48 protein-coding genes and 1 pseudogene (1 of these 49 running past the window's edge) are annotated in these 57,671 nt (G+C 36.6%); 42 read left to right on the top strand and 7 right to left on the bottom strand.

Annotated elements, in window-relative coordinates; translation table 11 throughout:
- From L655_RS0117605 to wecA, 13 genes are all read left to right on the top strand, one after another.
- Nucleotides 1–368, top strand: partial view of a UDP-N-acetylglucosamine 4,6-dehydratase gene (locus L655_RS0117605; protein WP_024605771.1) — the end only. The gene continues 823 nt to the left of window position 1, outside the view; 368 of the gene's 1,191 nt are visible here — the last part of the coding sequence; its start codon lies beyond the left edge, outside the window; the stop codon is at nt 366–368.
- A 15-nt stretch (nt 369–383) separates the two neighbouring features.
- Complete coding sequence (locus L655_RS0117600) at nt 384–1,538, top strand: LegC family aminotransferase (RefSeq protein WP_024605770.1); 1,155 nt, start codon at nt 384–386, stop codon at nt 1,536–1,538.
- Nucleotides 1,538–2,692 (top strand): UDP-N-acetylglucosamine 2-epimerase, encoded by a 1,155-nt coding sequence (gene neuC, locus L655_RS0117595; RefSeq protein ID WP_024605769.1) that lies wholly within the window; start codon nt 1,538–1,540, stop codon nt 2,690–2,692. The genes L655_RS0117600 and neuC overlap by 1 nt, the downstream gene beginning before the upstream one ends.
- A gap of 8 nt (nt 2,693–2,700) precedes the next feature.
- A complete protein-coding gene (neuB, locus tag L655_RS0117590) occupies nt 2,701–3,774 on the top strand; it encodes an N-acetylneuraminate synthase (RefSeq protein WP_024605768.1) in 1,074 nt (357 codons plus the stop codon).
- On the top strand, nt 3,764–4,420 hold the full coding sequence (locus tag L655_RS0117585; protein WP_024605767.1) for an acetyltransferase: 657 nt from the start codon (nt 3,764–3,766) through the stop codon (nt 4,418–4,420). The genes neuB and L655_RS0117585 overlap by 11 nt, the downstream gene beginning before the upstream one ends.
- Entirely contained in the window at nt 4,410–5,471 is a 1,062-nt protein-coding gene (locus L655_RS0117580) for a nucleotidyltransferase family protein (RefSeq protein ID WP_024605766.1), read from the top strand. Before L655_RS0117585 ends, L655_RS0117580 begins: the two co-directional genes overlap by 11 nt.
- Nucleotides 5,464–6,192: an acylneuraminate cytidylyltransferase family protein gene (locus tag L655_RS0117575; protein WP_024605765.1), complete on the top strand. Its 729-nt coding sequence runs from the start codon at nt 5,464–5,466 to the stop codon at nt 6,190–6,192. Before L655_RS0117580 ends, L655_RS0117575 begins: the two co-directional genes overlap by 8 nt.
- Nucleotides 6,185–7,177, top strand: a complete 993-nt coding sequence (locus tag L655_RS0117570) for a hypothetical protein (RefSeq protein WP_024605764.1) — start codon at nt 6,185–6,187, stop codon at nt 7,175–7,177. The genes L655_RS0117575 and L655_RS0117570 overlap by 8 nt, the downstream gene beginning before the upstream one ends.
- Nucleotides 7,178–7,238: 61 nt before the next feature.
- Nucleotides 7,239–8,159: an oligosaccharide flippase family protein gene (locus L655_RS01000000125825; RefSeq protein ID WP_050582223.1), complete on the top strand. Its 921-nt coding sequence runs from the start codon at nt 7,239–7,241 to the stop codon at nt 8,157–8,159.
- Nucleotides 8,160–8,596: 437 nt separating this feature from the next.
- Complete coding sequence (locus tag L655_RS0117560; RefSeq protein WP_024605763.1) at nt 8,597–9,670, top strand: EpsG family protein; 1,074 nt, start codon at nt 8,597–8,599, stop codon at nt 9,668–9,670.
- Between the two features lie 33 nt (nt 9,671–9,703).
- A complete protein-coding gene (locus L655_RS0117555; protein WP_024605762.1) occupies nt 9,704–10,591 on the top strand; it encodes a glycosyltransferase family 2 protein in 888 nt (295 codons plus the stop codon).
- 138 nt (nt 10,592–10,729) lie between these two features.
- Complete coding sequence (locus tag L655_RS0117550; RefSeq protein ID WP_024605761.1) at nt 10,730–11,482, top strand: glycosyltransferase family 2 protein; 753 nt, start codon at nt 10,730–10,732, stop codon at nt 11,480–11,482.
- Nucleotides 11,483–11,922: 440 nt separating this feature from the next.
- On the top strand, nt 11,923–12,993 hold the full coding sequence (wecA, locus tag L655_RS0117545; protein WP_024605760.1) for a UDP-N-acetylglucosamine--undecaprenyl-phosphate N-acetylglucosaminephosphotransferase: 1,071 nt from the start codon (nt 11,923–11,925) through the stop codon (nt 12,991–12,993).
- 136 nt (nt 12,994–13,129) lie between these two features.
- Here the strand turns inward: wecA and L655_RS0117540 are convergent, their stop codons facing one another.
- Nucleotides 13,130–14,503 (bottom strand): MBL fold metallo-hydrolase, encoded by a 1,374-nt coding sequence (locus L655_RS0117540; protein WP_024605759.1) that lies wholly within the window; start codon nt 14,501–14,503, stop codon nt 13,130–13,132.
- 418 nt (nt 14,504–14,921) lie between these two features.
- Between L655_RS0117540 and rfaH the strand changes: the two genes are divergently transcribed.
- The 27 genes and pseudogenes from rfaH (at nt 14,922) to glmM (ending at nt 46,153) form a co-directional block, all read left to right on the top strand.
- A complete protein-coding gene (rfaH, locus tag L655_RS0117535; RefSeq protein ID WP_024605758.1) occupies nt 14,922–15,404 on the top strand; it encodes a transcription/translation regulatory transformer protein RfaH in 483 nt (160 codons plus the stop codon).
- Between the two features lie 486 nt (nt 15,405–15,890).
- Nucleotides 15,891–17,006 carry a polysaccharide export protein gene (locus L655_RS0117530; protein ID WP_024605757.1) on the top strand — a complete coding sequence of 372 codons (1,116 nt, stop codon included), beginning with the start codon at nt 15,891–15,893 and terminating at the stop codon, nt 17,004–17,006.
- 12 nt (nt 17,007–17,018) lie between these two features.
- Complete coding sequence (locus L655_RS0117525; protein WP_024605756.1) at nt 17,019–17,453, top strand: low molecular weight protein-tyrosine-phosphatase; 435 nt, start codon at nt 17,019–17,021, stop codon at nt 17,451–17,453.
- 15 nt (nt 17,454–17,468) lie between these two features.
- Nucleotides 17,469–19,699: pseudogene (locus L655_RS01000000125820) on the top strand (polysaccharide biosynthesis tyrosine autokinase).
- A 273-nt stretch (nt 19,700–19,972) separates the two neighbouring features.
- Nucleotides 19,973–20,887: a sulfate adenylyltransferase subunit CysD gene (cysD, locus tag L655_RS0117510; RefSeq protein ID WP_024605754.1), complete on the top strand. Its 915-nt coding sequence runs from the start codon at nt 19,973–19,975 to the stop codon at nt 20,885–20,887.
- A 32-nt stretch (nt 20,888–20,919) separates the two neighbouring features.
- Nucleotides 20,920–22,635, top strand: coding sequence for an SLC13 family permease (locus tag L655_RS0117505; protein WP_024605753.1), 1,716 nt, complete (start codon nt 20,920–20,922; stop codon nt 22,633–22,635).
- 91 nt (nt 22,636–22,726) lie between these two features.
- Complete coding sequence (cysC, locus tag L655_RS0117500; protein WP_024605752.1) at nt 22,727–23,341, top strand: adenylyl-sulfate kinase; 615 nt, start codon at nt 22,727–22,729, stop codon at nt 23,339–23,341.
- A 1-nt stretch (nt 23,342) separates the two neighbouring features.
- Nucleotides 23,343–24,344: a hypothetical protein gene (locus L655_RS0117495; protein WP_024605751.1), complete on the top strand. Its 1,002-nt coding sequence runs from the start codon at nt 23,343–23,345 to the stop codon at nt 24,342–24,344.
- A gap of 182 nt (nt 24,345–24,526) precedes the next feature.
- A complete protein-coding gene (locus L655_RS1000000128110) occupies nt 24,527–24,700 on the top strand; it encodes a four helix bundle protein (protein ID WP_241764508.1) in 174 nt (57 codons plus the stop codon).
- Nucleotides 24,701–24,899: 199 nt separating this feature from the next.
- Complete coding sequence (gene cysN, locus L655_RS0117490; RefSeq protein ID WP_024605750.1) at nt 24,900–26,312, top strand: sulfate adenylyltransferase subunit CysN; 1,413 nt, start codon at nt 24,900–24,902, stop codon at nt 26,310–26,312.
- Between the two features lie 30 nt (nt 26,313–26,342).
- Nucleotides 26,343–27,626, top strand: a complete 1,284-nt coding sequence (locus L655_RS0117485; protein WP_024605749.1) for a flippase — start codon at nt 26,343–26,345, stop codon at nt 27,624–27,626.
- A gap of 68 nt (nt 27,627–27,694) precedes the next feature.
- A complete protein-coding gene (locus L655_RS0117480; protein WP_024605748.1) occupies nt 27,695–28,642 on the top strand; it encodes a hypothetical protein in 948 nt (315 codons plus the stop codon).
- A complete protein-coding gene (locus L655_RS0117475) occupies nt 28,639–29,661 on the top strand; it encodes a hypothetical protein (protein ID WP_024605747.1) in 1,023 nt (340 codons plus the stop codon). The genes L655_RS0117480 and L655_RS0117475 overlap by 4 nt, the downstream gene beginning before the upstream one ends.
- The gene (locus tag L655_RS0117470) at nt 29,658–30,572 is read left to right on the top strand and encodes a glycosyltransferase (protein WP_024605746.1); all 915 of its coding nucleotides are present in this window, start codon (nt 29,658–29,660) and stop codon (nt 30,570–30,572) included. Before L655_RS0117475 ends, L655_RS0117470 begins: the two co-directional genes overlap by 4 nt.
- Complete coding sequence (locus tag L655_RS0117465) at nt 30,569–31,702, top strand: glycosyltransferase family 4 protein (protein WP_024605745.1); 1,134 nt, start codon at nt 30,569–30,571, stop codon at nt 31,700–31,702. The genes L655_RS0117470 and L655_RS0117465 overlap by 4 nt, the downstream gene beginning before the upstream one ends.
- A 362-nt stretch (nt 31,703–32,064) precedes the next feature.
- Entirely contained in the window at nt 32,065–33,009 is a 945-nt protein-coding gene (locus L655_RS0117460) for a hypothetical protein (protein ID WP_125825560.1), read from the top strand.
- Nucleotides 33,010–33,391: 382 nt separating this feature from the next.
- A complete protein-coding gene (locus tag L655_RS0117455; protein ID WP_024605743.1) occupies nt 33,392–34,456 on the top strand; it encodes a glycosyltransferase family 4 protein in 1,065 nt (354 codons plus the stop codon).
- A gap of 7 nt (nt 34,457–34,463) precedes the next feature.
- On the top strand, nt 34,464–35,579 hold the full coding sequence (gene gmd / locus L655_RS0117450) for a GDP-mannose 4,6-dehydratase (RefSeq protein ID WP_024605742.1): 1,116 nt from the start codon (nt 34,464–34,466) through the stop codon (nt 35,577–35,579).
- 60 nt (nt 35,580–35,639) lie between these two features.
- Nucleotides 35,640–36,605: a GDP-L-fucose synthase gene (locus tag L655_RS0117445; RefSeq protein WP_024605741.1), complete on the top strand. Its 966-nt coding sequence runs from the start codon at nt 35,640–35,642 to the stop codon at nt 36,603–36,605.
- Nucleotide 36,606: 1 nt separating this feature from the next.
- Nucleotides 36,607–37,083 (top strand): GDP-mannose mannosyl hydrolase, encoded by a 477-nt coding sequence (locus tag L655_RS0117440; protein ID WP_024605740.1) that lies wholly within the window; start codon nt 36,607–36,609, stop codon nt 37,081–37,083.
- Between the two features lies 1 nt (nt 37,084).
- Nucleotides 37,085–38,491 carry a mannose-1-phosphate guanylyltransferase/mannose-6-phosphate isomerase gene (locus L655_RS0117435; RefSeq protein ID WP_024605739.1) on the top strand — a complete coding sequence of 469 codons (1,407 nt, stop codon included), beginning with the start codon at nt 37,085–37,087 and terminating at the stop codon, nt 38,489–38,491.
- A 179-nt stretch (nt 38,492–38,670) separates the two neighbouring features.
- Complete coding sequence (locus tag L655_RS0117430) at nt 38,671–40,089, top strand: phosphomannomutase (RefSeq protein ID WP_024605738.1); 1,419 nt, start codon at nt 38,671–38,673, stop codon at nt 40,087–40,089.
- A gap of 7 nt (nt 40,090–40,096) precedes the next feature.
- Entirely contained in the window at nt 40,097–40,858 is a 762-nt protein-coding gene (locus L655_RS0117425; protein ID WP_024605737.1) for a glycosyltransferase family 2 protein, read from the top strand.
- Nucleotides 40,851–41,789, top strand: a complete 939-nt coding sequence (locus L655_RS0117420; RefSeq protein WP_024605736.1) for an SDR family oxidoreductase — start codon at nt 40,851–40,853, stop codon at nt 41,787–41,789. Before L655_RS0117425 ends, L655_RS0117420 begins: the two co-directional genes overlap by 8 nt.
- Before the next feature lie 11 nt (nt 41,790–41,800).
- The gene (locus L655_RS0117415; RefSeq protein WP_024605735.1) at nt 41,801–42,349 is read left to right on the top strand and encodes a sugar transferase; all 549 of its coding nucleotides are present in this window, start codon (nt 41,801–41,803) and stop codon (nt 42,347–42,349) included.
- Between the two features lie 359 nt (nt 42,350–42,708).
- Nucleotides 42,709–44,670: a nucleoside-diphosphate sugar epimerase/dehydratase gene (locus L655_RS0117410; RefSeq protein WP_024605734.1), complete on the top strand. Its 1,962-nt coding sequence runs from the start codon at nt 42,709–42,711 to the stop codon at nt 44,668–44,670.
- Between the two features lie 127 nt (nt 44,671–44,797).
- Nucleotides 44,798–46,153 (top strand): phosphoglucosamine mutase, encoded by a 1,356-nt coding sequence (glmM, locus tag L655_RS0117405; RefSeq protein WP_024605733.1) that lies wholly within the window; start codon nt 44,798–44,800, stop codon nt 46,151–46,153.
- Between the two features lie 165 nt (nt 46,154–46,318).
- Here the strand turns inward: glmM and L655_RS0117400 are convergent, their stop codons facing one another.
- From L655_RS0117400 to L655_RS0117380, 5 genes are all read right to left on the bottom strand, one after another.
- A complete protein-coding gene (locus tag L655_RS0117400; RefSeq protein WP_024605732.1) occupies nt 46,319–47,473 on the bottom strand; it encodes a site-specific integrase in 1,155 nt (384 codons plus the stop codon).
- A gap of 285 nt (nt 47,474–47,758) precedes the next feature.
- Nucleotides 47,759–49,057 (bottom strand): hypothetical protein, encoded by a 1,299-nt coding sequence (locus L655_RS0117395; protein ID WP_024605731.1) that lies wholly within the window; start codon nt 49,055–49,057, stop codon nt 47,759–47,761.
- A complete protein-coding gene (locus L655_RS0117390; protein WP_024605730.1) occupies nt 49,054–51,849 on the bottom strand; it encodes a tyrosine-type recombinase/integrase in 2,796 nt (931 codons plus the stop codon). The genes L655_RS0117395 and L655_RS0117390 overlap by 4 nt, the downstream gene beginning before the upstream one ends.
- The gene (locus L655_RS0117385; RefSeq protein WP_024605729.1) at nt 51,842–53,419 is read right to left on the bottom strand and encodes a hypothetical protein; all 1,578 of its coding nucleotides are present in this window, start codon (nt 53,417–53,419) and stop codon (nt 51,842–51,844) included. The genes L655_RS0117390 and L655_RS0117385 overlap by 8 nt, the downstream gene beginning before the upstream one ends.
- A gap of 13 nt (nt 53,420–53,432) precedes the next feature.
- A complete protein-coding gene (locus L655_RS0117380) occupies nt 53,433–53,906 on the bottom strand; it encodes a hypothetical protein (RefSeq protein WP_024605728.1) in 474 nt (157 codons plus the stop codon).
- Between the two features lie 1,729 nt (nt 53,907–55,635).
- Between L655_RS0117380 and L655_RS0117375 the strand changes: the two genes are divergently transcribed.
- Nucleotides 55,636–55,938 (top strand): hypothetical protein, encoded by a 303-nt coding sequence (locus tag L655_RS0117375; protein WP_024605727.1) that lies wholly within the window; start codon nt 55,636–55,638, stop codon nt 55,936–55,938.
- Here the strand turns inward: L655_RS0117375 and L655_RS0117370 are convergent.
- Nucleotides 55,922–57,136, bottom strand: coding sequence for an RNA-guided endonuclease TnpB family protein (locus tag L655_RS0117370; protein ID WP_024605726.1), 1,215 nt, complete (start codon nt 57,134–57,136; stop codon nt 55,922–55,924). The genes L655_RS0117375 and L655_RS0117370 overlap by 17 nt on opposite strands.
- A gap of 24 nt (nt 57,137–57,160) precedes the next feature.
- On the opposite strand from L655_RS0117370, the gene tnpA reads away from it, so the two are divergent.
- Entirely contained in the window at nt 57,161–57,574 is a 414-nt protein-coding gene (tnpA, locus tag L655_RS0117365) for an IS200/IS605 family transposase (RefSeq protein ID WP_024605725.1), read from the top strand.
- Nucleotides 57,575–57,671 lie beyond the last annotated feature (97 nt).

Below are 57,671 nucleotides of genomic sequence, written 5' to 3'. Positions count from 1 at the left end.
TTCATGATCGAGGTTACGAACCTTTCTTATGTAAAACTGAAGACGAAGCACGTGAGCTAGTAAAAACGCTACCAGCTCACGGAAAGTGGCCGTGTTTATTTACTGAAAGTGACACTACAGGTGAAAAAGATTTCGAAGAGTTCTTTACCGATAGTGAAACATTAGACATGGAGCGTTTTGAAAATTTAGGCATTATCAAAAATGACGCAATTTTCGAGCAAGCATTATTATCTGAGTTTGAAGAAAAAATTACTCAAATGAAAGCTGATAAAAATTGGACTAAAGACGAAATTGTCTCACTTTTCTTTAAAATGCTTCCTGATTTTGGGCATAAAGAAACGGGCAAATACCTTGATGGTAAAATGTAATTAGGCAGATATATCATGACTAAACAGCTTGTTTCATTTGTAAAAGATCTCTACCAAACTAACGAGTTTATTCCTCTGCACGCACCCACTTTTTCAGGGAATGAACAACAATATGTATCCGAAACTATAAGCAGCACGTTTGTTTCAAGTGTTGGTAAGTTTGTAGATGACTTTGAAACACATATTGAAAATTACACCGGCACCGCAAAAGCAGTGGCTACTGTAAATGGTACCGCCGCGTTGCATGCAGCACTCTATATGGCGGGAGTTAAAAATAACGATATCGTTATTACTCAAGCACTTACTTTTGTAGCAACCTGTAATGCTTTACATCACATGGGGGCTGAGCCTGCGTTTGTTGATGTATCACCTGTTAGCTTGGGTTTATGCCCTAAAGCATTGTCTGCATTTTTAGAGCAACATGCGGTATTAACCGAATCGGGGCCGATACATAAAAAAACAAAACAGCGCTTTCAGGCAGTGGTGCCAATGCATACATTTGGGCATCCTGTTGAGCTTGATGAACTAATTAGTGTGTGCAATGAGTGGCAGATTGCCTTAGTCGAAGATGCAGCAGAAAGCCTTGGCTCATTTTATAAAGGTAAGCATACAGGTACGTTAGGTGATTTTGGCGCAATTAGCTTTAATGGTAATAAAATTATTACCACCGGTGGCGGCGGCATGGTTTTATGCAAAACCTTAGCCTCGGGGCAGTATACAAAGCATATAACCACTACAGCTAAGGTTCCTCATCCGTATGAATTCTTTCATGATGAAGCGGGCTTTAATTATCGTATGCCTAATCTAAATGCAGCACTTGGTTGTGCGCAAATGGAAAGCCTTGCCGCATTTATCGACAATAAACGTCACCTCGCCAGCCTATATTTAGACTTTTTTAAAGGCTCTGACTTTAAATTTGTAACAGAGCCTAGCTATGCAAAATCAAACTATTGGTTAAATGCAATTATTTGCCCAAATCCCAGTGAGCGAGAAAAGCTACTAAAGCAGACTAATGCTGATGGTGTTATGACTCGACCAATATGGCAATTAATGCATCGACTACCTATGTTCGAAAATGCAATGCGAGGCGATTTAAGCCATTCAGAGTTTATTGAAGCTCACTTAGTTAACATACCAAGCTCTCCAGTTAAAAGTTTAGGCAAGTTATAATGACACAGAAAATAGCTGTATTTACAGGGACTCGTGCAGAGTATGGACTGCTGTACTGGCTTATAAAAGATATTCAAAGTGATCCAGAGCTTACATTACAGCTATTAGTTTCAGGCATGCATTTATCATCTGAGTTTGGTGAAACCTACAAACAAATAGAGCAAGATGGTTTTAGCATAGATGAAAAAATAGAAATTCTACTCTCATCAGATACTGCCGTCGGTACCGCTAAAAGTATGGGGCTTGGTGTGCTTGGTTTTGCTGATGCACTAAGTAGATTAAAGCCTGATGCGCTGGTCATTTTAGGTGACCGCTTTGAAGCACTTGCGGCTGCTCAAACCGCAATGATATTACGCATACCTATTTTGCATCTGCACGGAGGCGAAATCACCGAAGGGGCGTATGATGACGCTATTCGACATGCTATTACTAAACTTAGCTATTTACACGGAACCTCTACCGAGGAATATCGCCAACGTGTAATCCAGTTAGGTGAGATGCCTGAGCGAGTTAAAAATATTGGTGCAATTGGCCTAGATCATTTATCACGTAGTGATTTTATGAGTGTTAATGAAATTGGCAACTCATTAAACTTTAATTTAAAGCAGCCTTACTTTCTTGTTACCTATCATCCAGTAACGTTAGGTGAAGAGCCACCGGAGCAAAGCTTTAGCGCATTACTCGATGCATTAGATGAGTTTAAAGATCATCAGGTTATTCTAACCTACCCCAATGCAGACGATGGTGGGCGCCGTATAATTCCAATACTTGAAGATTATGCTAAACAGCACCCTAATAGAGTATGTGCAATACCGTCATTGGGACAAAAGCGCTATTTGAGCACGGTAAAAAATGCCGCTGTTGTTATTGGTAATTCATCGAGTGGTATCATTGAAGTCCCCGCATTTAACGTGCCTACAGTCAATATAGGCGTACGACAAAAAGGCCGTTTAGCAGCTAAAAGTGTACTTAACTGTATAGCAACAAAAGCCGCTATTTCAGCAGCAATAAAATCGGCTGTTACAGGTAGCTATAAAGCTCCAGGCGAAACAATTATTAATCCATATGGCGCCGGCAATGCAAGTGCTCAAGCAATTCAAATGCTCAAATCTTTAGAGTTTGAGCCGAGCAAATCTTTTTACGATTTAAAGTGAGAACCTCCATGACATTAATTATAGCTGAAGCTGGTGTTAACCATAATGGCAGTGACGACATAGCGTTTTCTCTTGTTGATGCTGCGCATCAAGCAGGAGCCAATATAGTTAAATTCCAAACATTTAAAGCTAAAAATTTAGTCACTGAAGATGCACAACAAGCAGAGTATCAAGTCACTAATAGTGGTCAAAAAGAGTCTCAGTACTCAATGCTAAAGCGATTAGAGTTGAGCTACGAAACGCACCATAAGCTAGTGAAATATTGTAATGAGTTAGGTATTGAGTTTTTATCTACCGCATTTGACTCAGAAAGCCTTTCATTTTTAGTTGATGATTTAGGAATAACGCGCCTAAAACTACCATCGGGTGAAATTACTAACGCGCCATTAGTACTAGAACACGCAAGAACAGGTTGTGATCTAATCGTATCAACAGGTATGGCAACGCTTTCTGAAATAGAGCAGGTATTATCAGTAATTGCTTTTGGTTATTTAAACCCAGAAGGCAATCCAACAGAAGAAGCATTACAAACAGCGTATTTTTCAGAGCAAGGTAAGCAATTATTAAAAGAAAAAGTAACACTTTTACACTGTACTACCGAATACCCAGCACCATTTAATGATATAAATTTAAATGCCATGGACACCATGAAAGACGCCTTTAAGCTAGAAGTGGGTTACTCAGATCATAGTGCCGGAATTGTAGTACCAATTGCTGCTGTCGCTAAAGGGGCTGTTTTAATTGAAAAGCATTTTACAGTCGATAAAGCATTGCCAGGTCCTGATCACAAAGCATCTCTTGATCCTATCGAATTAAAAGAAATGGTTGATGGGATTCGTATTGTAGAAAAAATATTAGGTGATGGCATTAAAGGGCCGCGCCCTTCTGAAGTTAAAAATAAAGCCGTAGCTCGTAAAAGTGTAGTTGCAGCACAAGCAATTAAAAAAGGCGAGGTGTTCACTGCAGATAATTTAGCTGTAAAGCGCCCCGGTGGTGGAGTAGAGCCAATAAATTTTTGGAAGTTATTAGATACTCCTGCATCTAGAGATTACTCAATAGGTCAATTACTCGATGAAAAATAAGCCACTTATTATAATTGGCGGGGGGGGGCATGCAGCGGTATTAGCAGAGATCCTCCTTAAGCAAAATAAAAAAATAGTGAATGTCGTTGCACCTGAGTTAATGGCGGCCGGTAATCTCTTTGATAATATAGAATTACTTCACAACGATGATGATATCCTTAAATTTAACCCTCAAGAAGTTTTGTTAGTTAACGGTATAGGCTCAATGCCTTATAAATCTGTAAGAGAAGCGATTTATAGTCGCTTTAAAAAACTAGGCTATGAGTTTGCAACAGTCATTGCTGATTCAGCCATAGTATCAGATTATTCTATGATAGGTTGCGGTGTTCAAGTAATGAATAATTGTGTGGTTAATATCGGCACTGTGGTTGGAGAAAACACGATTATAAATACCTCGTCATCAATAGACCACGATTGTAATATTGGCGCACACTGTCATTTAGCTCCAGGATCTACAATAAGTGGCCAGGTTGTAATAGAAAATAATGTTCACATAGCTACGGGTAGCAATTTAATTAATGATATTACTATTGGCCGAAATAGTATAATTGGTGTTGGTGCAAATATAACAAAGTCAATTCCAGCGAACTCAATTGTTTATGGTGCGCGCGCAATAGTTAAAGGATTAGAAAGTAATGACGGTTAATTGGCAAAAAGTAGTAATTGAGCCTTCAGTTTCAATCAAAGAAGCGTTAAGAGTTATTGATAAAGAGGCCTTAAGGGTCGCTTTGGTTGTTGATAACAATAAGTTGATTGGTATGGTAACAGATGGTGATATTCGTAGAGGGATATTACAAGGAGTAGAGCTTTCTGCGCCAGTAAGCGAAATAATGAATACTAAGCCAGTAAGTGCTAACGATTCAGTAAGTAGCCATGACTTAAAAGCCCTGATGCAGTCGCGCAAGATATTATCACTACCAATCGTTAATGACGATAAGCAACTCGTTGGGTTAAAAACATTATACGATACCCTTGTAATTGAAAAACGTGAGAACCCAGTGTTTATAATGGCCGGTGGGTTTGGAACTCGTTTAAAACCGCTAACAGATAATTGCCCAAAGCCAATGCTAAAGGTAGGCGACAAGCCTATGCTTGAAACATTAATTAATAACTTTAAAAATTATGGATTTTACAAGTTTTATATCTCTACACACTACTTGCCAGAGGTAATCATGGATTACTTTGGGAACGGCGAAAATTTTGACGTTGAAATTACATATGTGCATGAAGAAACGCCACTTGGCACAGGGGGCGCGCTCTCACTACTGCCAGATGATTTACCGAAAGAGCCATTAATTATGATTAATGGCGATATCTTAACGAATGTTGATTTTTCTAAAGTGCTAAACTTTCATGTTAAAAAGGCTAGTGATGCCACAATGTGCGTCCGTGATTATGAGATTAAAATTCCCTTTGGAGTAATTGAAGGTGAAGGGCATCAAATTACAGGCATGGTAGAAAAGCCAACATACCGTTACTTTGTTAATGCTGGTATTTATGTGATTTCGCACAATATTATTAATTCACTTCCAAAGAGGCAGCACTTAGATATGCCAAGTTTATTTGAACAAAAACAAGCAGAAGGGCTTAAAACATTGAAGTTCCCTATTCATGAGTATTGGTTAGATGTAGGGCGTCATGATGATTTTCAAAAAGCACAGTTAGATATCAATACCTTAGGAATTAATAATGATTAATGGTAAAAAAGTTTTGGCAGTAATTCCAGCCCGAGGAGGAAGTAAAAGGCTACCAAGAAAAAATATATTAAAATTAGCTGGAAAACCTTTAATTGCTTGGAGTATAGAGGCAGGGCTAAATAGTAAATATGTTGATGAAGTTATTGTTACTAGTGATGACAATGAAATATTAAACATATCTAAAAGCCTCGGTGCAGATACCATTAAGAGGCCTGAGGTATTGGCTTCTGATATTGCTACCACTTTCGATGCGATAAAGCATGTTATTGATAATACACAATCATATGATTATATCATTTTATTGCAAGCTACAAGCCCTCTTAGAAATGAAACGCATTTAGATAGTGCAGTAGAGTTATTAATTAAAAAACAAGCTGATTCTATAGTTAGTGTATGCGAGATGAACCATTCACCTTTATGGTCAAATACCTTAAATGGTGATTTATCGATGGATGACTTTTTAGATGAAGAAGTACTAAATAAGCGTAGTCAAGACTTGGAAAAGTACTACAGGTTGAACGGTGCAATTTATATTTGTAAGGTAGACAAGCTATTAGCTGCTGGTAGTTTTATGCTAAAAGCTAATACTTTTGCATATTTAATGGATAGCAAAAGCTCTATCGATATAGATGAAGAAATTGACTTCAAGATAGCAGAGACTTATTTAAATACAGGAGAGCAAAGTATATCGACTGGTGAAGTAAGTAGTAATTATGAGTAAAAAGTTTAATCTGTTTTTTGTACAAAGTCCTCTTCAGTTAGAATCTGCAACCCAAGCACGTGACAGCTTAGATATTTCTAATTCAATTATTTTTATAGATATCTATGGAAAAAACGATAAAAACTACAGTCAAATAATGAATGCATTGGATGATAAGTGGGGCAAGGTTTATATATCTCATGGTAAAAATATTTTATTGATGTATATCTCTTATATATTTTTCCTATTAAAACTATGGTTTAAATATAGGCAAAAAGTCGAACGCTTTTTTTACGGCGATTATAGAAGTCCTGATTATGCTATTTATGAATCGATTATTAGCCCTTGCGAATCCATCCTATTAGATGATGGGGCCGTAACTATTGCAATGCAAAAAGCATTTATAAAAAAAAAGAAAAGTGTGTTTAAAATTAAAACACTAAAGCATAAAATTTTCAAAAAAATATTAGAAAAACCAAGGGTGCCAAATTTGTTTACGTTTTTTGAACTTGACATGTTTATGCTCCCTAAACAAGTCAATTACCATAAAAATAAAAATGAGCACCGTGTAATATCAACTACTTCTTCTTATTACTACTTCATAGGTACTAAGCTTTCGGAAGCTAATTATATGAAAGAAAGTGATGAATTACGCATCCTTAATGTTGTATTTAATGATTACCATAATAAAAAATTGTTTTATATACCTCATAGAGGGGAGTCAGAAAAAAAGCTAGATAAAATTAAAGAGATAGGGTTTGAAATTAAAAACTTAAATCAACCTTTAGAGGCCTTTTATAGTACAGCTAATGTTATGCCAGAAAAAATTCTGTCTTATTACTCAACTGCACTTTATACATGTTACTTAAAATTTAACTCGCAAGTGGATTTGATTGCGTTTGATATTCGCCAATATTTAACCCCCAAAGTCTCGTTAGAAAATATTGATATTGTTTATGATTACTATAAAGATTTAGGAATGGAAATAAAAGCAATTAGATTATAGTTATAATGAAAAGCTATTAGCCCTTGTTAAAGCTATATTATCCAAAATTGAAGGAATTGCTTTGTTAAAAAATACTCTTATATATTCACTTAGTTCGATTGCAAGTGCTGCTATCCCATTTGTATTGTTACCTGTTTTAACAAGGTATCTCACACCTACTGAATATGGTCAAATAGCAATGTTTACCATTTTTACTACCGCATTGGCTTCTGTCGTAGGTTTAAGTGTTCAGGGCGCTGCAAATAGACGTTTTTTTGATGACAATGCATCAGTACTCGAATTAGCTAAGTTTAATGGCAATTGCTTTTTTATTTTACTTGCGAGCACGTGTTTCGCCCTAGCATTTTTATTTTTAGTAGATACTTTATTAGCTGAATACTTAGGCATTCCATCTAGTTGGATTTATCTCGGGGTATTAAGTGTTTTTTTTAGTTTTGTAATTAATATACGGTTAGGTCAATGGCAAGTAAGGGGTAAGGCTAAAGCATATGGGGTATTGCAAATAACAAATGCGGTTACCGTTTTATTATTGAGTTTATTGTTTGTTATCCCATTACAGCTAGGCCCTGATGGTAGGGTTTATGGGATTATTTTGGCAAGTACTTTTATTGGTATTATTGCATATAAAACATTACATAAAGACAAGCTTGTTTTATTAAAATGCTGCCGTACAGATATTAATTATGCGTTATCATTTGGCCTACCATTGATACCCCATGTCTTAGGTGGATTTTTGTTATTATCGCTAGATAGGCTTGTTATCAATAAAGAGCTTGGTTTAGAAATGACAGGTATTTACATGGTAGCTGTTAATTTGGGAAGTGCTTTGAACATTATTTTCAATAGTATTAATAAAGCTTATGTCCCGTGGTTGTTTGAGCAGCTAAAAAGAGACGATGATAATAACAAGTTATCCATTGTAAAAAAAACGTATACATATTTTGTTTTTTTAATGATTATGGCGGNGCGCCGCCAATATTAGAGGTAATCGTTGGTGAAGAATACCGTGAAGCGGCCAATATCTTACCATTAATTTTAACGGGGCAAGTTTTTTTAGGTATGTATTATATGGTTACTAACTATATTTTTTATATTAAGAAAACTAAGTATTTATCATATGTAACTATTTTATCTGGTATAATAAATATTATATTGTTACTGGTGCTAGTTCCTCTGTATGGTATTGCTGGGGCTGCCTTTGCATTTTTAATTGCAAATTTTACTAGGTTTATATTAACGTGGGCTGTTAGTGCATTTTTATATAAGATGCCATGGAATTTGAGAATAGTAAAGTAAGCTATTCAGTATAGGGATTTTCGCGCTAATTATACTGTATAATTACTCTTCAAGAACTTCTTATTTATTTCTGCACCTAGCATTTTTGGCCTTGTGTTATTTTTTGGTATTTAAAGGTTAGAGATGCTTATTTACGCTTTATTATTTTTGTTTCTTTGTAGTTTTATCTATATAGAAAACATTAAAATAGACAAAACAAGAACACTGAGCCTAGGTGTTAAAAGTACTATTTCACTAGTCACAGTAACTTGTTTAATTGTCATATCAGCAGTTCGTTGGCATACAGGACAAGATTTTGCTACGTACTTAGCTATTTACAATTATATTCCTTCCATACTGAGTGGAGACGATATCTTCCGTGGTTATGGCAACATAGAACCAGGTTTTAAACTCTTAGCTGCGGTCGCTAAAGCATTTGATTCGCACGTGGTTTATTTTGCTCTATGTGCCGCTTTAAGCTTACTTCCATTATGCTTAGGGTTAAAAAAATTCAATAAATATAAAAAGATTACATTGTCTTATGGGGTTTTGATTTATTTTTGTTTCTTTTATATAAATTATAACTTTAACGCCATGAGACAAGCTATTGCTATGGGTTTTTTTATTTATAGCATTTCCTATATATACGAAAAAAAGTCTCTGAAAGTCTTTTTTATATCTATATTTTCTGCACTCTTTCATTCTACTGGGCTTATCATTCTGATAGGGTACATTGTTAGTCGCTTCTTTTTGATAAATTCCTATAAGAAATTCTTGTTTATTATTTTTTTATCTTTTATCGCTTATAAAGTTGATATCTTGACGCGTATTTTTATGATGGTAGGTGTTGATATAACTCGCTGGCAAGATTTATGGGGTGAGGTTAGCCTATCGTCTATAATACTAAGATTGATAATAATAGGTGTGCTTATCTTTCCTAAGCCAATATTTAAACAAGGAAGGTTAGCAGCTTTATTATTTACACTTTATATGTTTGGCTTTTTCATATACATGGCATTAGGTAGTGTGGATATGATGGCAGCTAGGTTTAATATGTTTTTTAGAGTGCTAGAGGTGCTTTTAATTCCATTGTTAATTGCTAGCTATAATTTTAAAGTTAATAAATGTGTTCAGTTTTTATTTCTATTAACTATATATGTTTTAGTTTTATATGTAACAGCTTCAACAGAAATAAATAATTATAAATTTTACTTTTAAGTCATTAAAAAGAGTAAAACCAAGAGGGTTATCATGGTATCAGTTATTATTACCACGAAGGATAGAGTTGAATTTTTAAAGAGGGCTGTTAAAAGCGTTGTAGATAATGATAAAAGACCAGATGAAATAATTATAGTCAACGATGGTGGGGCTACTATTAGTCTCTCTATGCTAAATATAGATGAAAGCGCTGAAATAGAGTTTACCATCATCAATCATACTAAGAGCTTAGGCGGTAATGTTGCTAGAAATAAAGGGGCAGAAGCATCAAAAGGTGAGTTTTTATTTTTCTTAGATGACGACGATGCATATACTCACGATAGTATCAGAACTAGATTAGAGCAATTTAACAACCAAGATGTAGGGTTAGTCTATACAGGTAAAAAATTCGTTTATAACGACGATTTAACTTCAATTGTTAGAGAGAACCACCCAAAACATAAAGGCTCTTGCTTCGAAAGTCTTCTAAAGTTAGGTAATATCATTGGTTCTACTTCATGTGTGTCTGTAAGCAGAAAGTTTTTTATTGAGGCAGGTATGTTTGATGAGAAGCTGAAGGCTTCACAAGACTATGATTTATGGATAAGAATAGCCAAGCTATCGTTAGTGGCTCACAACAATACTTCATCTATATTATATACAATACATAAAAGCAACACTCAAATAAGTGGCAATTATATGAAGTACTTAGAGGTCAGCGATTATTTAGCAAATAAATATGAAGCTTCTTTAATAAGCCTAAATTTATATGATTCTTTTTTAGCTGCTAGATATTTAAGAGTTTCTCTTGCGGCATCAAGGACAAAACCCTTAATTAGGTTTAAATACGCAGTAAAATCATTTGTTAAAAGACCCTCTATTAAAGCATTATTTATGTTACTACCAGTATCAATCACTAGCTATTTTTATACCTTGTCCTGATGATAACGCTAAAGTAATGCTTTATATAAATATAGACAGCTTAATCTCTATTTTTAAATGATTATTTTTGACAAGTGTTATTTAGAGGCGCATCGAGTTAAAAATATCGCCTTATTACATACCAATTAAGAGTTAAATATGCACCTCATTTCAATTATTACGGCAACTTATAATTCTAGTTCAGAATTACTTGAAACTTATGAGTCTATATCCTCACAAACGCTAGACAATTGGGAATGGCTTGTAACTGATGACTGCTCATCTGATTCAACATATCAATTGTTGCTTGAAATATCAGAAAAAGATAAAAGAGTAAAAGTTTATAAAAATGCCGTTAATTCAGGTGCTGCTGTCGCCCGTAATAGCTCATTAAGCCGTGCTAAAGGCGACTTTATAGCGTTTATTGATAGCGACGATTGTTGGCTTCCTAATAAGCTTGAAAAGCAGGTGGCCTTTATGGGGGATAGCATTGACTTTTCTTTTACTGCCTATGCCTTGATAGATCATCGTGGGGAGTTAATAGATAAAACGGTAGATGCAACTCAAACTGGCTTTTTTACATATGAAGACATGCTAAGAAAAAAAGCAACCTTAGGGTGCTCCACTGTGATGTTAAGGCGTAATGCTTTTTCTGATATTACTATGCCTTTACTAAGAACAGGGCAAGATTATGCAACATGGCTAAAGTTATTAAAATCAGGGGGAAACGCTTACTTATTAAATGAGGTACTAACGTATTACAGAATAATGCCTAACTCTATTTCTAGAAACAAATTAAAAAAGGCCAAGCGGCAGTGGCAAATTTATCGTGAAGTAGAAAAGCTTCCTTTTAAAAAAGCAGTTACTTGTTTTACCTTTTATGCATGGAGAGCTGTGTTCCGTAAGTCGTGATACCTGTAAAAGCCTAAACATTTAAACTTCACTCTTTGAATAGGTCTTTAGTTTACACTTTTATTCAATTCGTGTTCAGATTTTAGCTATAGAATAGATGAGTAGCCTATTGCTAAACAAAGAACTGAATAATTAAATCTGTCTAATGTAGATCGATATTAAGGCAAAGCTATTTTATTTTTAATCGTTATTGTTTAGAAAAGCACTAAAAGATTTGTAATACTTAGGTGCGTTACTAGTCAATTAAAGAAAGAGCTAGCTGTAAAGCAATGCCTAAAGCTCTTTTTTCACCAAGGAATACTGAAGCGTATTTAGGAAAATTATTTCTTTAGCTGTAATTATTTAAAAATTCAGAAACCACACTTTTAAATTTCAAGATGTTTTAAATTACCTGAAACAACCAAATTAAGTTAGCTTAATTAGTTAACACGGAACTTTATATGATTTTAGATCTTCTATTTACCTTTGTTATTGCATTCGCAATGCTATTTCTAATGCGAAAAGTAGCACGCAATATTGGACTTGTAGACATTCCCTCAGGCAGAAAAGCTCATACAGGTAATATTCCCCTAGTTGGCGGCGTGGCAATATGTATCACAATAGTTCATTACATTTATTCTCACCCAGGTATGATTAATCACGAAAACCTATTTATGCTTTGCATAACTGCGCTTACAGCAATCGGTGTTCTTGATGATAAATATGATTTAAGCGTTAAGTTTAGGATCATCATACAAACGGCTATCTCTATAGTTATGATTTACTTTGCAGGTGCTCAAATGCAGTCTTTGGGTAATATGTTCGGTATTGGAGAAATTTTTCTCACATGGCTTGGTCCTGTGATTACCGTGTTTGCAGTGATCGGCTGTATTAATGCTTTTAATATGGTTGATGGTATCGATGGGCTTCTTGGTGGTTTATCAATTGTTACATTTGGCAGCATAGCTATTTTATTATCTTTGTCGGGTGAGCAAAAACTTAGCTATTTATGTATATTGTTGGTAATTACTATGATCCCTTATATTATAATGAACTTGGGTTTATTCGGTCGTGCTAGAAAAGTATTTATGGGTGATGCAGGTAGTATGATGATAGGCTTTACTGTAATTTGGCTTTTAATTGGCGCTAGCCAAAATCCAGGTAGCCCAATGATCCGTCCTGTAACAGCATTATGGTTAATCGCAGTCCCTTTAATGGATATGGTTGCAATAATGATACGTAGAATTAAACAAAAAAAATCACCATTTAAGCCAGATAGAGAGCATTTACATCATATCTGCCAAAGAATTGGCTGCTCTCCCATGCAAACATTGGCGTTAATTTGTTTTATAGCCTCGGTGTTTGCTTCAGTGGGGATGCTGGGAGAGGTATATAATATCCCAGAGTACTATATGTTTTATTGCTTTCTAGTAGTATTTTGTCTTTATTTATATGCACTTGCAAACTATTGTAGAGTAATTAACTACATAAGGTGTAAGCTTGGGCTGCCTGAACTTACAATACAACAATAACTTGCTTGTTGTTTATAGAGTAAAATAAAGTTACATAAATACTAGAAAATCCAAATGGCACTTAAAGCTGAGTGCCATTTGAACATACTTTAACAACAGGTGCTGTGGGTTTATTTATACTTCACTGCGTGGCTCATTAACACCTTCCAATCTCTATTTTAACTTCACTACTTAACACTTCCTTGTACTTTGCTGCTAAGGCGTTTTTTGCATCATCATCGCCATGTACAATTTTTATATGGCTTGGCTTTTTATACATACCCGTTACAAACTTAATTAATCCGTTTTGATCGGCATGGGCACTGTACCCGCTAATTGTATGTACTTTTGCGTTTATAGTAATGCGAGCATCATTTATAAAAACATACCCATTACGTGGGCCATATTTTTGGATCTCGCGGCCTAACGTTTTGTTTCCTTGGTAACCTACAAACAATACATCGGTGGTTTTGTCATTTAAAAATCGCTCAAGATAGTTAACTATTCGGCCACCAGTGCACATGCCACTTGCCGCTAATATTATGGCTGGTGTTTGTCGCGAACTTAAATAGTTAATAATAGCTATGTGCTCTTTGTGTGAATCAACCGTAGTTAGGTTTTTAAAATCGAGCGGGTGCCTACCGTTTGCAACTTTGCGTTTGGCCTCGCTATCCCATAGGTGCTTAAATTTTTTGTATTGCTCGGTGAAATTGGCAGCCATAGGGGAGTCGAGTATTACGTGAATGTCTTGCCACTTAGACTTTTTAGATGAGCTATGTATGAGTTGCTCCAGCTCATATAGTAGCTCTTGTGTACGGCCAATACTAAAAGCTGGCACTAACACCACGCCATTATCGCTAACAGCGCGTTCAATAATGCTTTTTAGCGTTTGAGTGCGCTCTTTACGGCCTTGATGATTTTTATCCCCGTAGGTTGATTCAATAACGAGGGTATCGGCTTTATAGGGCGGCTTAGGCGAAGGGAGTAGCGGGGTGTATGGCGCACCTAAGTCTCCCGAAAATACAACGCGATGTTTGTTGTTATTGCTATTTGTAACATCAATTTCAACGTAGGCAGAACCTAATATATGGCCCGCACGCTGAAACCGCGCTTTAGCTTTACTGGGCCCTTTGCAAGGTAGTTCAAACCACGTTTTATAGTCAACAGCTACGATACGCTTATTTAATAAGCTTAAGCAGGCAGCTATAATTTTAGGGTCGCGGGTTACACCCACTTTTAAAGCATCTTCTATTACCAAAGGTAATAAGCTGGCCGATGCAATACTTGTAAAAATAGAGCCTTTAAAACCGGCTGCTAATAGGTAAGGAATTCGGCCAACATGGTCAATATGGCAATGGGTAACAATAAGGGCAGTAACATGGGTAATAGTAAACTCAATTGAAAGGTCGGCTTTAGAGTCTTCGCCTTGAAATAACCCGCAATCAATAAGCACACTTGTTTGCTCGTTAACTACCAGCTCGTGGCACGAACCAGTAACGCCGTTAACCGCTCCGTGGTGAAGTATTTGCATTGTGCTTCCTTGTCATCAATTTGTTACATTGAATTTTAAGGTAGAAGTAAAGCCATAATTATTCAAGGTACTAACGCTTGGGCTAAATTAATAACCTTATTTAGAAGTATGTACCCACCTGTAGGCGCGAATTTACTTCGCGCTCTTATTTATATATTTATTAAAAAATATTAATTAAAGTTTTTAATAAATTTTCGCAGCTAAACTTTTGTTTGGCCCAATCTAAACATGGCTTTATAGGTACTAAACTAGCGTTAAAGCCTTTACTCTCTTTAAACTCAATAACAATATTAATTAAAGTGAGTGGCTATTAACCACTAAGGCTTATTTACATAGAGGCTTTATGTTGGCTATAATGCCGCCGTTGTTTAGTTTGTAATTGTATTTTTTGCAATTTAGTTGTGTATTAAGGGCTACTATGGAATGTTGGTATTTAGTCGTATGCAAACCTAAGCAAGAAGAGCGAGCTAAAAGTAACTTGCAAAATCAAGGGATTGAAGCGTTTTACCCCCAATTAACTACCGAAAGGTTGGTTAAAGGTCGTCGGACCGTCAAACAAACTGCTTTATTCCCTAATTATTTATTTGTATGCCTTGATTCAAAAAATGGTAACTTTTCTGCTGTAAAAAATACCCGTGGAATAGGTGGCTTTGTGACTTATGGGGCAAGTTATCAGTTGGTTTCTGAGTACATAATTGACCAGTTAAAAAATGAACGTGCACACACTATAGAATCAAAAATACCAAAAACAGGTGATGTAGTAAGTGTTAACAACGATTCATTTAGTAATATACAAGCAATATACAAAGAGCCAGACGGTGACTTGCGCAGTATTTTACTCATTAACTTACTTAATCAAAAAATTGAAGTAAGTGTAGATAATAAAGATATTAAGCAATAATAACTAAAGCGTAGCAGCGGCTTTACGCGCGTGAATTAAAATGTAGCAGCAGCTTTATGCCGCGAAAAAATAGTTTTATATCAGTAACTAGGAACTGTAACCTAAGGGCGGAAGCGTGCCTAAAGCACTTAAAACTGTGTTGTTAAGTCTACTGTAGACGCGCAGCGTGCTGGCGTGACGAGCAAAGCTCGTAATCTTTATATTTTAGTGATCTATCATTTACCTTAGTTCACTTTATTTAATGCAATTAGATATTAATGAGCCTGGTGTTTTACTGAAAACGGCTATCAATTGAATTTATTCATAAATACCTTATGAAAATGCTGATATAATTTCAGTGCTAATTAAAACTAAGTAACAAATATTTTACAAACCATAGCCTATTGCTTCACAATAGGGCTCATGCTTTAATTAGCCTGCTAAAATACAAGTGCTCACCAAGGTTGGTGGGCAAGTGCAATATTTAAATAATTTTGGGATTCTACAATGGCGTTAAGCTGTAAATCACTCGCATCAATACTCGCAATACTAAGCATGACCGGCTGTACAATAGTACCAGGCAGCCACTTTGAAGGTATAGACTCAGGCGAGCAAACACAAAACCTCGAACAAGATCTCGAAAAAGTAAACATTCAAATAATCGACTCGCTACTAATAAATAAACAAAATCAAGCGCGTATAGCAGCTAAACCAATTTCAAGCACCGATGGTTTAAACGTAAGTAACTACGAATACAAACTAGGTATTGGCGACGTACTAACTATAGGCGTATGGGATCACCCAGAGCTAACAATACCTGCAGCAGTACAACGTACCGCAGAATTTGACGGCTTTAGAGTACAACGAGACGGCACCATTACTTACGCCTACGCACCAAATATACCCGCAGCAGGTAAAACAATAAGCCAAGTACGTAATGAGCTTGTTAAACGCCTAAGCCGAGTAATAGAAGACCCTCAAGTAGACGTAAAAGTAGTGGGCTTTAGAAGCCAAAAAACCTACGTTACCGGCGAAGTAAAGCAACCTGGCGTATACCCAGTAACCGAAATTCCACTTACCTTAATTGATGCCCTAAACCAAGCAGGCGGCTTAACAGATGCAGCCGACTGGCGCACGGTAACATTTACCCGTGGCGACAAAACAGAAGTTATTAAACTTGATGACTTTTATGCCCATGGTGACATTTCGCAAAACCGTTTATTGCAACATGGCGACATAGTGCATGTAAATCGTAACGACGCACAAAAAATATTTGTATTAGGTGACGTTAAAAAAGCAGGTTCAGTAACGCTTAACCGTTATGGTTTAAACTTGGCCGAAGCGCTAAGCGACTCAGGCGGCTTAAACGAAGCAACAGCCGACGCTAATGGCGTATTTGTACTGCGTAAAAGTGACGTAGAGCAAACTGGTATTATTGCAAACGTATACCAATTACACGCTAAAAATATAGCAGCAATGGTATTAGCTGAGCAGTTTGAGCTACAACCGCGCGATATTGTATATGTAACATCGGCACCACTTGCCCGTTGGAACCGGGTAATAAGTTTATTATTACCGTCGGTAGCATCGGTTGATAGCCTAGACGATATTTCATCAAACTAAGGGTTTTTAAAAATGTTTGATTCAGTTTTAGTGGTGTGCGCAGGTAATATTTGCCGCAGCCCAACAGGTGAGTATGTTTTAAAGCAAAAGCTTGAAGGCAAAAATATTAAAGTATCGTCTGCTGGCTTAACTGCACTTGAAGGCAAACCAGCAGATGCGAAAGCAAAACAAATCGCACTCGCACATGGCGTTAATATGGATGCCCACCAAGGGCGGCAGCTTACATCAAGTTTAGTAGCGCAAAACAGCGTAATACTTGTAATGGAAGAACGCCATTTAAACGACGTACACGTACGTTACCCAGAGGCACGCGGTAAAACGTTTTTACTCGGTAAGTGGATTAATAACGCTGAAATACCAGATCCTTACCGCCAAAGCCAAGAGGCTTTTGAACACGTTTACACATTAATCGACAGCGCGTGTAGCGCTTGGCAAAAGTATTTATAAGGAATGGCTAATTTAATGAATACCCAGCCGAATAACAGCGCTAGTAGCGCTAATAATAAAAGCACTAATAGTACACAACCAACGCAAGAAATTGATTTAATGGCGCTACTAGGCGCATTGCTCGAACGCAAATATTTTATAGTAGCTGTAACCGCACTGTTTATGTTTATGGGTGTTATTTATGCAGTATTAAGTACCCCTGTTTACCAAGCAACAGCCATGATACAAGTTGAAGACGGCAGCGCATCAGTNCAGGCATGTTCGAAAGTACATCGGCTGCAGTAACCGAAATAGAGCTACTAAAGTCGCGTAGTATAATAGGTGAAGCTGTAGATACTTTAAAGCTTGATGTTAGAGCAGAGCCTAAACTATTCCCGTTTATTGGTAGTCGCGCTTATCGTAAATTTACTCCAATGGAAGATGGCGACTTAGCAGAGCCAAGCTTTGGTGCTAATAGCTACGCATGGGGTGGTGAGAGCATAAATGTATTTAGGTTTGATGTACCGCATTTTGCCATTAATCAGAGTTTTACTCTAGTAGCGAAAAATAATAATAGCCTTGTACTTTTGGATAGTGATGGTGAGCAAGTATTAGCTGGAAAAGTCGGTGAAGAGCTTACAAATGGTAAATTTAATTTAACAGTTCGTACCTTAAACGCACGGCCAGGTACCGAGTTTATTATTAGCCGTAAAGATCGCCTTAATACTATATTGGATTTACAAAATGCAATTGGCGCAAGCGAAAAAGGTAAAGACTCAGGCATAATAAATTTAAGCTTACAAAGTACTAATCCAAGCTACGCCGAAAAAGTTCTTGATAAAGTGGCTGCAATTTATGTACGTCGCAATGTTGAGCGTAATAGCGCAGAGGCACAAAAGTCACTTGAGTTTTTAGAAGTACAATTACCTGAAATCAAAAAGCAGCTTGAATACGCAGAGCAACGCTTTAATGACTACCAAATAAAGCGTCAATCAATAAACATAACCCTTGAAACGCAAGGTGTGCTTGAGCAAGTAGTAAAGCTAGAAACTAAACTACAAGAGCTAAACTTGAAACGTCTAGAACTTGGTCGTAAGTTCAAGAAAGACCATCCTACATATCAAGGTATATTGGAACAAATAGAAGCAGTTGAAAGCCAAAAGCAAGATCTTGTCGGTGAGGTGGGTAACCTGCCAGAAACTCAGCAAGAGCTACTACGTTTAAAGCGCGATGTTGAGGTAAGTAACCAAATTTACACATTACTGCTTAGTAAAACACAAGAGCTTGATATCGTTCGCGCAGGCACTGTAGGTAACGTACGTATTATTGACTACGCCGAGGTAAATACCAGCAAGCCAGTTAAACCTAAAAAAGCATTAATAGTGGTAATGGCTACTATGCTTGGTGGCATGTTAGCCGTGGCTATTGTGCTTATACAAAAAGCAATGCACAAAGGCGTTGAAGACCCAGCAGAAATTGAAGCATTAGGCTTACCAGTATATGCAAGTGTACCTCACTCTGATTATCAAGATAAGCTAAGCGGCTTTGCTGAACGTGCGCGTAAAAACAAAACGAATAAACCAAAAAGTATATTAGCACTTGAAAACCCCGCTGATCTTGCTATTGAAGCACTGCGCAGCCTACGCACTAGCTTACACTTTGCGATGATGGAGGCTAAAAATAATATTATAGCTATATCAGGTCCAAGCCCAAGTGTAGGTAAATCATTTATATCTGTTAACTTAGCAAGTGTGCTTGCGCAAAGTGGTAAGAAGGTTCTAATTATTGATGCCGATATGCGTAAAGGCTACTTACAAACGCAGTTTGGGTTAAAGTGGGACGATGGATTAAGTGATTACTTATCTGGCCGTTTAAACCTAGAGCAAGTTACTAAACCAACCAAAGTTGAAGGTTTAAGTGTTATTACGCGTGGACAAATACCGCCAAACCCTTCAGAGCTATTAATGCATAGCAACTTTAGTAAGTTAGTTGAAGAAGTAAGCGCCGCTTACGACATTATAATTATTGATACACCACCAATACTTGCAGTAACTGACCCTGCAATTGTAAGTGCGCATTCTGGCACTACTTTACTTGTTACACGTTTTGGCCAAAATCATGTACGAGAGATAGAATTAACTCGAAATCGTTTTGAACAAAATGGCACAGACGTAAAAGGCGTTGTATTTAACGGTGTTGTTAAAAAAGCGAGTAATGCATATGGGTATTACGGCTACTACAACTACGAATACAAAAGCGATAAATGATTTATAAAAAATGGGGGCCTATTGGGCACTTTTTAGAAAAACCATGAAATCAAACAATTACAATGAGTTAGTTAAAAAAGACTGTCTCAATATGGAAAAAAGTGTCTCATTGGGTGTTAAATTACTGAGCAGTGAAAATGAAAAAATTCAAGTTTTAATGCTGTATAAGTCACAACTGGCCCTTTTATTCCTAAAAATTACCACAGCAAAAAAACAAAACTGCAATTAATTATTGAAAATATAAATATAATAGACTTAAGGTAAATAAATAATATGTCGATTTCACGAGAGAAATTAACTCACTTAAAACAGCTTGAAGCAGAATCGATTCATATAATCCGTGAAGTCGCTGCAGAGTTTGACAACCCAGTTATGCTATATTCTGTGGGCAAAGACTCATCTGTTATGCTGCATTTAGCTAAAAAAGCATTTGCGCCTGGCGTGCCGCCATTTCCATTGATGCACGTTGATACCACGTGGAAATTCAAAGAGATGATCGAATTTCGTGACTATATGGCTGAAAAAGTGGGCATGAAACTGATTGTTCATCAAAACCCAGAGGGTGTTGAGATGGGAATTAATCCTTTTGTTCATGGCAGCTCAAAGCACACCGATATTATGAAAACACAAGGCCTGAAACAAGCGCTTGATAAATACGGCTTTGATGCCGCTTTTGGTGGAGCGCGTCGTGATGAAGAGAAATCTCGCGCGAAAGAGCGTGTTTATTCTTTTCGTGACGAACATCATCGTTGGGATCCAAAAAACCAGCGTCCTGAATTGTGGAATATTTACAATGGCAAGGTGAACAAAGGCGAAAGCATTCGTGTCTTTCCGCTCTCAAACTGGACAGAGCTGGATATCTGGCAGTACATTTACTTGGAAAGCATTGAAATTCCATCTTTGTATTTGTCGAAACCTCGCCCGGTAGTTAAGCGTGATGGCATGTTAATTATGGTTGATGATGAACGTATGAATATCGAAGAAGGTGAAATTGTTGAAGAAAAAATGGTGCGTTTCCGTACATTGGGTTGCTACCCACTTACTGGGGCGGTTGAATCAGAGGCAACAACATTACCTGAAATTATCCAGGAAATGCTGTTAACCACAACTTCCGAGCGACAAGGGCGAGCCATTGATCATGATAGTTCAGGGTCAATGGAAAAGAAAAAACGAGAAGGTTATTTCTAAGCGTTATACCTAATAGTTTCTAAGGTTAAACAATGCTTTTTGTTGCAATTATATTGGCAGGCTTATTAGCTTGCCTTATATTCACTAATCTCAAGCCGGCTTTAGTGTTTATTTGTAGTGTCTTTCTATTGTATGTCGCGGGTAGCGTCACCAAAGATGTTATTCTAGCCAATGCGATAAACCAATCTGTCATTACACTTTTACTTTTGCTGATTTCATCACTTGTCTTAGAACGAACAACGATTTTACAGTGGGTGTCGGCGAAGGTTTTCCGCAGTAATTATAACTTAACTCTATTGCGTTTAGGTGCGCTAACAGCTATTAGCTCAGCATTCTTAAACAATACTGCTGTTGTTGCAACCTTGATGAGATCGGTCATAAAAAACACCGATCATGCGCCTCGTAGCTTGCTTATCCCGCTTTCCTATTTTGCTATATTAGGTGGGACATTAACCTTAATCGGGACATCGACAAACTTAATTGTTAATGGCCTTCTGCAAAGTAGAGCATTACCAAGTATTGATTTTTTTTCCTTTTTGCCGGTTGGCTTAGCTTTGTTATTTGTTGGTTTTATTGCAATTTTTATCACCAGTCGCTTTTTACCAAGTGGCGTAGAAAAAAAACGAGCGACAGAACACTACTTTATTGATGCCGAAGTGCTGCCTAGCAGTCAATTAGTTGGTCATACGGTACGTGAAAATGGCTTGCGTGCATTAGATGACCTGTTTCTTGCTGAAATTATTAGAAATAAAAAATTAATTTCTCCCGTTTCGCCAGAAATGATCATAGAGGCAAATGATAAGCTGATTTTTACAGGTGATGTAACGCAAATAAAAAAACTGAGTTTACTGAATGGTTTACAAGTTTTTGCAGCAAAAGATGACCTATTAAATAGTAACTTAACAGAAGTTATCGTGAGCAGTGAATCAGTATTGGTAGGAAGTACATTAAAATCGACTCAGTTTCGTTCGCGCTTTGATGCAGCCGTTGTGGCGATTAACCGGCAAGGACAGACACTTTCAGGAAAACTTGGCGAGCAAAAAATCTATGCAGGCGATAAATTGATACTGGCAACGGGTGATGATTTTTCTAAAAGGCAAAATATCAATAGAAACTTTTTTGTGCTATCCGATAAATTGGCCATCGAGCCCCTAAGTAAAGCGCAAAATAGTGTTGCCATTCTAGGTTTTTTCGGTGCAATCATAATTGCCTCAATAACACCGTTTCTTCTGATAGATACCTTAACGTTTTTTATCGTGATAGCGATTACAACCAAGCTTATTGACAGCACAACTATCAGGCATCGGTTCCCATTTGATTTATGGATTATCTTAATTTGTGCGCTCACCATTGCCAATGCGTTCATTGACTCAGGGCTAGCAAATGTTTTATCTGAATATTTGTATCAAATATTAGGGACTTCATCACCGTATGCGGCTTTAGTCGGGTTGTTTGTACTTACAGTGATATTAACGGAAACGATGACCAACAGTGCGGCTGCCGCTATTATGTTACCGATTGGTTTAGGGCTGGCAAGTGTTTATCAAGTTAATATAATGCCCTTTGTGATGGCTGTGGCTTATGCCGCAAGCGCATCTTTTATTAGCCCTTTTGGTTACCAAACTAACTTAATGGTCATGAATGCAGGCAACTATAAGGTGAAAGACTTTATGTGCGTTGGCTGGCCGATCACGCTTTTATATAGTTTAACGGCACTTATATGCATTCCTATCATCTTCCCATTCTAAACTGATGGCATCCGATTCAAAAGTTGCAAATTAAGTGGTTTTTTTAAAAGATAAGAGAGAAGGCGCATTCGCCTTTTTATGAGTATAAAATATGACACCATATAAAAACAAAATGAAAAACTCAGATATCGTTTGGCATGAACATGCCGTATCGCATGAAGAGCGTGTGCAATTAAAAAATCAAAAGCCCTTAGTGTTATGGTTTACTGGCTTAAGTGGCTCGGGGAAATCAACCATTGCCAATGCCGTTGAACGCAAACTTATGGCGTTAGGTAAACATACCTACCTCCTTGATGGCGACAACGTTCGTCATGGTTTAAATATAGGATTAACCTTTAGCGATGTCGATCGTGTTGAAAATATTCGCAGAATTGGTGAAGTCGCAAAATTATTCGTCGACTCAGGACAAATTGTATTAACGGCATTCATTTCGCCTTTTATTGCCGATAGAGAGCAAGTTCGCTCACTATTGCGTGATGGGCAGTTTATCGAGGTGTTTGTTGATACGCCGCTTGACGTTTGCGAATCACGTGATCCCAAAGGGCTATATAAAAAGATGAGAGCTGGAGAAATAAAGCACTTTACCGGTATCGATTCTGAATATCAGGCACCGCTAATGCCTGAGATACATCTGAAAACGGCGGAATGTGATATCAATGAATGCGCAGAGCAGGTTCTCATTTACTTAAATTTGGGTGCTAAATAATATGCATTACGACGTATTTAACGGCGATGCCGACGGCATTATTGCCTTGCTCCAATTAAGACTTGCTGAGCCTAAAAATAGCCAATTAATTTCGGGTGTAAAAAGAAATATTAAATTGTTAGCACAAGTTGCTGCTGCGGGGGATGCAAGCTCAGTAACTGTGCTTGATATATCTATGGAGAAAAATAGCAGTGCGTTAAACACCCTGATTGAAAATAAAGTTGACCTTTTTTATTGCGACCATCACCGAGCAGGTGATATTCCTAGATCACAGTATCTAGATACTTTAATTGATTTAGCGCCGGAAACCTGTACCAGCTTGCTGATAAACAAGAAATTAAAAGGGCGTTACATTGCGTGGGCGATTTGTGCAGCCTTTGGTGATAACCTGCTCACTACAGCACAAGGCTTAGCGGCAGAGCAAGGTTACTCGCAAGAAGAGTGTGAATATTTAAAAGAGTTAGGCACACTTATTAACTATAACGGTTATGGTGCAAGTTTAGCTGATTTACATATTCCGCCTGTCACGCTATATCAGCAGCTGTTAGCCTTTGAATCGCCATTTGATTTGCGTAAGGATAAAAATTCACCGTACTTTGTATTAAGACATGGTTATAAAAAAGACTATCAACATGTAGCCACTTTAACTGCAATTCATGATGATGCGACTAGCAGTATATTCGAGTTGCCCTGTGAAGCATGGGCAAGACGTATTAGCGGTGTATTTGGCAATGAACTGGCAAATTTGGCTCCAAGCAAAGCACATTCAGTATTAACCTTAAATGTTAGCGGTAAAAACTATACAGTCAGTGTCAGAGCGCCATTAGCAAATAGAACCGGCGCGGACGAGGTTTGCACGCAGTTTGCAACAGGCGGCGGTAGAAAAGCAGCGGCCGGTATTAATGCTTTACCTTTATCAGAAAAAGCCAAATTCATAAACACCCTAAATCAGTTTTATGGGCAGAAACAGGAACGAGGTTTTAGGAGCAGCGGTAGGCGTTAAACCTTAGAAAAAGTATACGGGTACTTAGGGTCGGGACGCTACGCTTCGAAATGCCAAAATGAAAAGTGATGAATTACGAAACATTGGATGTTTGGCAGCGAAGTGTTAATTTATCAACCTCTATCTAGAATTGATGAAAAATAATCGAGATTTAGATTCTAAAGATAAAATTTGTCGAAGTAGTGTATCTGTTCCTAGTAATTATTGCAGATGGATGTGAACACATCCATCTGAAAGAGAAAATTAATTTTCTGTCTATTGCTAAAGACTCTCTTGGGAAGCTAAAAACACAAATTGTTATAGGTAGTCGGATTGGTTATACACCACTGGATTATACTAAGCAATTGAAAAGGTGAGTGTGGGGTATTATCTAAAATGTTAGGTGCACTAATCGCTCACAACAAAAATCGAATATAAATACAGGTGGTCGTTGTTTGACCTCACTTTGTGAGAGAAGTACTATCGACTCCTTGGAACTATTTTACGAAGCGGTTTTAGCTTTTCGCTTTGCAAAGCGTCCTAAAACCCCGCTTTCTTAATTTACAAAGGAAAAACATGTCACACTCCTCTGAATTAATCGCAACCAATATTGAAGCATATTTAAAAGTCCATGAAAACAAAGGTTTATTACGTTTTATCACCTGTGGCAGTGTAGACGATGGTAAATCAACATTAATTGGCCGTTTGTTGTTTGACAGTAAATTAATTTATGAAGATCAGATGGCGGCGATTGAAAAAGACTCGCAAAAATTCAATACCACAGATGACTCTTTTGATTTGTCTTTATTAGTTGATGGCCTCCAGTCTGAGCGTGAGCAAGGCATTACCATTGATGTAGCATACCGTTATTTTTCAACGGATAAACGTAAATTCATTATTGCAGACACTCCTGGGCATGAACAGTACACGCGTAACATGGTGACGGGCGCTTCAACCTGTGATTTGGCGATTGTTATAGTCGATGCAAGACATGGCATACAAACCCAAACGCGCCGCCATAGCTTTATCTGCAGCTTGTTGGGGATCAAGCATGTTATCGTTGCCATAAATAAAATGGATTTAATGGACTATAGCCAAGATGTTTATCAGCAAATAAAGGCTGATTATCGTGAAATGGCCAAAGACTTTAATATAAAAGATATCCGTTTTGTGCCCATCTCGGCTTTAAAAGGTGACAATGTAGTGACACAAAGTGAAGCTATGGATTGGTATCCAGGTGCAACGCTGATGAAACTGCTTGAAACGGTTAAAGTCGAGAAAGATAAAAATACTGAGCATATGCGTTTTCCGATACAATATGTGAATCGCCCGAACCTGAATTTCCGCGGTTTTTGTGGCACATTAGCTTCTGGCGTTATTGCGGTGGGAGATGAAATTAAAGTCTTACCTTCAGGTAAGACATCAACTATTAAAGCGATTCATACGCCCTTTGGTGAAAAACCACAGGCGCAGTGTGGCATGGCAATAACATTGACGCTAAACGATGAAATCGATATTTCGCGTGGTGATATGATCGTTCATTCCGATAATAGTGCCAAGGTCACCAATCAATTTGATGCACAGTTGGTTTGGATGGATGAAACTCCATTACGCGCTCACAAAGAGTATCTGTTTAAGTTCGCGACTAAATCATGTACGGGTAAAGTCGCTAACATTTTACATAAGACTGATGTGAACACTATGGTAGAAAATGCAAGTCATATCGACACATTGGCACTCAATGAAATTGCCTTAGCAAATGTTGTTTTGTCAGAGAGTTTCGTTATTGATTGTTATCAAGACTTTGCCCAAACGGGGGCATTTATTATCATCGACCGCTTTAGTAATGTAACAGTTGGTGCGGGTATGGTCGCAAAGGTTGATGATCATGCACCGGAAGCTGTTGCTCGAGTCTACTCGCAAGCAGAATATGAGTTGAATACTTATATCTGCAAACATTACCCTGAGTGGGGGTGTAAACGTGTTTAATAATGAGCTAAGTGATGGATTTGAGTTGCTATGAACCAATCCGTTTCACTGTATCGTAAATTCATGGGAACTGCTGCGCTAATGGTAATTAGTCGTGGTTTAGTTATGGTGTCAGGAATTATTTTTGCTCGATACTTAGGCCCCGAACAGTATGGGCTTTATAGTTTTGCATTGGCTATTATTGCTATTGCAACGTTACCTGTCGTAGCGGGGTTACCTACTTTACTCACAAGAGAAGTTGCGAATTACCACTTAGAAAAGAAGTGGGATCTTTTAAATGGAGTTATGAAGTGGTCAAGATTTTATGTGCTGGGGTTTTCACTAATCATAGCCACTATTATGTGCCTAGCCTTGTACTTTGGCTTTTTTGATATCACATTATCCAATCTTCTGTGGTGCGCTGTTTTGTTAGTCCCTGCTAGGGGGATGCTAACACAGCAGGGAGCAATATTAAACGGCTTCAGACAACCTATTAAGGCGCAATTACCGACTCAATTACTTGTGCCACTTATAACTTTAATACTTGTAATTTTACTTTTTTTTTGGAGTGTAGACTTAACCGGAAGTAAATTGATAACTATTTCTGTATTGGCGTCTATCATTGCTTTTTTTGTGAGTGGGCTTTTATTAAATAGGGTAATTGAATCGAATACGAAAATAAGTAGAACTAAATATAATATAAAAAATTGGCACTCCTCATTATTGCCTTTTACTATAATGTCTTTTATCAGTACGCTAAATACTGAGTTAGCAAGCATTTTATTAGGGTGGCTAGTAGATAATGAGTCTGTTGCATATTTTAAGGTTGCAATGCAAGCTGTAGGTTTAATTGCTTTGGGGGCATACTCAATAAATGCAGTTATAATGCCTAATGTTGCTCGTTTATATAAAAAAGAAGATCTGGAGGGAACTCAAGCATTGTTGACTAAAAGTGTGAGGTTAAGTGCGTTAATTTCGTTACCGATGATTTTCTTCCTTATCATTTTTGGTGAATTCACTATTGAGTTGCTGTTCGGTAAAGAATACTTACAAGCCTACCCTATCTTAGTTATTTTATGTCTCGGCCAGCTTTTCAATGTATCAACAGGGTCGGTTGGATTGGTATTGAATATGACCGATAATGAGAAGAGTGCATTAAAGTCTCTTTATGTAACACTGATATTAAACTTGGTTCTTCTTGCTGTTCTTGTCCCATTATATGGCGGTGTAGGAGCAGCGATAGCGGTCTCCTTAAGTTTGGTTTGTTGGAATGTATTGATGGCTGTTGATGTTTGGAGGCTAACTGGTTTGAAGCCATGGCTCAGGCCAAGTTAAATTGGTTTTTTAGTTTATATTTAAAATAACTATCTTCATTTTTAGTCTGGTAAATTAAGGGTTTAATTTTGTTAGAATCATTATCTCTAATTGAAAAGTTAGCATCTAATAATAGCAATATTAACGGGGTTGATATAATAGATAATATTTTTTGTAAGTATTATCTTAAAGGGAAATCGACTCCATTAGTTATAACATTCTCTAATTCCGGTTCAGTTACTAAATATACAGACTTACAGAGTAAAACTTATTCTCCTTGGGGGTTTAACTTTATAAAAAAAAGTGGGTTTAGTGTTATTTCATTTTCGTGCATTGATGTTAACTCATGGTATAAAAGTGATACTTTTTGTTCGTATATTGAGCAGTTGGGGGAGGCAATTAATGAGTTTCAAATTAAACTTGGATATGGGGGGAGCATGGGGGGGTATGCTGTAGGATGTTTTAGCACTCCTCTAAAGTTACAGCGGATTCTCATATTCAACCCTATAAGTACTTTAAATTTTGAAAAGTCTAAATGGGACAATAGGTTTCAGTTAGATAGGTCTAATTTAGACTGGAATACAAGATACTCTGATTCAGCAATAGGTAATACGCCAGGTTACGTCGTTTATGATCATTTATTCAATTTAGATCGATTACATGCCTTAAGGTACAAAAATCTGTCCCAAATACGTGTATTTGGATTTGGCCACGGAGTGCCCACTCATTTAAAAGAATTAAGCTTGTTAAGTAAATTTGTTCTTGATTTTATAAACAACGAGATTGATCTAATTTGTTTTTATAAACAAATTAGACAGAAAAGAGGTTACCTGGGTTATTATAATTGGCTTTTAAGTTCAGAAAATACACACTTGTCGCCTAAAAGAAAAAGAGTTATTAAATATTACAGAAATCGTTTTGTAGATCTAAATGAAAATTTTTCATTTACAGATAAGCTTATCATTAAATTAGGTTTTTATAACACGTTTGTGCGTATAAAAAATCGTATTATAAAAGGGCTCAAGAACTCATTATGAGAAAATTAATATTACATATAGGTACACATAAAACAGGTACGAGTTCAATTCAAGAAACTTTGCATGAGAATAATGAGCTTCTTGGTTCTAAAGATTGGATCTATTTCTGTGCAGGTAAAGGAGGAAAGGTTTGTAGTATTGAGCCTAATTGTAATTCCTGGGTAAATTTCATAGGTGATAAGCATACATTTGAAGCAGGGTTAGACACAGCATTTTATGATGAGTTAAGTAAGTTGGACAATACAAAGAATGTAATTGTGTCGTCGGAAGAATTGTCATTTATTTTTTCGAGCAGAGTAATAAATAACATTAAAAAAGAGCTATCAAAAATATTCGATTTGATAGAAATTGTTGTTTACTTTAGACGACAGGATGATTTTCTAATTTCACATTATCAACAAGGGTTTAGAGCATTTAACTCGACAGCTGCAAAATTCTATGGTCGTTCATTGTCTCCTACTCCAAATTTCAATGAGTATTTTGATAAGTATTTAGACTATAATCACAAGGTCAAAATTTGGTCCGAAAGTTTTGGTGAAAAAAATATTATTGTGAGATGGTTCGACAAGAACACTATGCATAATGGGGACCCGTCATCTGACTTTTTTAATATTCTGGGTTTGAATGTACCTAAATCTAATTCTAATAAAACAGTGAATATAGGGCTAAATAAATACCAGTTACTCAATAATTACTGTTTTTTACAATTTGAAGGGAAAGCTAGTTATTATCTAATGAACTTTTTTTCAAAAGGCTTAGCAGAGCAAGGAAATATTAAATATCTTCCATCCTTCGATGAAGGTAAAATGATAATGGATAGATACTGCTCTTCCAATGCTGAGTTGTTTGATAAAGCAAATATTAATGAGGTAATTGAATATAGAGCTTACCCAGAAGTAAGTACCGATTATAATGAAAAAGATATTGTTCTATTATATAATAATTTTATCGCTAGTTTGCTTAAGATTCCAGTTTTACTTTTAGCTAAAGTGTTTATCTTAAAGGTGCTTGGTAAATGATAAGGTTATCTATTGTAATTCCTACTTTTGGTAGGCCTGATAAGCTATTGAAATTGTTGACTAGCATCCCATGCAATACTGAAGTAGAAATTATCGTTGTAGATGATAATGGTTTGAATACAGAGAATCAAAAGTTAACAAAGCAAAAGCTAGAATCTATTCCTTATCGTAATATTACTTATAAAGCTCTTATCACAAATAGTGGCGCATCTATTGCTAGAAACGAGGGGGTTGAGATCTCATCTGGAAGATTAGTTACATTCTTAGATGACGATGACTTACTACTTTATAGTGCACTATTAAAGAAAGTTGATTTTTTTGAAAAAAATTTTGATAATTATGACATCGTTTGTAACGATATGTTAATCAAACACGAAGGTGAAATACCTGAAAAAAGATTGAGGCCTTCAAGACGCTTTATAGGCCAAGATGCCTTAACTTTTTTAACTTCAGGAGTTTGTTATTCTCCTATGATTATGATAAAAAAAAGTAAATATATAGAATTAAATGGCTTCCCTAAAGTTTCCTTCTTTCAAGATCATAATTTCATGCTCAATGCTCATTTGAAAAATTGCAGAGTCGGTGTTTTTACCAGTCCAACCTTTTATCACGTAACTCACTTAGGGCCAAGAATTTCAAAAAATAAGCGCTCAAATTTTGATGGAATTGAACTTCGAATCGCCCAAGAAAATATGTTAGCAGAAAAGTTAGGTATTAAAGGCAAGTTATTATCAAAAATAAAGTACTCACAAAGTAAATTTGTGGTTCTCCTAAACCTAAAAAATGTAAGCCGTTTTATAGACTTATTAAAAGCTTGGTATTTATACAATTTTAAAAAAGTGTATTCATTTAGGTCGTTTTGTCACAGTATATATTATTTGTACTTTCTCATATTGGATATAAAGAAATGAAAATATTATTAATTAATAATATACCTACTCCATATAGAACCTATTTATTTGATAAAATGACAGAACTATTAGATATTAATAGTTCTATTGAAATATTCTATCAGTTTGAGAAAGAGGTTGAGAGGCACTGGGAGCTAGACAGAAGTAAGTTCAAACATAACCATACATTTTCATCGAAAGTTTTATTTGGAAATAACAAATATTATGGTTTTAAGGCAATAAACATAGATTTATTAAGATATGATTTTAGCCATTATGATTTTGTTATTTTCTCACCGCTTATGAGCGTTGGTAATATGTTGCTTTCACAAATAATACCTGGTCATAAGCAAATCCATTGGATTGAATCCAATTTTGATAGTTTGACTCACGATAGCTACATTGCTAAGTTAGTTAAAAAATTATGTTTAAGGAAACCTGAAAATTTTTTAGTTCCAGGATCTAAATCGGTCGATTATATTTCATCTTTTAACTCTAATTATAATAATAATTATATTAACTTCCCAAACCTGATTGATTTTCATAAATTTTCAAGCTTACGAAAAACTAATAAATCAGAATTAAGAACTAGAAATAAGCTTAGTAGTAGTACTCGTGTATTTACTATAATTGGAGAGGTATGTTTTAGAAAAGGGTCAGATAATATAATCCCTTTAATAAAAAGGCTTTCTGGTGATTTCCATTTCTTTATATTAGGCACAGGTGACCTTTTAAATAAAATAAATTCTGAAGTGGAGGACTCCCATCTTCAAAGCAAAATCTCTGTAATAGGACAAGTCAATCAAGAAAAGGTCATCGAATATTTATCTATGTCAGACTTTTTCTTACATCTTGCACGTAAAGACCCATCGCCACTCGTTTGCATTGAAGCTTGTACTACGGGATTGCCAATGGTAATTTCAGAGCAAACAGGCAATGTTAGAGAGGTTGTTACTGATAATGGTTTTACTTTTAACGCAAATGATCTAGATTCAATTTTTGATGTTGTAGTAAGGTGTATTAATATGGATGGAAAAGAATTAGATAAATTACGTGAGAACTCTATATCTCTTTCAGATAAAAATTTTGATCCTAACAAAGTGATTAATAACCTTTATGAGCAACTTAAGTTTATTAAAGGTGTAATTTGATAAAACAAAAAAGCAGAGATATATATCTTTTTGGCAGATATATCCAAGCCTTGATTATAATATTTATAACAGCCTTAGTTTTAATAAATGAAACAGTTAAGTTCGATACTATCTCTTTTTTATTCATACTGCTAATAATACAATCTGTATTATTAATATTTTTTGTTAGCGAAAACCTCACTTTACACAGCCTATATTATATATTTTCATTTTTTTTCTATTCACTAGTTCCATATATTGAATATCAAACAGGTACTATTTACTGGACAAATTTATATTTCAATGAATTCGCATATTATATAGTTAATATATTTCTATTATCTTTTAACTTTTTTCTGTGTTTCCTTTTTAGAAGTTCAAGGATGGAAAAACAATTCACTGGCAGCTTTTATGTTGTAAATTCGAAAGGGTTTTATAAGCTTTTAGCTTTGTTATTAATTGCTATCTCATTGATTGTTAAGCTTTACCTTGTTGATTTTAATGTCCTTAGAGCTTTCTATAATAGTAATTATTTTGATATTGAAGTTGAATATACCCCTATTAGATTAGTTCTTGCTACAATATCTACATACTTACCTTTATTAATTTTAATTATTTTTAATAAAAAAAATAAAGTTATTTTTTATTTTTCAATTTTAGTGATCATATTTAATTCGTTTCCTACATCGACACCTAGGTTTGTTGTAGCTTCTTTATATATTCCTATTTTAATTATTTTATTTCCAAAATTAATCAAAGGAACAAAGTTTTGTTATTTAATGTTGCTCTCCTTGCTGCTTATTTTTCCATTTTTGGAAAACTTTAGGAATTACTCGGATGGAGATAAACTTACTTTTATTCCTACAAGAACATTTTTTCTCAATGGTCATTTTGATTCTTACCAATCTCTTTTGAGAGTTGTTTCGGAAAATATAATTACTTATGGAGAGCAATTAATTGGTAATTTACTCTTCTTTATTCCTAGAGAAGTATGGCCTGATAAATCTATTGGAAGTGGGCATTTTATGGCGCAAAAATTAGGTTATTCATTCGAAAATATTTCAATGAACTTTTTCGGTGAAGCGTATATTAATTTTGGTGTTTTAGGTTTGATTATATATGGGGGGGGGGCCGCATTTGTCCTAACTAAAATAGAGATTAATAGAAAAAACAATCCAATTTTCCACTTTATTAAAATAATCATGATCGGTTTTATTATTATGTTTCTTCGTGGTGACTTCCTAGTGGTTTATTCTAAGTTATTTACAATTATAGTTATGTTTTATTTCGTCTCAAAGATATTTATATTAAAATCGAAGAATCGTTAGTGGTGTAATCTAGTAAATTTTAACTATTGACTCTTGTTGTCGTGTTTATTTTACTTATTAATTAGGTGAGATTATAACTTCCTAATTAGTGAATTTAATTTTTTAATTTAAACAACATTATTTTAAGGATAATTATTTATTAAGCTATAAGGTAATCCCCCGAAAAATAATAGTAGCCAGAAGTAGGGTTTTTTGTAATTTATACGCGAGCCAATAAAACTTAGTATCAATCGGGCAAGGCAATGGACGCTAAATAAGCTATTAGGTTACTTTAATTGTTAGCGATTATATTTTTTATAAACAGCAAGCATTAGGTTTAACCTAGAACATTATTTCTAATTAGAGTTATATCTATAATAACTTCTAAAAAGGTAGAGATTGAGTGAAGAAAGTATTGATATATGGTGAGTTTCCTGAGTATATACAGCATGGTGTAAGTATTTCTAACCGAATAAATTCAACTATGTTGTCTGATAATGACTTTGAAGTGAATGAAGTTGTAGAGCCTAGCTTTTTTGGTTGCGGAAGATTTAAAGTTTGTCTTTTGAGTTTTTTTAGTGTTTTCTCATCATTGTTTAAGATATTTAAGTTCAGGCAGAGTGATTGTTTTTATCTTAATTTACCAACTTCTGTACTTGGTATAATTCGGGTATTTATATTAGTCACATGGTTTTCAATTATTAATAAAGAAGGGAAAATTGTCCTTCATTTACATAGAGGCGATTTTAGGCAATTCTATTCGCCTCTTAAAGGTTTCTTAAAGTTTCTAGTTAGATCTACCTTTAAGCGTATAGATTGTATGTTTGTCTTATCAAAAAAATATGAAGTTTATTTCCATGAGCAATTTGGATTAAAGTGCATTTTACTAAATAATTGCATTGAAGAAATCTTTGAGACACTAATTATTCCAGAAAATGATAAGTCGCATTCAAATACTAAGCTGCTTTATTTGAGCAACGTTATTAAAGAAAAGGGGATCTTTGACTTATTAGAAGCACTAAAAGATACGAATGGAAAATATGAATTAACTGTTTGTGGTAAATTTAAAGATGTTAGCACAAAGGTATTGTTTTTTAGGATGGCTAAGGGTTTGAATGTAAATTATCTAAATTCGGTTTCAGGGAAAGAAAAAGTAAGCCTTATAGATGCACATGATATCTTCGTATTACCATCTCATAATGAAGGTCAACCTCTTTCTATAATTGAGGCGATGGCAAGAGGTAAGGTAATTATTGCTACCGATGTTGGATTTATTAAAGAAATGTTTTGGGAGTCATACCCTTTAATTATAAAGCCTAATCAGAAAAAAAAATTGATCGATGCCTTACATTCTTCCTTCGAACTTACCCATGATATTTCTTTAAGAAATAGGCTCATTGAGCAATATCTTCAAAATTTTTCTAGAGCAGCTCGAGTAAAGAGTTTGTTATCAATTTTCAATTTATAGGTGTTACATGAAAAAAGCATTAATTACAGGCGTCACCGGTCAAGATGGCTCTTATTTAGCTGAGTTATTATTAGAAAAAGGCTATGAGGTTCACGGTATAAAACGTAGAGCATCTAGCTTTAATACCGAGCGAATTGATCACATTTATCAAGATGTTCATGAATCTAATCCTAAGTTTTTTTTACATTATGGTGATTTAACCGATACGTCTAATTTAACGCGTATTTTAAAAGAAGTAGAACCTGATGAGGTATATAACTTAGGCGCGCAGAGCCATGTTGCAGTATCTTTTGAGGCGCCAGAATATACAGCTGATGTTGATGCTATTGGCACGTTACGCTTGCTTGAGGCTATTCGCTTCTTAGGGCTTGAAAAGAAAACTAAGTTTTATCAAGCATCTACCTCTGAGCTCTATGGTGAAGTACAAGAAATCCCACAAAAAGAAACTACACCATTTCACCCACGTTCACCTTATGCTGTTGCAAAAATGTATGCCTATTGGATTACAGTAAATTACCGTGAATCATATGGTATGTATGCATGTAATGGTATTTTATTTAACCATGAATCACCGCGTCGTGGTGAAACATTTGTAACTCGTAAAATTACGCGTGGTTTAGCTAATATTTCTCAAGGTTTAGAAAAGTGTTTATACCTTGGAAATATGGATGCACTACGTGATTGGGGGCATGCTAAAGATTATGTCCGCATGCAATGGATGATGTTACAGCAAGATAAGGCAGAAGATTTTGTTATTGCTACGGGTAAACAAATATCTGTACGTCAATTTATTACTCTTTCTGCTAAAGAGTTGGGCATTACGCTTAACTTTACAGGAGAAGGCGTTGACGAAATCGCTACAGTTGAAAGTATTGAAGGCTGTAATGCTCATGCTCTAACTGTGGGTGATGTGATTGTGAAGGTTGATCCTCGCTATTTCCGTCCTGCTGAAGTTGAAACGCTATTAGGTGACCCAACAAAAGCAAAAGAAAAACTAGGGTGGGTACCGGAAATAACAGTTGAAGAGATGTGTGCTGAAATGGTGAAAAATGATTTAGCAAAAGCTAAGCAACATTTGTTATTGAAAGAGCATGGATATAAAGTTAACGTATCTGCTGAATAATTTTATTGTATCGCTAATAAAACAACCCAGCTTTATGCTGGGTTTTGTTATGGAATAAATATGAACAAAAAACGTATATTTGTTGCTGGCCATAATGGGATGGTTGGTAGTGCGATTGCTCGGCAGCTAGAGGGAATGAGTGATGTTGAAGTTGTAACTCGTTCAAGAGGTGAGCTTAACTTACTTAGCCAAACTGACGTACAAGCCTTTTTTAATGAAAATGATATCGTTCAGGTTTATTTAGCCGCAGCTAAAGTTGGTGGCATTGTCGCTAATAGTATTTACCCAGCTGAGTTTATTTATGAGAATCTTACAATACAAAATAACATCATTCATAGCGCACATGTCGCTGGTGTAAATGATTTGTTGTTTCTAGGTTCATCGTGTATTTACCCTAAGCTTGCTGTACAACCAATGCGAGAAAGTGCGTTACTCACAGCTACATTAGAACCAACCAATGAGCCCTATGCCATAGCTAAAATTGCAGGTATAAAAATGTGCGAATCTTATAATCGCCAATATGGTCGTAATTATCGCTCAGTAATGCCCACCAATTTATATGGCGAGAATGATAATTTTCACCCTCAAAATTCACATGTTATTCCTGCTTTAATTCGTCGTTTTCATGAAGCTAAATTAGCTGGAGAATCTAAAGTAGTTGCGTGGGGATCGGGTAAGCCCATGCGCGAGTTTTTGCACGTAGATGATATGGCCGCCGCATCAATTCATGTTATGAATTTAAATAGTGATGTTTATAAAAACAATACACAAGATATGCTGAGCCATATAAATGTAGGAACGGGGGTTGATTGTACTATTCGTGAATTAGTTGAAACCGTTGCGAAAGTAACAGGTTTCGATGGTGATATTGAATTTGACAGTTCTAAACCTGATGGTGCCCCACGTAAATTAATGGACGTTTCTCGCCTTAAGTTACTTGGTTGGGAGTATTCTATTAATTTAGAAGATGGTTTAAAAGCAACTTATGATTGGTTTTTAGATAATCAACACAGTTTTAGAAAGTAATATGTTTTTAGATAAAGCAACATTTTCAACGGTAGTTGATAGCACACCTTTGGTATCTATTGATTTAGTTGTTATTAACGAGCAAGGACAAGCGTTGTTGGGGGAGCGATTAAATCGTCCAGCACAAGGTTATTGGTTTATTCCTGGGGGCCGAATTCTTAAGCATGAGTCACTAGAGAGTGCATTTAAAAGGCTCACCCTTAATGAATTAGGTTATGAGTTGAACATTAAAGATGCTGAACTGCTTGGTCCATATGATCACTTTTATGGCGATAGTGTATTTGGTGAGTCTATAAAAACACATTATGTTGCTATTGCTTATGTTGTAAGAGCCTCAGAAAAACAGCTAAGTAACTTACCTATAAATGAGCAACACGGCTGCTATGAATGGTTTGATATGGACGCTATCAGTAATAATGAAAAAGTACATATTCATACTAAATGGTACTTTGACGCAATAACTGCAAAAGGAATTTAAAATGATTTTACCAGTAATTATGGCCGGTGGTTCAGGCACTCGTTTATGGCCACTTTCTCGTGGGAATTACCCAAAACAATTTTTGGCGTTACACGGCGAGCAAACAATGTTACAAAACACATTGAACCGGTTAAATGGGTTAACCCATAGTCCCGCTATGCTAATTTGTAATGAAGAGCATCGCTTTATTGCTGCGGAACAAATTCGTCAGTTAGGTGTTGATCATAGTGGCATATTTTTAGAGCCAGTAGGGCGTAATACAGCACCAGCTATTGCTCTCGCTGCATTTAAAGCGATTGAGCAAGGTAAAGACCCGCTATTATTAGTATTAGCTGCTGATCACGTAATTGAAGATACAGTTGCTTTTCAGAAAAGTGTGCATGAGGCAGCTCAACTCGCTATACAAGATAAGCTAGTTACATTTGGTATTGTCGGAAATAAGCCCGAAACAGGATATGGCTATATTAAGCGTGGTCAGCAATTTAACACTGGTTTTGTGGTAGATGCATTCGTAGAAAAACCAGATTCAAATACCGCTGAACAATATATACAGAGCGGTGATTATTATTGGAATAGCGGCATGTTTTTATTTAAAGCGAGTCGTTATTTAAATGAGCTTGAAGCTTATCGCCCGGATATTTATGCTGCATGTGAAAAAGCCATGCAAAACCAAAATAATGATTTAGATTTTATTCGTATAGATAAAGAATCATTTGAAGCATGCCCTGACGAGTCTGTTGATTACGCGGTAATGGAGCAGACGAAAGATGCCGTAGTTGTCCCTATGGATGCCGGTTGGAGCGATGTTGGCGGGTTTTCTGCATTATGGGAAGTATCACAACAAGACGAAAACGGTAATGCGTTTACGGGGGATGTAAAAGCCGTTAATACTAAAAATACTCTGGTATTAGCTGAGGACAAACTTGTTGCCACCGTTGGTGTTGAAGATTTAGTGATAGTAAATACTAAAGATGCCATATTGGTCGCACATAAAAACCAATCACAATATGTAAAAAGCATTGTTAATGAGTTAAAAGTTGAACAGCGATCTGAAGCACTGATACATCGAGAAGTATATCGTCCTTGGGGTAAATATGACTCCGTGGATAATGGCGAGCGTTTCCAAGTTAAGCGTATTACAGTAAAACCAGGAGCTAAGCTATCAGTACAAATGCATCATCATCGCGCTGAACACTGGATTGTGGTTTCGGGGACTGCTAAGGTGCTAATTGATGATACTGAACAGTTTGTAACTGAAAATGAATCTGTTTATATCCCAATTACTGCCGTTCATGCATTGGAAAACCCAGGCAAAGTTGATTTAGAGCTGATAGAAGTTCAGTCCGGTTCATACTTAGGTGAAGATGATATTGTACGCTTTGAAGACCGTTACGGCAGAGTAAAGTAAACCTTCTAGCTGCAATGTTAGAAGTAATGTTTAGGCTGTAATTAAATTATTGTGTGGTGTTAATTTTTATACCACACATCCCATTCTTCCCCTAAAAGCTAACTTTACTTAAATAAAAATAATCATTGGTGTATGAATGGCTTTTTGTTTTTATAAATAAAAAAGAATTCGGTAATATTATGGATAAAAAATTAATAAGTTCAGAAATGATTGCCACAAGTGGAATAGCTTTTGGTACAAGTGGAGCTCGAGGTTTAGTTGTCGACTTTACTCCAGATGTAAGTGCGGCGTTTGCTATCGCATTTATTAACTCTATTAAAGATGATTTCTCTTTTAGTACTGTGGCTATCGCCATTGATAACCGCCCTAGTAGTTATGAAATAGCTCAAGCTTGTGTTAAGGGTTTAGATGAATTAAATATAAGAGTTGTTTTTTATGGTGTGTTACCTACACCAGCATTGGCGTATAAAGCAATGCACGATGGTATGCCAAGTATAATGGTAACGGGCAGCCATATTCCTTTTGATCGCAATGGGCTTAAGTTTTATCGTCCAGATGGAGAAATTACCAAGCAAGATGAGAAAGCTATTTTAAATAAAGTTGTACTATATACTTCAATTGATACAGATAGCTATGTTGAATTGACTCAAAATAATGCCGCAAAAATTGCATATATTACGCGTTATTCTGAATTGTTTGACGCTCAAACCTTATCAGGTAAAAAAATAGGTATTTATGAACACTCTAGTTCAGGACGTGATATCTATAAGCAATTATTTGAGGAACTCGGTGCTGAGGTTATAAGCTTAGAGCGTAGCGATGTATTTGTTCCTATAGACACTGAAGCAGTATCTGATAGCGATAAACAAAAAGCGATAGGCTGGTCACAGCAATATGGTTTTGATGCAATATTTTCAACCGATGGTGATGGTGACCGTCCACTTATTGCTGATGAGTTCGGAAATTGGCTTCGCGGTGATATTTTAGGGCTTTTGTGTAGTCAGTTATTAAATATAGATTCATTAGCTGTACCTGTAAGTTGTAATACTGCTATTGAAAAGTCGAACATATTTAAGCAAGTTATACGTACAAAAATAGGTTCACCTTATGTTATTGCTGAATTTGCAACGTTAAATAAAGACAATGCTCGTGTAGCTGGGTTTGAAGCAAATGGAGGATACCTATTAGGCTCTGATATTGAGTTTAATGGTAAGCAATTAGCCGCACTTCCTACACGAGATGCAGTCCTACCGGCACTTGTATTATTAGCTCAAAAAGAGTCAATATCGCAACAACTTGCCAAGTTACCTAAGCGTTTTACTGCGAGTGATAGGCTGCAAAACTTTCAAAAAGAGCAAAGTCTTGCGGTAATTAACGAGCTAAAACATGATCCCTCTGCTTTCTTAGCCAAGCTAGGGTATGAATTTGCGTATGACGTTAATACAACCGATGGATTGCGAATCACAGTCGAAAATGGAGATGTTGTACATTTGAGACCTTCAGGAAACGCTCCTGAGTTGCGTTGTTACGCTGAATCGAGTTTTGAAGAAAAAGCTAAGAATTTAGTCACAGCTACTTTTGGTTTAATTCAACCCTAGGAAATAAATGAAAGTTTCAATAATCACGGTTTGTTATAACAGCGCAGTAACCATTGAAGATACTATTATTTCGGTGTTGTCTCAAAATTATAAAAATATTGAGTATATAGTCATTGATGGTGGTTCGAGTGATGCAACTTTAGATATTATTAATAAATACCGCGAGCAAATTAGTATCGTAATCAGCGAGCCTGATAAAGGCATTTATGATGCTATGAATAAAGGCATTAAAAATGCGACAGGTGATATTGTTGGTATTTTAAATTCAGATGATTTTTATGAAACTAAAGACGTAATTACTGAAATTGTAAATAACTTTGACGTAGATACAGATATAGTATTCGGCGATCTTATTTTTGTGAAGCCAGAAAATATTGAAAAAATCACTCGTTTTTATTCTTTGCCTCACTTCAAAGCCTGGAAGTTGAGATTCGGTTGGATGCCACCTCACCCGGCAACATTTATTAAAAAGCCAGTTTATGATAAATATGGCCTGTATAAAATCAACTATAAAATATCGGCTGACTATGAAGTGTTTGTTCGGTTTTTATTAGTTAATAAAGTTAACTTTAAACATATTAATAAAGTTTTGGTGAGAATGAGGGATGGAGGCGTTAGTACCTCTGGTCTGAAAAGCTCACTAACCTTAAATAAAGAAATAGTAAAAGCCTGTGAAGAAAATGGAATATACACTAATATCTTTATTTTAATGTCAAAACTTCCTTTTAAATTGTTAGAGCTGTTGAAGAGGCCTAAAGTTAATGGCTAATGTTTTAATTACTGGTGCTACAGGCTTTGTTGGTAATCATTTAAAGGAAGCAATTAATAATAGCTATTCTTTAAAGTTACTTAGCCGCACTGGCTTACAGGCAGAAAATCACTTTAATGCAGATATAACCAAAGATACTGATTACTTAAATATATTGAATGGTATTGATATTGTAATACATTGTGCTGCCAGAGTTCATATTATGGATGATGCGGCAAGCGAGCCCCTAAGCGAGTTTAGAGCTGTTAATACAGAAGGTACGCTTAATCTAGCTAAACAAGCAGCTCAGGAAGGTGTTAAACGTTTCATTTTTGTGAGCTCTATAAAAGTTAATGGTGAAAGTACTACTGACAAAACTTCGTACGCAGCATCTGATGTCTCACAACCTGAAGGCCCATATGGTATATCTAAAGCTGAAGCTGAGCAGCAGTTATTAGAGTTAGGTAAAAAAACAGGGATGGAGATAGTAATTATTCGGCCTCCACTTGTTTATGGTGAGGGTGTAAAAGCAAACTTTGCTTCGTTAATGCGATTTGTTGGTAAGGGTTTACCGCTGCCTTTTAGGGCAATTAAAAAGAATAAGCGTAGCTTAGCGTCAGTCTATAATTTGGTTGACTTAATAAAAGTTTGTATAGAACATCCAAAAGCAGCAAATCAAGTTTTTTTAGTCAGTGATGATAATGATTTATCAACCGCTGAAATGGTTGCATTAATGGCGAAAGTTCAAGGTAAGAACAACTTGGCGTTACCAGTGCCAGTTTGGTGCTTTAAAGTAGCGGGCAAATTGCTTAACAAGAGCGATGTGATTGATAGGCTTACAGGCTCTCTTCAGTTAGATATTGCTCATACAAAAAATACCCTTGATTGGAAACCACCATACTCAGTTGAACATGGTTTTAAACTTGCGGCTAGAACCTCAAAAAATAACTAATGGATTTATAAATGATACGTTTACTGGACTTTTTGTTTTCACTCTTTGGTTTGTTATTTGCATTACCATTTTTAGTGATTTTATACATTATTGGCTTGTTTGATACAGGCTCGCCTATATTTACACAAGAGCGTGTTGGGCGTAATAAAAAACCATTTACATTGGTTAAGTTTAGAACCATGACAGTTGATACAGCATCAGTAGCTAGTCATTTAGCATGCACAGCTTCAATTACTTCATTTGGTGGCTTTTTACGTAAAACTAAGCTTGATGAACTTCCACAACTTTGGAATGTGCTAAAAGGTGAAATGAGTTTAGTTGGCCCTCGACCAGGTTTGTTTAACCAAGCGGAGTTAACTCAAGCACGTGAAGCTAAAAATGTGTTTGCAGTACGCCCTGGCATTACAGGTTTAGCTCAAGTAAACGAGATTGATATGTCTACGCCTGAACTACTTGCTAAAACAGACCGTGAAATGATTGATACTCTCACAATTGGTAATTATTTTAAATATATACTAATGACGGTTGCAGGTAGTGGCAGTGGTGATAGGGTTAAATAGCGCTAGATAGCTTACTGTTTATAATGGTAGATTATGCCCAATTGTAATATCTATTAGGCCTAAATTTCTGTTGCTTTTAACACATTAATTTAAATACACTATTTCTTGAAGAGTGTCACGCGTGAGACACTCTTGAGACAGTTTTTAGGCATTATTTACTGCACCAATAGTCACATTACTTATATATTTTAACTGTCTCAATCAAGCGCTTAAGCTCTAACGGCTCTACAAGCGTGTAACAAATAAATCATCATTTAAAGCTACTTATATTAATGAGTTTTTTGTTATAGTTTTAATATTGTTAATTTCAAACATCATATTGGGTTATGCCCTGGACCGGAATCGAAAAGGAACTTGCCGTGGATAGTTTTATCCGTTCTATTTTAAGTGCTTCTAGGCCTAAAAAGCGCCTTATTACACTTTTTATTGACTCGCTTTTTATAGCAGTCGCTTTTTGGTTAGCCCTTATTGTTAGGCTTGATAGCTTTGAGCCATTAAAAAGTGCTGATAATTGGCTGTTGTTATTGATGTTAATCCCCACCGCTTTGTATGCGTTTATTAGTTTAGGTTTATACCGCGCTGTACTGAGGTACATGAACTCGCAAGCGTTATGGGCCATTATACTCGGTACGCTTATAACCACCGTAAGTTTGGTTCTATTAGCATTTTTTGTTGGCATAGATATACCACGTACGATGCCATTTATTTTTGCTTGGCTATGTTTATTAACCGTAGGTGGTTCACGCATCATAGTGCGCGCACTGATAGGAAGAATGACCACCAGTAACAAAGGTGCGGTTATTATTTATGGTGCAGGCTCGTCGGGGCGTCAATTAGCGACTGCTTTAAATGCAGGCCCTGAGTATTTTGTAAGTGCGTTTATTGATGACGATGTGACAAAACATGGCTCTATAGTACAAGGTATTCCTGTACGTGCATTTAATGACATACACGAACTAATAAAAAAACGTAAAGCAACCAAAGTGCTGCTTGCTATGCCTAGTGAAACACGTGCAAGGCGCAAAGAAGTACTCGCACAACTTGAGCCATTACCGATTAAGGTACTTTCGATCCCGGGCATGGCCGATATTGTTGAAGGTAAAGCAAAACTCTCTGAATTTAGAGATGTTGAAATTGAAGATTTACTAGGGCGCGACCCAGTAACTCCTAAAGATGATTTAATGACTGCCAATATAACTGATAAAGTAGTCATGGTTACTGGTGCTGGTGGCTCAATCGGTTCAGAACTGTGTAGACAAATAGTGAAACTCAAACCGACTAAGTTAGTGTTGTTTGAGCGCAGTGAAATCGCCCTTTATTCAATTGAAAAAGAATTGGGTGAATACATAACTAACAACACACTAAATATTCAACTCATCCCCATTATGGGCTCAGTACAACGTGTAAACCGCCTTGAAACGGTAATGAGAACTTTTGGTGTGCAAACCATCTACCACGCCGCTGCTTATAAGCATGTGCCATTAGTTGAGCACAATGTAGCAGAAGGTGTTCGTAATAATGTATTTGGTACCTACTACGCCGCAAAGGCCGCTGTTGAGGCTAACGTAGATACCTTTGTATTGATTTCTACTGATAAAGCCGTACGCCCGACAAATGTAATGGGCGCGACTAAACGTATGGCCGAGCTAGTGTTGCAAGGCTTAGCACAAGAGCAAGGAGCTAAACACCAAACACGTTTTTGTATGGTACGCTTCGGTAATGTGCTTGGCTCAAGTGGATCAGTAGTACCATTATTTCGCCGCCAAATAAAAGAAGGTGGCCCAATAACATTAACTCACCCCGATATTACTCGCTATTTTATGACCATCCCTGAAGCGGCACAGCTTGTAATACAAGCAGGCGCTATGGGCAAGGGCGGTGATGTATTCGTACTCGATATGGGCGACTCGGTAAAAATAAGTGATTTGGCAACTAAAATGGTTAGATTGTCGGGCCTCGAAATTAAAACAGATGATACCCCGCATGGTGATATTGAAATTAAATGTACCGGTTTACGCCCAGGTGAAAAGCTGTATGAAGAGCTATTAATAGGCGATAACGTAGAGCAAACACCGCATGAGCGTATAATGACTGCACATGAAGTAATGCTGCCACTCAGTGAGCTTAATGTATTTATTGATGCGCTTGATATTGCCTGCAATAACTTTGAGCATGAAAAAATACGTCAGCTACTACTTGATGCACCAACTGGCTTTAACCCCACTGATGGTATTTGTGATTTAGTATGGAATGCCAGACTTGAAAATGAATCTAAAGATAATACTAAAAGCGTAAATAATGTAGTTAACCTTCAAAGCTAGGGTTAAAGTTAGCAACGAATTTCTTAGTTGATTCTAATTTTTAAAAGTATAAAAAGCGTGAGTTACACTCGCGCTTTTTGCTTTTTAAAGCTCTTCTTAAGATTTTTTAATTTATAAGGGAATAATTATGTCTCGTAAGTATTTTGGGACCGATGGAGTAAGAGGTAAGGTAGGTACTTTTCCTATTACTCCTGATTTTGCCATGAAGTTAGGGTGGGCTGCAGGCACTGTTTTAGCTTCAAGTGGCACCAAAGAAATTTTAATAGGTAAAGATACACGTAATAGTGGTTATATGTTTGAGTCAGCAATGGAAGCAGGCCTTTCTGCTGCGGGTGTTAATGTTGCTTTTGTTGGCCCAATGCCTACCCCAGCAGTTGCTTATTTAGCATCAACCTTTAGAGCGGATGCAGGCGTTGTAATTAGTGCGTCACATAACCCGTATTATGATAACGGGATTAAGTTTTTTAATAATTCTGGTACGAAGTTAAACGATGAACAAGAACTTGAAATTGAAGCTTTGCTTGAGCAAGCTTTAAATAATAACGCTATGCAGTGTGTAAGCTCAGAACGCTTGGGTAAAGCAAGACGCATAAACGATGCTGCTGGACGATACATTGAGTTTTGCAAAGGCATATTTGCTAAAGATTTAACACTTGAAGGTTTAAAAATTGTTGTCGATAGTGCAAATGGGGCTGCGTATCATATAGCACCTAATGTTTATGCAGAGCTGGGTGCTGATGTTATTAGCATTAACGATAAACCAAACGGTTTAAACATAAATGAGCAATGTGGTGCTACGCATCTAGATAGCCTTCAAGCCGCTGTACTTGAACATAAAGCAGACTTAGGTATTGCGCTTGATGGTGATGCTGACAGATTAATGCTTGTTGATGACAGTGGCGCTGTGATTGACGGTGACCAAATCCTTTATATTTTAGCTAAGGCCGCAAAGCTACAAGGAAAAATGCAAGGTGGTGTTGTTGGTACACTCATGTCTAACCTCGGGTTAGAACTAGCGCTTAAGGAAATGGGTATACCATTCAAGCGCGCTAAAGTAGGTGACCGCTATGTTGTTGAACAGCTCAAAAATACGGGTTGGAAACTTGGTGGTGAAGGCTCAGGCCATATTCTACACTTAGATTATGCAACCACAGGTGATGGTATTGTCGCTTCTTTATTGGTATTAACAGCGCTTATTCAGCAAAAGCAATCATTGAAAGACTACGCAGCCGGTATGCAAAAATTACCTCAGGTGCTTCTTAATGTGCGTTTATCACAAAATAATGCGAATGAGATTTTAAATACTGATTCAGTGAAGCAAGCAGTAGTAGAAGCTGAAACACTTTTGGCAGATACAGGCCGTGTTTTACTGCGTAAATCGGGCACTGAGCCACTCATCCGCGTTATGGTCGAGTCAACTGATTCTGTCGCATCTCAAGTGCAAGCTGAGGATATTGCTACGGTAATAAAAGCGTTATTGTAGAAATATATATAGGTTATAAAAGGTGAGATTCCTATCTCACCTTCAAAAATATCTATGGGCTACGTATATAATTGGGGTTCAAATTACTGGCTATATGGCACTATTAATTCCTGAGTTAGCAAGCTCAAATGTAGCTAATTTTATTTAGCATTTTAATCAAACGCTTCATGCAATCCCACGCTCAACCATCATCTCGTTAAACGCAAACCCATCCTGCCTTGACGCATTAGCAACATAAGGCGCATATACTTCAAACAGTAAACGTGTATCGCTATGCCCTAACATATGTGAAATATAAAGCGGGTTTTCGTGCGCAGCAATATGCAGCACAGCCGCAGTGTGGCGTGTTTCGTAAGGACGTCTGCGTGCCAGACCCGCTTTTTTTAGAGTGGGAAACCAAAGCTGCTTACTCACAAAGTGATTATCAAGTGGATTGGCCTTATGAGTAAATACAAATTCATTACTCGCTTGGTTTTTTAAGCGGTTGAACAATGCATAGAGTGTATCGCACATTTTTAATTCACGGCGTGACTTAGGTGTTTTTACATCACACAACTCACCATTGACCCAGTTATGGCGAATTCGAATCAACCTATGGTTGAAATCTATATCTCCCCAACGCAAACCGTGAACCTCACAGCTTCGCATCCCTGTCCAAAAACGTACTTTAAAGTAATCTTTCCACTCAATAGGTGCCGCCTCTAAAAAGCATTGCACTTCATCAGCCGTTAGCGGGTTAGAATCAGCTCGCTCTTCTTTAAGTGTTTTGTATCGACGCATAGGGTAAGCAAAGTCATGTTCTTCAGCTGCCAAACTTAAAATCGCAATAAGTGGCCACAAGATGCCATTAATACGTTTATTTGTGAGCTTTCGTCGACCATTCTTTTTTATCATCGTTAGGCTTTCACGAAAATAATCCACATTGGCGAGTGTAATTTCACTCACGAGTATATTGCCAAACTCAGCGATTAAATACGTATCGAGAGTATTGCGCATAACGCTTTGATAGCTCTTCTTCCATTTCGCTTTTTGACGATCGAACCACTCATCGGCGTAGTCGTTAAAAAATGGGTGAAGGCGATCGGGGTGTTTACTGCGCTGTAGAGCTTCAAACTTCGCTACTTTTTTACTCTCAGGAAAATAATCACGGTATTGAAACGTTTCTAAATCAATTTCTGCGTTCATTTTTTTGAGTAGGGTATTGGCTTTTTTTAAATTAGCCGGCGTTGCCATGAGCTTAGTGCCTTCACGAAAGCGTTGCCCATAAAGGTGTAAATCAAATTGAATACGTCCGTTAGGACGAATGCGAATGTGAGCCATAATGGCCTCCATCAGTTAATGGATCTATAAATAGATCTATCCCTCACCAATGGAATTCGCTAGAATTAAGCCATCGGCTGGGNGGTTTAAAGGTCGCGCAGCCGGTACGGGGTAGAGAGGTTCCAGTCTCTCTACCCCAACTGCTTATTTTATTGTCAGTAATGCGAATACCATACACGAAGTACAAAATTGCGCTACTGACTAGAATTTCACATTTAAAATATAGTAAGTGCTGTATATTTGTCCAGTTTTTTTAGTGCTCATCACTTTCCACTCACACCAGAATCAAACGTCAAGTTCACCCTGTCCTTTTTTCCGTAAATGTTGCGTTTTATCCAAATTTTCAAGCATAGTGACCACTTTCGATAGCTGGCTATCATCTTTTTCAATAGAAATACTGTGGTAGGGTAATTCATTATGTTCTGAACTAAATACGCCTAGTTGAAGTTCACCATTTAAATGTTGTATCACTTTTAATTGCGTAGCGTAATCGTTGTCAGAATTCTTAATTTTTATTTTGAGTAAATCTTTTGGTGAAAAACGGAACAATGAGGAGACTACACCTTCTTTTTTATCATCAACTTTCTTTAGGGGAAGCGATTTAACGAATTTATATGGACTTGTCAAAATTGCAATTGCAGCCCTGCCATTGTCTAGGTATAAATAGGCTTGATCGGCTTTTTTAATGGTGACATAATTATTAACACAGTGATTAACTTCATCTGTAAATGCTTTAAAATTAAGTTTGATACTCATTAAAGAAAGTGTCTCCTCAGGTTCTTTTGCATGAAACTCATCGGCGCCAGCCAAGGAACTGGTTATAACTCCTTCTGCTGTTTGTAGTATAAGCAACTCGCCCTGTTGAACTACACCAATCTCATCATCCTTTATAGATTTGCACAAGTTATCGAATTGCTTAAAGCTTTCTTGTGTCATAACGATAGAAATAGGTAAGTTAATCTCTTTTGGTAAAAAGATTTCGTTTGCTCTGCCTTCTATTTGTACTTTTATAACCTGCTTCTCTACATCTATTTCAAGAAACTCAAATACTTCAAATAAATTATCACCATGGTGAATTTTTTTTATCTCATATAGCATACGTTCGATGGCTGCCTTGCGGATTTTTTTAGTTGGCAGTTGTTGAATATCCTCAAAGTGCGTTAAATGTTTCTCAGATGCTTCTTGGCAATCGCATGTACGAATGGTTGCTTGATTACTTTGATTGTCTTGGTTCGACTTCGTTTTATTTTTATCTGAATCAACGTGAATTAATTCTATAATCGACGGACCTGATGGCGGCGTTTTAAAGTGAAATACAATGTCTTTTCCTAATGGAAAGTAGCCTGGAAGCTGTTTAGCCAAATTACCATGAATTGAAAATTGTGCATCTTTTAAGTGAGTAGAACTCGTACTTAGTTTAATTTTACAACCTGAAATTAAAGGGGGCTGACCTGCAATTAACGTAAAGAGAAGGCCTTTTTTATCTATTAATATGGTTGCTAGGCTATCGACGTGGCGCCTATCAATTTCATCCGTAATATTTTTAATTAAGCGGCTTTTATTGTGAGGGAGAACAATTATCATGATTGGGCCTTATTAGATTGCAATAACTGAAAAAAATTTTGTGTATATTCGAGGACATCGGCTGAAAGGGCTACTTTGGGTGTCAAATAAATAGTTAATAATGTTTCTCCTTTAGGTACTCTTTTTACTTCAATAGTATCGTTTTCATGAGCAAACAGTGTGTTGAGTAATACTAGTTGCCGCTTAGGCTTAACTTTTCGATTAATACACAGTACAAACTTACTGCTGAGCCACCCCCAATCTTCATATTTAAATACGGCGTTAAACATATTGGCATTTTTAGAGTTGCAGGCAAGCGTGATCTGTAATGATTGTTTATCGTTCGAAAGTATGATGGGAGGTAAGTTTTTCAAAGCTGTGCGCTGTTTTTTACTCATCGGTTTAATATGATGTTTACACCCATTGGCCCAAATAAAACTGAGTGCATAGAGATCAAGCGTTTTATTATTGAACATGGTTTTAAATATGAAACCGAGTATCGAGTGTTCACTGCCATGAAGTTTTTCCCAGGCTAAACTGTGAACAATTGTTAAAGGCGCTTGTTTCGTTTTAATAGCTTTACCAAATACGACTTCTATAAGTTCACAATCACGCAGTATGATTGGCTGGCTACGTTTTTGTTCCAGATTTTTATTGGCGTATTCAGGGCTGAGTTTAACTAATATACGAGAAAGATCATTAGAGTCAGGCTTTAGTCCAAGTAAATAACGTAGCTCACTGTGTGTGTATTCGCGCTGTGTATACGATGAATGAGTAGGGCTAATGATAGGCAGTAGCCAATCTATGTCATGCAAGTATGACCAGCGTGTAGTGCCATAATAAATATGACCAATTTGTTTACCCATTTCATCTAAAAAGGCGGCATCATTCACTGCGTTAACCTTTCGCCCTTCAAACCAATAATTAAAGCGAGTAGCCACAGACCTACTTGATAGCACCTCCTGCTCAAGTGGTGTTTCTCCTCGTTGTACATCGACTGTATTATTTAAGCAGTGTAGTGTTTGCAGCATAAATAGATGCACGCCACTGTGGCGAAGATGATGAAAATTAAGATGCTTACCAAATAAACACCGTAAAGCACGTGACACAGGTAATAAATAATAAAGCTGCCGTGAATGGTATTTCTCACCTTCAAACCCCAACAAGGGCTGTTCGTGGGGAGCGCTCTCTTTTACTGCCAGTAGATGTTCAAATAATGGGTGATACCGCTCAGAAAGTGTAGTGTATACTTTGCGTGTGGTATCGCTTTTAGTGTTGCCTTCAGGGGTGTTTGTTACGGTAATTGTTACAAGGCCAGTACTTAGCTCAAATTGAATATCTTTACAGCGTAACCTTAGAATTTCACCACGGCGCAGCATAGCGTAAAAGCCGAGTAAAGCAGCGATTACACAAAATAGACTACGAAGAGGGTGATGGGTGCCATTGTCGATAAGTGTTTTTATCAAGTGGTCACATTCCTCAACGCTTAAACGTGCAGGGCTTACAGAAGGCGCTATTAGCGGGCTACTAAACAGAGATAAGTTGAGCATATCTGTTTGTTCTTGGTGCTTTAAAAATCGTAAAAAATTATAAAAGGTTACTTTTACTATATCTGAGCCTATTGAGCCATAAACACACTTAGCCCATACATTAACCGCCTCTTCATCAATTGCATCAGCGTAAGATAAAGGGAAAGGCTCAATTTTACTTTTTAGTGAGGTGTAATTTTTAATTGAGCCTGTGGCAAGCTTCGCTTTTTTTACGCCACCGTACACGATTAGCTGTTTGGTATAGTCAAATAACATGCGCGGCAAAATATTAGCTGCATCCCATGATGGAGGGGCTACAGCATTCGGGTTTTCTGAGTGTTTAAGTAGTATTTCATGCTGCCAGTGTTGTTTGGTTTTTGAGTTTTTTAGCGATTCAAACCACTTGAGATCCCAGTCAATAGCGTAAATTTCATCCGCTTTGATTGTGGACTGACTGATGCCACGAGGTATACCGACGTGGCGCTCAGGATAGGCTAAATCTTTTATAAAAATAAACGGGAGTTTAAAGCGAGTGTACCAGTTTATTTGAAAACGTCTTGGCCACTCACCTTGTTTAACACCAGATAATCCTTCTTCTTCTAACCACTTAGTTAAATAGTTATGTAACTTCGCCACCGTTATCTGCTCAAGGGGCAGTGCATAGTAATCACGTAATAGTCGGTAGCATATTATTGTAATATGGTAATGTGTTACTTGCGGTTGATCAGTACCACATTCAAAATGCGTTACAGCAAGGCGCGGATTAGGCATTTCGTTTGTTATAGAGTTAGAGTTATTTAAGATTGCGCACATATGCGCTAACGATAAAGGCGCGATTTCAAACCCTATCATTAATGCAATAAAACAGGGAGTTAATGGCGATCTGGTAGCAAAAAAGTGTGCTTTGTGCTGTTGATAACGAGTAAATATTTGCTGTGCATGCGCAGTACCTTTTGTAAGCTCCTCAAAATATAGATGATTCGTATCCGCTATATTTAGTTTTATTTTTTCAGGTAGTTGCCATTGACGTTCATTTCCTAAATAAAAAAGAACGCCCTCAAGTGCCTTTCGATAGACTCGTTGCTCCCCCGTTGGAATAGTATTAATTTTTTTATTTATTATATTTATTTCGGTATCATCTAAACTAGGTGTTTGTATGCTCACCACCATTAGTAAGTTATTCAATACCCATAAAATAGCTTCTAGAGATGTACTGTGTGGCCAGGTATTTACTAAATAATCATTTATTTTATTGGCCTGCTTTTCTATAAACTGTTTAGACATGAATAAACGCCTCCAAACCAATGCGCTGCGGTAGCATGTTTAAATAGTCCTTCATCACAGCAAAACGTCTTGGCGATAATATGTCACTGCCGACCTGCTCTCCCAAATTTTCATGACCCATGAGACGATCAATATCGTTGTCAAATAACTTATTTGAAAACATATGACTATTAGCACAGTGGCTAAAAAAGTGACGCAACTGATAAGGCACTACATTGGGCCAAATTTGGTGCATAAATAAGCGAAGCTCGCGACTTGTTAGGGCTTTCGGGATGTTTTTCTCACTACACGTATACCAAAGCTCATTTAATTCAGTATGTATGCTGAGTTGTGTACGAATAACTGATTGTAAGGATAAATACTGTTTAATCTCTTGTTGCAAGTAATCACAGAGTATTAGCTGCCTAAGGCGGCTTTTATCCTTAATGAATGCAATATCACCACCTGAATAGTAATCTGATAAAATACTAATACCATGCGTAGGCCTTGCACCAGTAAGTAGAATATAGAGAAATGCAATACGATAAGTCGCTTTATTATAGTAATCGCGAAGCGCTGCTTGATTAGCTAATGACGATTTTTGGCTTGGACCTTTGAAATAAATACTCTCTTTGGCATCTTCAACCATTTTTTGAAGAGATTTAAAAAAACGACTCACATCTTTATCAAGCAACGAACGACTGCTTCCTAACATAATTGCGGGAATATACACTTTGTTTTGTCCGTACTGCGAAGTGTCGATTTCAGTGTGCCTAATTGTGCCTTGTCCTAATAAATACTTAGCCTTTTGTGGTTCCTTTTTAATTAAGTTAAATGAAAAGTCTTTCAGATAAACTACAAAGTATGAATAGATACTAGCGTTTCTTGCCGCAGTTATAAGCCTTGATAAGTAGCGATTATGCGCCTTAAAAATTTTACTGCGTATATTATCACTACTTTGTTGTTGATAATATTCCGCGCTTCTATGATGAGCTTGCTGGGGTCCTATAAGTTGCGCTCTAACAATTGCACCTATCGCATTATCTGCTTTGGCGCATTTTACAAAGTAACTTTGCAGGGTGTTTTTACGGACACGGGGTAGGTTCTGTAATTTACGAGGTGTTTTCCAAGCCTTAGACATTAACTCGAATAAGTGTTCTTTGTCTTTGAGATTTAAAAAAGGCGTACCGTAAGTTTGATCGCTAATAAAGCTTTGAAAAAATGCATTTAAATAGGTCGGCATAGGTTGCCATAAATACACAATACGGTTTTTGTATTTACAGGGTCTCGCATATTCAGCCCAGGAAACGGTGCGATCATAAAAAGTTCGAAAAGTGTGTTTTTTACAAGGTTTCGTGGCAGATATTTTTATAAAATCAGGAATATCACTTGCCGAACTAATGTGCTTCCAGCCTAGTGTTAACCACATGAATAGTGCTACTGCAGTCATGGCTGGACGTGCTTTAGCATCCACACTAGCTAGCTTTATCAACATAATCGCCAATGTTGTGGCGTGCGCTAATGCATTAGGGTAACAACCACCGGCATTACTTAAACGATTACTTCTTGCAATATGCTCCGAAATACCCATTTTTAGCTCCTTATTACCGAAAAATAGAAGGGGAGGTATTAGCTAAGTTTGCCAATGTCGTTTTTTTAGGGGCATGTATACCGTGCGCTTTAAAACAACCAAGTCGGTGCTGAATATTGCTACTCAAGCCATTTTTCAAATAAAGCGTGACAGCACAGTTAGATAGCAAGGTAACGCCTAATACGTGCTCAATAACATCTGCTGGGTAAATATGTATCTTTAAAAACAGCTTTTTACTTAAAGGATGAGCTTTAAAGCGTTCAAGTATGTTGCTTGTTGTAAGTGTTAAATAGCTATTATCGTCAGTATCAAAAATCACAGCTAATGGGTGCAAGTCTAATAATGACTGTATTACTTCTATAGGTAAGTCATCGATACTTTGGTTCGCTCTTAGCTGTATTAAATCATTTTTGGTTAATTCAATTAGTAGCGGGTGAGGCTTCAGCTCAGCCTTTAAAAGTGGTATCGATTTTTGTTTGTATTTCATAATTAACTTCTCTATACATTTTATTATCAAAGGAGCGTTAAGGCTCATTTCGAAACAGCAGTAAACTAGTCGTGTTCATAAGACCTACATAAGTACAAGCAACAAAAGTTACTTTCTTATGAGTACGGCAAGTGAATAACTAGCTCCATAGGTACAAGTCGAATCGTAAACATTATTTTTGATATATAAAAAAATTAGAGAACCCCAAAAAGCATGCTGTAATTTTTCTTTTTTAAATTTTTTTTAATTTCAGTTAGTTAAGATTTTGTTTTTATTCAAAAAAAGTTTGTTTTATGTTTTTTAATTGATTTTTATTTTTAAAGTGAATTTTGAGGTGATAAATAAGGTTATTTATACATTTTGATGTGGACGTAGGCAGGGAGCCTGACTGAACAAGTATTTATTCAAGTCAGGCGTAGTTCATATAACTAAAGCATATAACGATGAACGTTAGTATTGATGTTCTGATTTTTAAAATAGTTGCTTAACGAAAAAAGATGAAGCAGAGAGTGAACGCTTGTTCAGCTAAAAAAATTCTAATTTTTCCGCTATTTCCGCGAGTTTAAGTTCTGAGTTTTATTCATAAATTTAAGATAGTCTCAAAAATAAATATCCACCCATCTAAACGACTTCAAATTTTAGGTTTTTCGCAAATTAATAGATTTTTTGATGAGTTTCAAAATAGAGCACCTTATTTAGCACCCTCTAAAATTTGACTTTTAAAAAACAGAATGAATTCAGTTTGTTACTTTGTTTTTTCTGTTTTTTTATTGTTTCATTTATTATATATTTTAGATTAGGTACAAATTGAATCGTAAACATAATTTTTTGATAAATAAAAAAATTAGAGCACCCTAAAAAGCATGCTGTAATTTTTAATTTTTAATTTTTAATTTTTAATTTCAATTGGTTAAAGTTTTATCTTTTAAGTGGATTTTGAGGTGATAAATAAGGCTATTTATGCGTTTTAATGTGGACGCAGAAAGGGAGCGTGACTGAATATGTATTTATTCAAGAAAAACGTAGTTCATATAACTAAAGCATATAACGATGTACGCTAGCATTGATGTTCTAATTTTTAAAATAGTTGTTTAACGAAAAAATACGAAGCAGAGAATGAACGCCTGTTCTGTATTAGTTCAAATCTAAACTAACAGTCACCATTAGAAAAATGGGTAACTGTCAGATCAAGTCTGAGCTAGTACACCTGTTCAGTTAAAATAGCTCCAATCTGTACGCTTTTTCACAAGTTTTTTCGCGAAATTTTTCGCACCTTTAAGTTTTTAACTTTTTCTTCGCAAGTTCTAAACAGTCTCAAACATGAACACCCATTTATTCAAGCAACCCCTTATTATCGCACTATTTAGGGGTTTTTATGCTTTTAGCTATTTCTCCGTAAATTGATAATAGTCTCAAATATGAACACCTGTTCAGCTGAAAATTTCCAATTTCCGTACTTTTTGCGCGAAAATTTTCGCACCTTTAAGTTTCGTTATTTTTTCGGCCTTTGAGTGTGGCTGTAAGCATGTAAGTAGTACTAATAACGTATAAAAATAGCTCTCGTAAACCCCTATTTACGATAGCTATTATTATGTTAAATTGAATGTTGGGTGAAAAAACAATAGTAACCCCACTCAAAACTATTATATATTTTTCGTTTATAGCTAGAGGTGATTGATTTAATTTCTTTGCTATAGTTAGTTAAAACGATAGCAAAAAAGGAATCCTTATGGATAACCTCAAACTTCTTGTTTTAGAGCCTGCTTTACATTTGCCAGTGGATACACCTAACCTTAAAAAGTACGATGCAGTGAAATTAGCTGGTTTATGGGTGGAGCATTTAAGTTTTATAGAAGAAATAGATTTAACGGAGTATAACTACAAGCCGGGGTATGTTAAAAGTATTGATGGTTTGCAGTTACTTTCTTTTGCAAGTTCACCCCCTGTATGTATCGATATAAATGAACAACTTCCACTAAACGCTGCGCGTTTTGAAGGAGTTTCAAAAAGAAAGCCTAAGCTACCTTTTTAGGCTGGTTCCCAGCCTGAATACCTAACGCCCAGTTTAAGTTAACTTGCGCACTGGCTACATCGCGGGGCTTCTCACAACCACATTCGCATGAGTGCCAGCGGTCTGCTAAGGATTTCTTCTTCTTAGCTCCGCAGTCTGGGCAGGTTTGACTTGGCTTAACTTGCTTTGTTGGTACTTCAACAAATTCGCTACTAGCTTCTTCCGCTTTGTATCGCAGTAAATTAAGAGTCATGGCTGGCGCGGTGTTCAGAATTTCCCGATTCAGACCAGCCTTTTGTTTCACCATTTTTCCGTTTTTCTCGACAGTACCTTTGGCACTGCGAGTCATGTTCTTAACGGTGAGTTTTTCGGTGGCGATCAATGCCGCCACTTCAACTAATTTTGCAGTTTCTTTATGAGTAAAATCGAGTCTTTGACGGGCGATTTTCTGGTGGAGTTTGGCAATTTGATGCTTTAATTTTCGCTGGGTGCGAGTGCCTTTTTTCGCTAACGCGAGGTCACGTTGTAAAGAGGTTAATCGCTCTTTGCTGTTTCTGAGGTAACGGGGGTTTTCGACTTGCTCAAAATTACCATCCTGATCGATAGTCGAAAAGTAATGAGAAACACCCCAATCCAAGCCAACAGCTTTAGTGCCACAGTTTCTCTCAATGGTGTCATACTCCATTGAAACTGAAATGAACCACTCACCATTCTTTCGGATGATTTCGGCAGTTTTCGGCTTGCCTCCTGTGTTTCTAGCTTTACCTCGGATCTTAACGATACCAACATCAGCCAAATAAACAGCACCATGCTTTTTTTCTTTCAGGTTGAGCTTCCAACCATCACCATGAGCCTTGTAGCCCCAACCTTTAAAGCGTTGAAATGGTTTAAAACGTGGGAATCCAGCTTTCTTATCACCTTTTTTGAGCCGTCTAAAAAAACCGTCAAAAGCCAGTGCAACACGTTTTAATGTGACTTGCTCACTCTGAGCATTAGCATTGAAAATGCCATGCGCTTTACGATTATTACGCCACAGAGTGTTGATTTTGCACTGTTCGTGAAAGTTAAGACTGTAATTAGAATCACGATATGTTTCGATGCGATCACGTAAAGCCCAGTTGTACAACTGGTGATGGTGGACAAACAAATCCATCAGCGATTCTTCTTGAGAAACTGATGATTTCATTTTATATGTAACTTTACGGATTGCTTTTTTCATAACAACTAATTATATTTAGTTATTATGAAAAAACAAGCCCTAAATACGCTGTATCACAGCGTTTATAATATTCACTATCATTTAGTTCTTGTAACTAAATATCGTCATCGCTGTATCACGCCAGAGGTTGCCGCGTACTTAGAATCTCAGTACAAAAGGTTGTTAAAATCTTGGGATTGTGAGCTTTTGGAGTGCAATGGTGAGCCAGATCACCTTCACCTTTTAATTTCTGCTAATCCCAAGATGCAACCAAGTAAAATGGTGAACAGTTTAAAAACTGCTACATCAAGACTTGTGCGAAAGGAGTTTTCCGAACACTTGGGTGAGTTTTACTGGAAGCCAGTTTTTTACAGCAGAAGTTATTGTCTGGTTAGTTGCGGAGGTGTGCCACTTGAAATCGTGAAGCAATATTTAGCTCAACAGGAAGGATTTGATTAAAGCCACCACTTCGTGGTGGTGCGCCTTTCACCACCACCTAAATTAACTCGCTTTGGCTCATTAGATTTAGATGGAGCACTTGGCGCTATTGGGTAGA

Source organism: Pseudoalteromonas sp. TAE79 (assembly GCF_000498015.1).
Classification (GTDB): domain Bacteria; phylum Pseudomonadota; class Gammaproteobacteria; order Enterobacterales; family Alteromonadaceae; genus Pseudoalteromonas.
Note: the sequence above shows the minus strand (reverse complement) of the source record. Positions and strands in the feature narration are given on the sequence as shown.

What these genes read in the sequence shown, in the direction of transcription:
- L655_RS0117600 (WP_024605770.1), top strand. Translation starts at nt 384, where the DNA reads ATGACTAAACAGCTTGTTTCATTTGTAAAAGATCTCTACCAAACTAAC.
- neuC (WP_024605769.1), top strand. Translation starts at nt 1,538, where the DNA reads ATGACACAGAAAATAGCTGTATTTACAGGGACTCGTGCAGAGTATGGA.
- neuB (WP_024605768.1), top strand. Translation starts at nt 2,701, where the DNA reads ATGACATTAATTATAGCTGAAGCTGGTGTTAACCATAATGGCAGTGAC.
- L655_RS0117585 (WP_024605767.1), top strand. Translation starts at nt 3,764, where the DNA reads ATGAAAAATAAGCCACTTATTATAATTGGCGGGGGGGGGCATGCAGCG.
- L655_RS0117580 (WP_024605766.1), top strand. Translation starts at nt 4,410, where the DNA reads ATGACGGTTAATTGGCAAAAAGTAGTAATTGAGCCTTCAGTTTCAATC.
- L655_RS0117575 (WP_024605765.1), top strand. Translation starts at nt 5,464, where the DNA reads ATGATTAATGGTAAAAAAGTTTTGGCAGTAATTCCAGCCCGAGGAGGA.
- L655_RS0117570 (WP_024605764.1), top strand. Translation starts at nt 6,185, where the DNA reads ATGAGTAAAAAGTTTAATCTGTTTTTTGTACAAAGTCCTCTTCAGTTA.
- L655_RS0117560 (WP_024605763.1), top strand. Translation starts at nt 8,597, where the DNA reads ATGCTTATTTACGCTTTATTATTTTTGTTTCTTTGTAGTTTTATCTAT.
- L655_RS0117555 (WP_024605762.1), top strand. Translation starts at nt 9,704, where the DNA reads ATGGTATCAGTTATTATTACCACGAAGGATAGAGTTGAATTTTTAAAG.
- L655_RS0117550 (WP_024605761.1), top strand. Translation starts at nt 10,730, where the DNA reads ATGCACCTCATTTCAATTATTACGGCAACTTATAATTCTAGTTCAGAA.
- wecA (WP_024605760.1), top strand. Translation starts at nt 11,923, where the DNA reads ATGATTTTAGATCTTCTATTTACCTTTGTTATTGCATTCGCAATGCTA.
- L655_RS0117540 (WP_024605759.1), bottom strand. Translation starts at nt 14,503, where the DNA reads ATGCAAATACTTCACCACGGAGCGGTTAACGGCGTTACTGGTTCGTGC.
- rfaH (WP_024605758.1), top strand. Translation starts at nt 14,922, where the DNA reads ATGGAATGTTGGTATTTAGTCGTATGCAAACCTAAGCAAGAAGAGCGA.
- L655_RS0117530 (WP_024605757.1), top strand. Translation starts at nt 15,891, where the DNA reads ATGGCGTTAAGCTGTAAATCACTCGCATCAATACTCGCAATACTAAGC.
- L655_RS0117525 (WP_024605756.1), top strand. Translation starts at nt 17,019, where the DNA reads ATGTTTGATTCAGTTTTAGTGGTGTGCGCAGGTAATATTTGCCGCAGC.
- cysD (WP_024605754.1), top strand. Translation starts at nt 19,973, where the DNA reads ATGTCGATTTCACGAGAGAAATTAACTCACTTAAAACAGCTTGAAGCA.
- L655_RS0117505 (WP_024605753.1), top strand. Translation starts at nt 20,920, where the DNA reads ATGCTTTTTGTTGCAATTATATTGGCAGGCTTATTAGCTTGCCTTATA.
- cysC (WP_024605752.1), top strand. Translation starts at nt 22,727, where the DNA reads ATGACACCATATAAAAACAAAATGAAAAACTCAGATATCGTTTGGCAT.
- L655_RS0117495 (WP_024605751.1), top strand. Translation starts at nt 23,343, where the DNA reads ATGCATTACGACGTATTTAACGGCGATGCCGACGGCATTATTGCCTTG.
- cysN (WP_024605750.1), top strand. Translation starts at nt 24,900, where the DNA reads ATGTCACACTCCTCTGAATTAATCGCAACCAATATTGAAGCATATTTA.
- L655_RS0117485 (WP_024605749.1), top strand. Translation starts at nt 26,343, where the DNA reads ATGAACCAATCCGTTTCACTGTATCGTAAATTCATGGGAACTGCTGCG.
- L655_RS0117475 (WP_024605747.1), top strand. Translation starts at nt 28,639, where the DNA reads ATGAGAAAATTAATATTACATATAGGTACACATAAAACAGGTACGAGT.
- L655_RS0117470 (WP_024605746.1), top strand. Translation starts at nt 29,658, where the DNA reads ATGATAAGGTTATCTATTGTAATTCCTACTTTTGGTAGGCCTGATAAG.
- L655_RS0117465 (WP_024605745.1), top strand. Translation starts at nt 30,569, where the DNA reads ATGAAAATATTATTAATTAATAATATACCTACTCCATATAGAACCTAT.
- L655_RS0117460 (WP_125825560.1), top strand. Translation starts at nt 32,065, where the DNA reads ATGGAAAAACAATTCACTGGCAGCTTTTATGTTGTAAATTCGAAAGGG.
- gmd (WP_024605742.1), top strand. Translation starts at nt 34,464, where the DNA reads ATGAAAAAAGCATTAATTACAGGCGTCACCGGTCAAGATGGCTCTTAT.
- L655_RS0117445 (WP_024605741.1), top strand. Translation starts at nt 35,640, where the DNA reads ATGAACAAAAAACGTATATTTGTTGCTGGCCATAATGGGATGGTTGGT.
- L655_RS0117440 (WP_024605740.1), top strand. Translation starts at nt 36,607, where the DNA reads ATGTTTTTAGATAAAGCAACATTTTCAACGGTAGTTGATAGCACACCT.
- L655_RS0117435 (WP_024605739.1), top strand. Translation starts at nt 37,085, where the DNA reads ATGATTTTACCAGTAATTATGGCCGGTGGTTCAGGCACTCGTTTATGG.
- L655_RS0117430 (WP_024605738.1), top strand. Translation starts at nt 38,671, where the DNA reads ATGGATAAAAAATTAATAAGTTCAGAAATGATTGCCACAAGTGGAATA.
- L655_RS0117425 (WP_024605737.1), top strand. Translation starts at nt 40,097, where the DNA reads ATGAAAGTTTCAATAATCACGGTTTGTTATAACAGCGCAGTAACCATT.
- L655_RS0117420 (WP_024605736.1), top strand. Translation starts at nt 40,851, where the DNA reads ATGGCTAATGTTTTAATTACTGGTGCTACAGGCTTTGTTGGTAATCAT.
- L655_RS0117415 (WP_024605735.1), top strand. Translation starts at nt 41,801, where the DNA reads ATGATACGTTTACTGGACTTTTTGTTTTCACTCTTTGGTTTGTTATTT.
- glmM (WP_024605733.1), top strand. Translation starts at nt 44,798, where the DNA reads ATGTCTCGTAAGTATTTTGGGACCGATGGAGTAAGAGGTAAGGTAGGT.
- L655_RS0117400 (WP_024605732.1), bottom strand. Translation starts at nt 47,473, where the DNA reads ATGGCTCACATTCGCATTCGTCCTAACGGACGTATTCAATTTGATTTA.
- L655_RS0117395 (WP_024605731.1), bottom strand. Translation starts at nt 49,057, where the DNA reads ATGATAATTGTTCTCCCTCACAATAAAAGCCGCTTAATTAAAAATATT.
- L655_RS0117390 (WP_024605730.1), bottom strand. Translation starts at nt 51,849, where the DNA reads ATGTCTAAACAGTTTATAGAAAAGCAGGCCAATAAAATAAATGATTAT.
- L655_RS0117385 (WP_024605729.1), bottom strand. Translation starts at nt 53,419, where the DNA reads ATGGGTATTTCGGAGCATATTGCAAGAAGTAATCGTTTAAGTAATGCC.
- L655_RS0117380 (WP_024605728.1), bottom strand. Translation starts at nt 53,906, where the DNA reads ATGAAATACAAACAAAAATCGATACCACTTTTAAAGGCTGAGCTGAAG.
- L655_RS0117375 (WP_024605727.1), top strand. Translation starts at nt 55,636, where the DNA reads ATGGATAACCTCAAACTTCTTGTTTTAGAGCCTGCTTTACATTTGCCA.
- L655_RS0117370 (WP_024605726.1), bottom strand. Translation starts at nt 57,136, where the DNA reads ATGAAAAAAGCAATCCGTAAAGTTACATATAAAATGAAATCATCAGTT.
- tnpA (WP_024605725.1), top strand. Translation starts at nt 57,161, where the DNA reads ATGAAAAAACAAGCCCTAAATACGCTGTATCACAGCGTTTATAATATT.